Source organism: Streptomyces sp. NPDC054975, from assembly GCF_053609105.1.
In genome coordinates this window covers 57,672-112,104 of record NZ_JBSGWV010000020.1, presented here as the reverse complement: position 1 = coordinate 112,104, position 54,433 = coordinate 57,672, and the positions used below count along the sequence as shown (strand labels likewise).

Genomic DNA, 54,433 nt, shown 5'->3' with positions numbered 1-54,433 from the left:
CCAGTGGAGCCGCTGAGCGAACCAGGCGCCGTGCACGCGCCGTCGAGCCTCAGCTCTTCCGTGCCGTGCCCAGCACGCAGTACGAGCTGGGGAGCCGGGGCCCGCCCTCCGGGACGACGAAACGGCGGTACGTGACCTCCTCGAAGCCCGCCGCCTCGATCGCCGCCAGCGGATCACGGCCCGTGTGGCAGCCGCCGAACAGCCGCGGCCACACCGTGCGGTCCAGGACCCGCTGGGTCCGGGCCATCCCCGGCGACGGGGCGACTCCGTGCTCGAAGAACCGCAGTTCGCCGCCCGGCCGCAGCACCCGCCGTACCTCCGCGAGCGCGCGCGGCACGTCCCGTACCGTGCACAGCACCAGCGAGGCGACCGCAGCGTCGAAGGCCTCGCTCTTCACCGGCAGCGCCTCCGCCGCGCCCGGCACGACGTCCACCGGCACGTCGGCGCGCAGGGCGGCCTCGGCGGCCAACTGGCGCAGATGGCGCTCCGGTTCGATGGCCACGACCTCGGAGACCGCCCCGGGGTAGTGGGCGAAGTTCAGCCCGTTCCCGGCGCCGATCTCGATGACCCGGCCGGAAAGACCGGTCAGCAGCTCCGTACGCAGGGCGCCGATGCCGCCCTTGGTGTCGGCGGAGACGCTGAACCGGGCGTAGAACCGGGCGAAGAGGGGGTGGTGGACGGCGTCCCGGGGGACCGGGGCGGTACGTGATGACATCAGGGCCTCCTCCGACGCGCGGACGGGGTGATTCTGCCCCGTTCCGACCCGTTCAGCCCGACACGAAGCAGAACTCGTTGCCCTCGGGGTCGTGCATCACCTGGAAGTCCCCCTCCGCGTCGGTGACGAGCCCGCCGGACCGGGTGGCCCCGAGGACGATCGCCTCGTCGGCCGCCGCGCTCACGTCGGGCGCGTGCAGATCCAGATGGAGGCGGTTCTTCACGGCCTTGCCCTCGGGCACCTGCTGGAAGGCGATCCGGACGAAACCGGGCGGCTCGACGTACGACCAGTCGGGGCCGCGGTCGACCGGGGTGCCGCCGAGGAGTTCGGCCCAGAACCGCACCAGACGGGCCGGGTCACCGCAGTCGAAGACGATCTCCGCAACCTGTGCGCGCATGACACCAGCCTACGGAGATCAGAGCGTCGCGGCGTCCCAGACGCCGCCGAGCGCCGGAGCCAGCCACTGATGCGCCCGCGCCCGGAACGCGGCCGGGTCGAGGCCGCCCGCACCCTCCGGTACGGCCCCGAGGAGCGGCGCCCCGGCCGCCTCCGGCAGGTCGGCCAGGTTGCAGCGCGAGGCCAGGTCCGGTGCGGCCGGCCAACTGCCGACGACGACACCGAGCTGCTCGATGCCGCGCGCCGCGAGGGCCTCGGCGGTCAGAGCGGTCGCGTTGAGCGTGCCGAGACCGGCGGGCGTCACCACCAGGACCGGCGCCCCGAGGAGCCGGGCCGCGTCGGCGAGCGTGCCGCCCTCGTGGTCGAAGCGGACCAGCAGCCCGCCCGCGCCCTCCACGAGGACCAGGTCGTGCTCGGTGGCCAGCTTCTCGGCCGCCTCGGCGACCTCGCGGGGGCCGACCGGGGTCATCCCGGCCCGCCGGGCGGCCGTGGCGGGCGCCAACGGCTCGGGGAATCGGCCCAGTTCGGCCGAGGCGGCGGCGCCGGAGAGCCGTACGACCTCGTCCGCGTCCCCGCGCTCGCCCGCCGCGAGCCCGGTCTGCGCGGGCTTGAGCACGGCGACGGACCGCCCCTGGCCGGTGGCCACGGCGGCCAGGGCGGCGGTGACGATCGTCTTCCCGATCTCCGTACCCGTACCGCTGACGACGATGACGCTCATGGTGTGTGCGAGTCCTCTCTGACGTGGCCCCTGGACGGTTGCCCCGCCGGTCACTCCGGGCGGGCGTGACGGGCTCAGCCCGCCGCCGCTGCCGCCCGGACCGCCGCGCCGATCCGGGCGACGTCCTCGTCGCCCGTCACGAACGGCGGCATCGTGTAGATCAGGTCGCGGAACGGCCGCAGCCAGACGCCCGCGCGGACCGCCGCCTCCGTGGCCGCGGCCATGTCGATCTCGTGGTCGAGCTGGACGACCCCGATCGCCCCGAGGACCCGTACGTCACGGACCCCCGGCACCGCCGTCGCCCCCGCGAGACCCTCGCGCAGACCCGCCTCGATCCGCTTGACCTCCACCTGCCAGTCCTGCGACAGCAGCAGGTCGATCGAGGCGCACGCCACGGCGCAGGCCAGCGGATTGCCCATGAACGTCGGCCCGTGGGCGAGCACCGGGACCTCGCCCTGCGAGATGCCGTCCGCCACCCGCGGGGTGCACAAGGTGGCCGCCATCGACAGGTATCCGCCGGTCAGCGCCTTGCCCACGCACATCACATCGGGGGAGACCCCCGCGTGGTCCGCCGCGAACAGCGCGCCCGTACGGCCGAAGCCGGTCGCGATCTCGTCGAACACGAGCAGGACGTCGTGCGCGTCGCACGCCTCCCGCAGCACCCGCAGATACGCGGGCGAGTGGAAGCGCATGCCGCCCGCGCCCTGCACCACCGGCTCCACGATCACCGCGGCCAGCTCCTCCGCGTGCCGGCCGATCATGTCCCGCAGATGCTCCGCGTACGACTCCTCGTACCCGGCGGGCGGCGGCTCGGCGAAGAAGTGCTTCGGCAGCGCCCCCGACCACAGGTCGTGCATGCCGCCCTTCGGGTCGCACACCGCCATCGGCTGCCAGGTGTCCCCGTGATAGCCGCCGCGCCAGGTCAGCAGCCGCCGCTTCTCCGGCCGGCCCACCGAGCGCCAGTGCTGCAGACACATCTTGATGGCGACCTCGACGGCGACCGACCCCGAGTCGCTGAGGAAGACGTGCTGGAGCGGCTCGGGCGTGATCTCCACGAGCCGGGCGGCGAGCCGGACGGCCGGCTCGTGGGTGAGCCCACCGAACATGACGTGGCTCATCCGGTCCAGCTGACCGCGTGCCGCCTCGTTGAGCACCGGGTGGTTGTAGCCGTGGATCGCGGACCACCACGACGACATGCCGTCGATCAGTTCGCTCTGCCCGTGCGCCGGTTCGGCGAGCCGGAGCCGTACCCCGGACGCGGACGCGACGACCAAGGGCTCGGCGCGGCCCGGCATGGGGCCGTAAGGATGCCAGACGTGGGCCCGGTCCAGGGCGAGCAGCTCGTCGTTACGCATTCGGCGCGAGGTCCGTTCCCGCGCCGCGACGGCGCACGGCCACGAGGTCGGTCCGCGGGTTCGACACCTCGGCCGGGGTGTCCACGGGCTCCGCCGCGTGACCGCCGCACGGCCCGCAGCCGCCGCCCGCCTCCGCGTGCGAGCCGCAGCCCGCGCCGGCCTCCGCGTGCGAGCCGCAGCTCGCCGACGCCGCCGAGCCGCCGCCGCCGGTCGCGCCCGCCGCCGCGAGGGCGTCCGCGCGGTGCGCGGGGAGCGTGGTCGTGCCCGCGCCCTCCACCTCGAAGCCGGCGTCCGCGATCATGTCCAGGTCCGTCTTGCCGGCCTGGCCCTCGCTCGTCAGGTAGTCACCGAGGAAGATCGAGTTCGCGATGTGCAGCGCGAGCGGCTGCATCGTGCGCAGGTGCACCTCGCGCCCGCCCGCGATCCGGACCTCGACGTCCGGGCAGACGAACCGGACCATCGCCAGGATCCGCAGGCAGCGCTGCGGGGTGAGGTTCCACTCCTTCGCCAGCGGAGTGCCCTCGAACGGGATGAGGAAGTTCACCGGCACCGAGTCCGAGTCCAGCTCCCGCAGTGCGTAGACGACGTCGACCAGGTCCTCGTCGCTCTCGCCCATGCCCGCGATCAGCCCCGAGCAGGCCGACAGACCGGCGGCGTGCGCCTTCTGCACGGTGTCCACCCGGTCCGCGTAGGTGTGGGTGGTGGTGATCTCCCCGTACGTCCCCTCGGACGTGTTCAGGTTGTGGTTGTAGGCGTCGGCGCCCGCCTCGCGCAGCCGCTCCGCCTGGCCGTCCGAGAGCAGCCCCAGGCAGGCGCAGACCTCGATGCCCTCGTTCTGCTCCTTGATGGCCTCGATCGTCCTGCCGACCCGCTCGACGTCCCGGTCCGTCGGCCCCCGGCCGCTCGCCACCAGGCAGACCCGCTTCGCGCCGCCCGCGACACCGGCGGCGGCGGCCTGCGAGGCCTCGTCCGGCTTCAGCCAGCTGTACTTGAGGATCCCGGTCGTCGCGCCGAGCCGCTGCGAACAGTACGAGCAGTCCTCGGGGCACAGCCCCGACTTCAGATTGACGAGATAGTTCAGCTTCACGCGCCGCCCGAACCACTGACGGCGCACCTTGCCCGCCGCGGCCACCACATCGAGCAGTTCGTCGTCGGAGGTCGCCAGCACGGCGAGCGCTTCTTCACGGCTCGGCAGCTCGCGCCGCAGCCCCTTGTCCACCAGCGTGTTCAGCAGGTCCATAAGGGCTGATCCTTGCCTACGGCACACCCCGTGGCCAAGGAGGATCTGAACAAACGCGCCCTTTTGACGTGTGTGGATGACCACACCCTGTCCCCGGGCGTGGACGGTTAGGGTCTGTGCGCTGCCTACAAAAGGATCTGCCCCATGTACCGGGACGAGGACACCCGCCGGACCCCGTTCGACTGGACCGACGCCGAGGCGCGCCGCCGCGCGGAGGCGGGGCTCGTCCGGACCCTGAGGCCCCGGCCCGCCGAGTCGGAGCTGCTCGACCTGGCGAGCAACGACTACCTCGGCCTGACCCGCCGCCCCGAGGTCACGGAGGCCGCGGCCGAGGCGGCCCGCCGCTGGGGCGCGGGATCCACCGGCTCGCGACTGGTCACCGGTACCACCCGGCTGCACGCCCGGCTCGAACGCGAACTCGCCGAGTTCTGCGGTTTCGAGGCGGCCCTCGTCTTCTCCTCCGGCTACACCGCCAACCTCGCCGCTCTCACGGCGCTGAGCGGCCGCGACGCGCTGATCGTCTCCGACGCCGGCAACCACGCCTCGATCGTGGACGGCTGCCGGCTCTCGCGCGCCGAGACGGCCGTGGTCCCGCACGCCGACCCCGAGGCGGTTCGCAAGACCCTCCAGACCCACCCGGACCGCCGGGCGCTCGTGGTCTCCGACTCCGTCTTCTCGGTGGACGGCGACCGGGCCCCGCTGCCCGCACTGGCCGAGGCGTGCCGGGCGCACGGCGCCGGGCTTGTCGTGGACGACGCCCACGGCCTGGGCGTGCTCGGCGACGGAGGCCGGGGCGCCCTGCACGCCGCCGGACTCGCGGGCGACCCGGACGTGGTGGCCACCCTCACCCTCTCCAAGTCGCTGGGCAGCCAGGGTGGAGCCGTCCTCGGTCCGGCCCGGGTCGTCGAGCACCTGGTCAACGCGGCCCGTACGTTCATCTTCGACACCGGGCTCGCCCCGGCCGCCGTCGGCGCCGCCCTGGCGAGCCTGCGGTTGATCCAGGGCGACCCCGGCCTCGCCGAGCGCGCCAGGGCCGTCGCCACGACGCTGCACCGGAGGCTGGACGAGGCCGGGCTGACCGCCGTACGTCCCGACGCCGCCGTCGTCTCCGTCCGCGCGCCGTCGCCGGAGGCGGCGCTGCGGTGGGCCGCCGACTGCCGGGAGCAGGGGATCGCCGTCGGCTGTTTCCGGCCGCCGTCCGTCCCCGACGGCATCTCGCGGCTGCGGCTCACGGCCCGCGCGGACCTGACGGACGCGCAGATCGAACAGGCCGTCACCACCATCGTGCGGACGGCGCCGCCCGCCGAGCACTGAGCGCGTCCCAAATACGGTCTCTCGTAGCAGAGTTCACCGCTTCGAGCGACAAATATGCACATATCTTGGTGGATCGCCGCCCAGGGCGGCACGATCGGTGGCAGTCTGACGCGAAGTGCAATCCGGGCCGGGCCCGGTGGGAAAGGGACAGCGTTGCCATGGCAGACCACCAGGAAGCAACCGTCACTCTGCCGAGCGATCCCGCCTCGGTGTCCGCCGCCCGAAGATATGTCGCCGACGTCCTCGGCGGGTGGGGGCTCGCAGGCGGCAGCGACACCGCCGACACGGTCCGGCTGATCGTCTCGGAGCTGGCCACCAACGCCGTCCAGCACACCTTCGGACAGTCGCCCACCTTCACCGTCGACATCCGCCTGGAGCGCGAGGAGCAGCTCCACATCGGCGTGACCGACAGCCATCCCCGCTGGCCGAAGCGGCTCCCGGCGGCCGTGCAGCAGGACAACGGACGCGGGATGGTCATCATCCGGATCCTGACGGCCGAGGCCGGCGGCCGGCTCTCGGTCACCCCGACCGACGAGGGCGGCAAGACGGTCTGGATCAACCTGCCGTGGACCGCCCCCGCCGCCGCGGAGGGGTACGGCGGCGCCACCGTACCCCCGCTCGCGTCGGACCGGACGGGGCGTCAGCGCACCCGGCCGTAATACACCTTGGACGACCAGATCTTGTCGAGCTTCACCCAGGAGCCCTTCTTGGGCGAGTGCCAGATCTTGCCGCCACCGGCGTAGATCCCCACGTGGTACACCCTTCCACCCGAGTGGAAGAAGACCAGGTCCCCCTTCTGCCTGCTGGACGCGGAGATGTGCCGGGTCTTGTTGTACTGCTGCTGCGCGGTACGAGGCAGCGACTTGCCCGCCTTCTTGTACGAGTAGAGCGTGAGCCCCGAGCAGTCGAACCGGGTCGGTCCGGACGCTCCGTACTTGTAGGGCGATCCCTTCTTCGAAGCCGCGATGTTCAGCGCCTTGCCGGCGTACGACGTCGCGGCCTGGGCCTCCGGTGCGGCACCTGGTGCCAGCATCGTGCCGCCGAGGGCGGCGAGGGTGAGAGCCGAGACGGCTCCGGCCCGGGACAGCACGGACGGGACATGAATCTGCGCAGTCATGCGCAACCCTTCGTCAGCCGCCTGTGAAGGATGACCTGTCGGGTTCGGACTGGCGAAGTTGCCCGGCCGCGGTCGCGGCTTCACCCCGAGGAACGGCCACACTGGCCGGCCGTCCCGTACTGCTCGGGTCCTCCACTCCTGCCGATCCACTCCTGTCGACCAGACATCCGGGACAGCGGCAGGACTCGGCGTCCGCCCGGACCGCCCCGCCGCGGTGGCGGGGGCTTGTCGTCGTGAGGGATCTTGACCCAGACCCAGGGTGAAATCCGAGCCGAAACGGCGTTATGTGAGGCTCCTCACGACTGATCCATTCGGGTGGACAGGCATGTTTCGTGATCGTCGCAGGTTTGGCCGACGAGTCCCGGACCAGGGGTGGAACGCCTGATTCCGCCAGATGTGTACACCTGTTGCGCAACTCACCCCGCGCATATGTCGATTCGTCGACTACGCCGAACGGGGGAGCGATTCTGCGCCTGTGCTGGTCCGAGTGGACCTCGACACGACACGACGGAATGTCAACTTGTCGGTGTCCCCGGGACAGTGACGCGATCGGATCTACGCTCGCCGTCCAACACCCGCAGCGCGCGGGCCAATGTCTCCGCGTGCACCTCGCTCTCCCCGCGCGCATGCATCGCCGTCAGTGCGTCGCGCAGCGCGTTCGCCCGCCCCACCAGGGCCTGAGCCGCGCGCAGCGCCCCATACGTATGCGATGCCCTGGATGGATTGATGCGACCCAGCAGGTCGACCACTTCGAGATAGGCGTCGATGAACTCGCCCTCGGCGCGCGTCAGGGCGGGCAGGGGCGGCAGCTCGGGAACCATCGGACGCTCACCTTCCCCCGGCGCCGCCCGACGCCCCACGGTTCTGAATCACGTGGTCCACCAGGCCGTACGCGGTGGCGGCCGGCGCGTCGAGGACGGTGATCCGGTCGATGTCGGCGTCGATCCGCTCGCGGGGCTGCCCGGTGTGCGTGACCAGCATCCCGGCCAGCATCGCGCGCAGCCGAATCAATTCCCGTGCCTGGATGTCGAGATCGCTCGGCTGCCCCTGCAACGGCTCGTCCGTCGCGGGCTGCTGGAGCACGACCCGGGCGCCGGGCAGCGCGAGCCGCTTGCCGGGCGCGCCGGCCGCGAGCAGCACGGCGGCGGTCGAGACGGCCTGCCCGAGGCACGTGGTCTCCACGTCGCAGGTGACGACCTGCATCGTGTCGTAGATCGCGGACATGGCGCTGATCGAGCCGCCGGGGGAGTTGATGTAGAGCGCGATGTCCCGGTCCGGATCGGCGTACTCCAGGTGCAGGAGCTGCGCGATGACGTCGTTGGCCGAGGTCTCGTCGATGGGGGTGCCGAGGAAGACGATCCGTTCCTCGAGCAGCTTGGAGTACGGGTCGAGGGTCCGGCTCCCGAAGCTGGTGCGCTCCGTGAACTCCGGCAGGACGTAGCGAGCGTGCATGACGGCGCCTCCTTGTAAAAAATGTACAGGACGTACAGGCCGTAAGATGAGGAGCATGGCCTACGAGATTCCGGTGACGCAAGCACGTGCAGAGCTCGCCGACCTGATCAACCGCGTGGTGTACGGCAACGAGCGGGTCGTCGTGACCCGGCACGGAAAGCCGCTCGTGGCGTTGGTGTCGGCCGCTGACCTGGCGAAACTCGAAGCGGATCACGAGGCCGCCGAGGAGCTGACGAGCAGCGCGGTCTCCGAGGTCCACCCGTTCCCGTCCGCTCCCGGTGAACAGGGCCGCTTCGGCATCGCGGCCCGCCACCGCGCCCCCGGCACCCCCGGGGCGTGAGAGAGCCGCGTGGCCCGCGGTCTCCCGACCACCGCGCCGTATACGACACGTCACCGCCGACCGGGTGGAGGTCGAGGTACTGCGGGGCGGTTTGCGCGGGCCGATGTCATGCGGTCGCAAAGTGAGAGTTAACGCGTAGGAAAAACTTCCGCTCTAACGTGCAATGTCTGGCCGGGCGGCCCATCACCGCAGCTCAACAGAGTGTTGACGGTCGGTAGGGTCCGCTGCTGTCCGGGCGTGTGCCCGGTGGACGAGTGTGAGGTGGAAGCGTGCAACTGTCGCCGCACGAGCAGGAACGCCTGCTCATCCATGTGGCCGCCGACGTGGCCCAGAAGCGCAGGGCGCGCGGTGTGAAGCTCAACCACCCCGAGGCCGTCGCCCTGATCACCACCCACATCCTGGAGGGCGCCCGCGACGGCCGCACCGTCGCGGAGCTCATGGCCTCCGGCCGCAAGGTCCTCACCCGCGACGAGGTCATGGCGGGGATCCCGGAGATGATCCACGACGTCCAGGTCGAGGCCACCTTCCCGGACGGCACCAAGCTCGTCACCGTCCATGACCCGATCGTGTGACGGGGGAGCGCCGCCGATGATTCCCGGAGAGATCCTTCTGGGTGAAGATCCTGTCGTCCTCAACGAGGGCCGGCCCGTCACCCGCCTCACCGTCCTCAACGCCGCCGACCGGCCCGTCCAGGTCGGCTCCCACTACCACTTCGCCGAGGCCAACCCCGGTCTCACCTTCGACCGCGCCGCCGCGCGCGGTCACCGCCTCCACATCGCGGCCGGTACGGCCGTGCGCTTCGAGCCCGGCATCCCGGTCGAGGTCGAACTCGTCCCCCTGGCGGGCCGCCGGATCGTCCCCGGCCTGCGCGGCGAGACGGCGGGCCCCCTCGACGCGACCGGAGGCGACCGTGCCTGAGCTGCATCGCGCCGTCTACGCCGACCTGTTCGGCCCCACCACCGGCGACCGCGTCCGGCTCGCCGACACCGACCTCGTCGTCGAGATCGAGGAGGACCGCTCCGGCGGCCCCGGCCGCGCGGGCGACGAAGCCGTCTTCGGCGGCGGCAAGGTCATCCGCGAGTCGATGGGCCAGGCCCGCACGACCCGGGCCGAAGGCGCGCCCGACACCGTGATCACCGGCGCCGTGATCATCGACCACTGGGGCGTGATCAAGGCCGACATCGGCATCCGTGACGGCCGGATCACCGGCATCGGCAAGGCCGGCAACCCCGACACCATGGACGGTGTCCACCCGGATCTGGTCATCGGACCGGAGACCGAGGTGATCGTGGGCAACGGCCGGATCGTCACCGCGGGCGGCATCGACACCCACATCCACTTCATCGCGCCGACCATCATCGACGAGGCCCTCGCCTCCGGCATCACCACCCTCGTCGGCGGCGGCACCGGCCCCGCCGAGGGCACCAAGGCGACCACCGTCACCCCCGGCCCCTGGCACCTCGCCGGGATGTTCGCGGCGCTCGAGAACTCCCCGGTCAACATCGGCCTGCTCGGCAAGGGCAACACGATGTCCCGCGACGCCATGTACTCCCAACTGCGAGGCGGCGCACTCGGGTTCAAGATCCACGAGGACTGGGGCGCGACCCCTGCCGTCATCGACGCGTGCCTGACCGTCTGCGACGAGACCGGCGCCCAACTCGCCATCCACACCGACACCTTGAACGAGGCGGGCTTCGTCGGCGACACCCTCGCCGCCATCGCGGGACGTACCATCCACGCGTACCACACCGAGGGCGCGGGCGGCGGGCACGCGCCGGACATCATCACCGTGGTGTCCGAGCCGTACGTCCTGCCCAGCTCCACCAACCCGACCCGGCCGCACACCATCAACACCATCGAGGAACACCTCGACATGCTGATGGTCTGCCACCACCTCAACCCGGCGGTCCCGGAGGACCTCGCCTTCGCCGAGTCCCGGATCCGGCCCTCCACCATCGCCGCCGAGGACGTCCTGCACGACCTCGGCGCCATCTCGATCATCTCCTCCGACTCCCAGGCCATGGGCCGCATCGGCGAAGTGATCATGCGCACCTGGCAGACCGCGCACGTGATGAAGAAGCGCCGAGGAGCGCTGCCAGGGGACGGCCGCGCCGACAACCACCGGGCGCGTCGCTATGTCGCCAAGTACACGATCAACCCGGCGGTGGCCCAGGGTCTCGACCACGAGATCGGTTCGGTCGAGACGGGCAAGCTCGCCGACCTGGTCCTGTGGGAGCCCGCGTTCTTCGGGGTGAAGCCGCTGGTCGTGCTGAAGGGCGGCCAGATCGCCTACGCGCAGATGGGCGACGCCAACGCCTCCATCCCCACACCGCAGCCGATCCTGCCGCGCCCGATGTTCGGGGCGCTCGGCAAGGCGCCGGCGACCAACTCCCTCAACTTCGTCACCCAGACGGCGATCGAGGACGACCTGCCCGAACGGCTGGGTCTCGACCGCCGGTTCGTCGCCATCAAGAACACCCGGCGGGTCACCAAGGCGGACATGCGGGAGAACGACGCCCTGCCCCGGGTCGAGGTCGACGCCGACACCTTCACGGTCACGATCGACGGCGACCCCGTCGACCCGGCCCCCGCCGAGGAACTACCCCTCGCCCAGCGTTACTTCCTCTTCTGACATGGGTGTGTACGCAGCAGCCCTGCTCGTTCTCGCCGACGGGCGCTTCCCCGCCGGCGGGCACGCCCACTCCGGAGGGGCCGAGGCCGCCGTCAAGGCCGGCCGGATCACGGACGCGGCGAGCCTCGCCGCGTTCTGCCGGGGCCGCCTGCACACCACCGGGCTCACCTCGGCGGGCCTCGCGGCGGCGGCCGCCCACGGCCACGACCCGTACGCACTCGACGCGGCCGCCGACGCCCGCACCCCCTCGCCCGCCCTGCGCGCGGCGGCGCGCAAACTCGGCCGGCAGATGATGCGCGCAGCGCGCGCGACCTGGCCCTGCCCCGAACTCGACGCGCTCGCCGCCGCGTTCCCGCGCGGGACGCACCAGCCGGTCGTCCTCGGCGTCACCGCCCGGGCGGCGGGGCTCGGCCCCGAGGACGCGGCGCACTGCGTCGCGTACGAGACGGTGAGCGGCCCGGCGACGGCGGCGGTACGGCTCCTCAGCCTGGACCCCTTCCAGGCGACGGCGGTCCTCGCCCGCCTGGCGCCGGAGATGGACGCGGTCGCCGAACGGGCGGCGGGCGCTGCGCGGCTGGGCCTCGACGCCCTCCCCGCCGCATCGGCCCCGTTGCTCGACATCACCGCCGAGCACCACGCGACCTGGCCGGTCCGGCTGTTCGCGTCGTGAACCACGGGCCCTTGTGCGGGCCGCACCCATATCCACAACCGTTGGACGACAAGGAGCCCCCCCATGCACCTCGACCACTCCCACGACCACGCCGGCGCCGTCTCCGCCGACGCGCACCGTCCCGACGGAACCCGACGCGCCCTGCGGATCGGCCTCGGGGGGCCCGTCGGGTCCGGCAAGACCGCGACCGTCGCCGCGCTCTGCCGGGAGCTGCGTGACCAGCTCTCGATCGCCGTCGTCACCAACGACATCTACACCCGGGAGGACGCCGAGTTCCTGCTCCGCAACGCCGTCCTGCCGCCCGAGCGCATCCAGGCCGTGGAGACCGGTGCCTGCCCGCACACCGCGATCCGCGACGACATCTCCGCCAACCTCGAGGCCGTGGAGGAGCTGGAGGACACGGTCGGCCCGCTCGACCTCATCCTCGTCGAGTCCGGCGGCGACAACCTGACCGCCACCTTCTCCAAGGGGCTGGTCGACGCCCAGATCTTCGTCATCGACGTGGCCGGCGGCGACGACATCCCGCGCAAGGGCGGCCCGGGCGTGACCACCGCCGATCTGCTCGTCGTCAACAAGACCGACCTCGCCCCGTACGTCGGCTCCGACCTGGAGCGGATGGCCCGCGACGCCAAGGAGCAGCGCGGCGACCTGCCCGTCGCCTTCACCTCGCTCACCGGCGAGCAGGGCGTGGCCCCCGTCGCCGACTGGGTCCGCGAGCGGCTCGCCGCCTGGTCCGCATGAGCCTGGCCCCCGCAACCGGGATCGTCGCCACCGCCCGGATCGTCGCCGCCGCCGACGGCGGGCTGCCGGTCCTCCTCAGCGACGGCCCCCTCGCCCTGCGCCGGACCCGCGCCGCCACCGGCCCGTACACGAGGGTCACCGTCGTCGGCGCGATGAGCGCGCCGCTCGGCGGCGACCAGCTCGCGATCGAGTCGGAGGTACGGGACGGGGCGCGGCTCCTGGTCGACTCGGCCGCCGCCACCGTCGCCCTGCCGGGCCGCGGCGCCGAACCCGCCACGTACGACGTGCGGTTGACGGTCGGCGACGACGCGGTGCTGCGCTGGCTGCCCGAACAGCTCGTCTGCGCCCACGGGTCCGCCCTCCGTATGCGCACCACCGTCGAACTCGCGCCCACCGCACGGCTCGTGCTCCGGGAGGAGCAGATCCTCGGCCGCCACGGCGAGGAGACCGGCACGCTCCTCTCCCGCCTGACCGTCCACCGCGCCGGTCGCCCCCTGCTCGACCAGGAGGTGGGGTACGGGCCCGGCGCCCTCGGCGGCTGGGACGGCGGAGCGGTCCTCGGCGGCCATCGCGCCACCGGCCAACTGCTCGTCGTGGACCCCGCGTTCGAGGAGAAGCCGGTGGAGGCACGGGTCCTCGCCGAGAACGCCGTCCTCGCCCCGCTCGCCGGGCCCGCCGCCCTGGTCACCGCCGTCGCCCCCGACGCGCTCCAGCTGCGCCGTGTCCTGGACGAGGCGCTCGGCCTCCTCGCGCCCGCGTGAGTTCACCGCTCAGCGGTACATCCGTATCCGGTTATTGGTTCGGCAAAGAAACGTCAGTGCGACTTACCGCGTGTGCCCCACGGACGAAAGGATCCCCCGGACAGACCGACACCTACAGGGGGAGGCATCACGTGAGACGCACGGCAGCGCTCGGCTCGGCGGGCACTCTGATAGCCGGCACGCTCATCGCGGGCGCGCTGGCCGCCCCGGCCGCCAACGCCGACCAGCGCCACCGGCCCGACGCGGAGGCGCGTGGCACGGCGGTCGCCGCCCAGCGCGCCGCCGACCAGGGCATCGACTGGCAGGACTGCCCGGCCGACTGGGGGCTCGAGAAGCCCATCCAGTGCGGCTGGGTCACCGTCCCGGTCGACTACGCCCGGCCGAACGGCAAGCAGATCAAGATCGCCGTCGACCGCATCGGCTCCACCGGCACCCCCGCCGAGCGTCAGGGCGCCCTGCTCTACAACCCCGGTGGCCCCGGCGGTTCCGGCCTGCGCTTCCCGCGCCGGGTCACCACGAAGAGCACGATCTGGGCGGGCGCCGCCAAGGCGTACGACTTCGTCGGCTTCGACCCGCGCGGCGTCGGCCACTCGGCCCCCATCTCCTGCGTCGACCCGGCCGAGTTCGTCAAGGGCCCCAAGCTCGACCCCGTCCCCGACAGCGAGGCCGACAAGCGCGCGCAGCGCAAGCTCGCCGCCGAGTACGCCGAGGGGTGCGCAGAGAAGAACGGCGACATCCTGCCGTACATCAACACCCGCAACACCGCCCGCGACCTCGACGTCATCCGGGCCGCGCTCGGCGAGAAGAAGCTCAACTTCGTCGGCGTCTCCTACGGCACCTACCTCGGCGCCGTCTACGGCACCCTCTTCCCGACGCACGTGGGCCGCATGGTGCTCGACAGCGTCGTCAACCCGTCGAAGCAGAAGATCTGGTACGAGGCCAACCTCGACCAGGACATCGCCTTCGAGGGCCGGCTCAAGGACTGGATGACCTGGGTCGCCCAGCACGACGCGACCTACCACCTCGGCGACACCTACGCCGAGGTCCGCGGCCAGTGGAACACGCTGCGCGCCGCCGCGAAGAAGAACCCCCTCGGCGGCAAGGTCGGCCCGGCCGAGCTCGTCGGCTTCTTCCAGAACGCGCCCTACTACGACTCCATGTGGGCCCCGGTCGCCAAGGCCTGGAGCGCGTACGCCGCCGGTGACCCGCAGCCGCTGATCGACTCGGCCGCCTCCGACCCCACCGACACGGCCGGCAACGCCGCCTCGGAGAACGGCAACGCCGTCTACACCGCGGTCGAGTGCGCGGACGCCCCGTGGCCGACCAGCTGGCGCAAGTGGGACCGGGACAACAGCCGGCTCCACGAGCGGTACCCGTTCATGACCTGGTCCAACGCCTGGATGAATCTGCCCTGCGCCACCTGGTCGACCCCGCGCCAGCAGCCGACCGAGGTCCGCACCGGCAAGGGCCTGCCGCCCGTGCTCATCACCCAGGCCGAGCGCGACGCCGCCACGCCGTACGCCGGAGCCGTCGAACTGCACAAGCGCTTCAAGGGCTCGCGCCTGATCACCGAGCGGGACGCCGGCTCGCACGGCATCACCAACCTCGCCAACCCGTGCCTGAACACCCGGGTGGAGGCCTACCTCCTCACCGGCGCGCTCGACAGCAGTGACGTGACGTGCGCACCGCACGCCACACCCAAGCCGTGACCACGGCATGACGGGGGAGGGGCAGGCCGACCGTGACGGACGGCCCGCCTCCACCGTGTGTCAACGCCCGGCGAGCCAGGCGTCCTCGGCCGCGTAGTCGAAGAAGTCCACCCCGTACTTCACCAGGCCGGGGAACGCCTCCCGCCACTCCTCCTCGGCCACCCGCCGCGCCAGATAGGCGACCGTCTCCGGCAGGGACTCGGCGTACGACACCACCGGCCGGTACCCGAGCTCACGCTCCGCCGCGCCCATGTCGAAGACGACCGGGTGGGGCGCGGTCCAGGGGGAGAGCCCCACCGTGCCCTCCGGCGGCCCCTCCATGAGCACCGTCTCGCTCTCCACGCCCATCACTGCGTCGATCGCCGCACCGATCTCCGCGACCGTCGGCGCCTGAGGATCACCGCCGTTGAGCACCCTGCTCCCCGGCTTCGCTGCCGCCAGCCGGACCAGCTCCCCGAGGTTGTCCACGTGCACCGGGTGGAACCGCGACCTGCCCTCGTACGAGAGGATCCGCACCGGTCGGCCGTCCAGCGCCCGCTTGACGAACCACAGCTCGCGGGGGCCCGGGCAGTACGGCCCGTGGATCGCGCCCGCCCGGAGCACCGTTGTCGGCAGCGCCGCGCCCGCCGCGAGCAACTCCCGTTCCAGCGCCACCTTCCGCGTGCCGTACGAACCCTCGCCGGGCGCGACCGTCCGCCACGACTCCGGGATCGGCACCGGGTACTGAGGGAAGCCGTCCGGCTCGTCCTGCGTGTCGAAGTTGCGGCCCCGGTCGTCCTCGTAGACCGCCCCGCTGGAGATCACCACCGCCGACCCGATCCGGTCGGCAAGCGCCGTCAACTGCCGTGCGTGGCCCGCGTGATAGCCGACGATGTCGACCAGCACGTCACAGCCGTCGCCGACCGTGGCGGCGAGCGCGCCCTCCTCCTCACGGTCGACCGCGACCGACCGGACCTCCGCCGGCCACTCCTCGCTCCGGCCGCCGCGCCGCGAGGCCGCCGTCACCTCCCAGCCGTCCGCGACGAGCGCCCGCACGGCCGCCCGCCCCACCTGTCCTGTTGCTCCCAGCACGCATGCCTGTCCTCGTCCCATGGGCGCGACGATACGGCGGCCGTGATCACCGGCCCAGGTTCTTACGCCGTGCGCGGATCCGCCGTCAGCGTCCCCGGCGCGGGAACTTTCCCGGCCCTCCGGTGTTCCGCGCCTTCGCCTCCTGCTCGGCGGCCTTCACCTTGGCCGCGTAGTCGTCGACGTACTCCTGCCCGGAGAGCGCGAGGATCTCGTACATGATCTCGTCCGTCACCGCGCGGACCGCCGCCTTCTCGCCCTCCAGGCCGGCGAAGCGGGAGAAGTCGAGCGGCGGGCCGAACCGGACGGTGACCCGCTTGATCCGGGGCACGACCTTGCCAGGGGGCTGGATCTCGAAGGTCCCCACCATCGCGCACGGGATCACCGGCACCCCGGCCGTGACGGCCATGACCGCCACCCCGACCTTGCCCTTGTAGAGCCGGCCGTCGTGCGAGCGGGTTCCCTCGGGATAGATGCCGAGCAGCTCGCCCTTGGCGAGGACCCCCAGCCCCTCGCGGATCGCCGCCTGGCCGGCCTCCTTGCCGGAGCGGTCGACCGGGATCTGCCCGGCGCTGCGGAAGAACGCGGCGGTCAGCCGGCCCTTGATGCCCGGCCCTGTGAAGTACTCCTGCTTGGCGAGGAAGGTGATCCGCCGCTTGAGGACGACCGGCATCAGGAAGTGGTCGGAGAACGACAGATGGTTGCCGGCGATGATCGCCGCGCCCTCCGCCGGGATGTGTTCCAGCCCCTCGATGCGCGGCCGGAACACCAGCCGCAGCCACGGCCCCAGCAGGACGTACTTCAGGACGTAATAGAACATCCGACGGCCCCCGTCTCGGTAGAGCGACGCTTATTTGTAACCACTCAGGCGAGCCTGGTCCACACTGGAGACGGAGAGTAGGTCCTGATGGCTGCCGAACGCCGACGCACACCGCGGCACAGACGGCCCGGCGCAGCCGTCACCGTGCTGCTGTGCGCGGTGATGACCGCCGGGTTGTACGGCTGCGCCGACTCCGATGCCCCGGAACCGACGCCGACGCCCACTCCGACGCCGACCCCGACGCCCACGCCGACCACCTCGGCCCCCACAGGCCGCTCGCCCTTCACGGGACTGCCGGCCCGCCCCGCCCCGGTCCTCGCCGTCAAGATCGACAACGTGCCGCCGGCCCGCCCGCACACCGGCCTCGGCGCGGCCGAGCTCGTCTACGTCGAGCAGGTCGAGGGCGGCCAGACCCGGCTGCTCGCCGTCTACTCCGCCGATCTACCGCAACGGATCGGACCGGTGCGCAGCGCCCGAGAGTCCGACATCGAGCTGCTCCGCCAGTTCGGCCGTCCGGCCCTCGCCTACTCCGGCTCCCAGAGCGCCCTGAAACCGCTCCTCAAGGCCGCCCCACTGCTCCCCCTGCCACCCGAGGACGCCCCCCGCGCCTACCTCCGCGACCGGGGCAGGGCCGCTCCCCACAACCTCTACGTTCTGCCCGCCCGCGCCCTGGCGGCCGCACCGGACGCGGAGAACGCCAAGGACATCGGCTTCCGCTTCGGCCCGGCCCCCGGGGGCGGCCAGGCGGTCAACGAACGGACCGTCCGCTTCCCGGCCTCCCGCTACACCTTCACCTGGTCTCCGGCGGACAAGGGCTGGCGGGTCGCGATGGACGGCCGGCCCGCCCGTACCACCGACGACGGCCAGGTCACGGCCTCGACGGTCGTGGTGCAGCACGTGACCATACGGTCCTCCCGCTTCCACGACGTGCTCGGCAGCGTCTCCCCGTACACCGAGACCGTCGGCAGCGGCACAGCCGTCGTGCTGCGCGACGGCCGCGCCCACGAAGCCCGCTGGAAGCGCCCCACCGCCACCAGCGGCACGGCCTTCACCACCCCGGCCGGCGAGCCCCTGAACTTCGCCCCCGGCCGCACCTGGGTCGTCCTCGCCCCGCGCGGATAGCCGGACCCTCGGCGGGTACGCGCGGGGCACGACGAGGGAGGAGGCGCGCCATGGGCGCCGACATCTGGGGCTACTCCGAGACCTCGGGCCACGTGCCCGGAACCCGGCTCATCGGATTCTCGGTCGAGGCCACCGACGGGGCCATCGGGAAGGTCGACCAGCACACCGAGGAGGTCGGCCGGTCCTACCTCGTCGTGGACACCGGGCCGTGGATCTTCGGCCGACGCGTCCTGCTGCCCGCCGGCCTGGTCGCGCAGGTCGACGCCGAGAACGAGACGGTACGTCTCTCCTGCGCACGGGGAGACGTCAAGGACGCGCCGGAGTTCGAGAGCGGCCGGCACGAGGACGACACGAACGTCATCAAGCTGATCGAGCAGTACTACAGCAACCGGCACATGTGACCGCCGGCCCCGCGCTCAGGGTTGAGGGCCTCCCCGGCGAGGCGCACCGACCGGCGCGGAGCTGTCGGCGGCCGCCATGCCGATGGTGACCACACCGAGCACCACCCAGCCGAACCAGAGCCAGCCGCTGCTGCCGAGCGCCACCGTGTACGCCGTCGTCAGCACCAGGGCCGCGACGGTGATCACGCTCATCGCCTTCGTGGGACCGGACATCTGTCCGCCCTCCTCCTGACGGGGCCGTCACGCTCATCGTGACCCCTGAAGCGGGCGAATGCTACTCCCGTGCGAGGACGACTAGCGGCCGCGTGCCTGGAGCGAGGCCAGATAGGCGTTGTACGCCTCCAGCTCCTTGTCCCCGTCACGGTCGGCGGCCCGGTCCTTGCGGACGGCCTGCCGCTGCTCGGAGTGGTACCACTGGTAGACCAGCGCGATCAGCACGAGCACCGACGGGATCTCACTGAACGCCCAGGCGATGCCGCCCGCCGCGTTCTGGTCGGCAAGCGCGTCGATCCCGAGCGAGGCCGGCGGGTTCGCGTACGCCTTGACCATCGGCTCGCTCGCCATCATCAGCGCGATGCCGAAGAAGGCGTGGAACGGCATGCCCGCGAAGAGCTCCAGCATCCGCATCACATAGCCCGGGCGGTGCGGCCCCGGGTCGACGCCCATGATCGGCCAGAAGAAGACCAGACCGACGGCGAGGAAGTGCACCATCATCGCGATGTGTCCGATCTTCGACCCCATCAGGGTGTCGAAGATCGGCGTGAAGTAGAAGCCGTACAGGCTCGCGATGAAGAGCGGGATCGTGAACGCGGGGTGCGTGACGATCCGCATGTAGCGGCTGTGCAGCAGCATCAGGAGCAGTTCACGCGGCCCCTTGTCGCCCCGGGGCGCGACGGGCAGCGCCCGCAGCGCCAGCGTCACCGGCGCGCCCAGCAGGAGCAGGATCGGCGAGAGCATCGAGATGACCATGTGCTGCACCATGTGCACGCTGAACATGACCATGCCGTAGGCGTTCAGCTTGGTGCACATCATCAGCGCGATGCTCAGGACACCCAGCGTGAAGAAGACGATCCGGCTCAGCGGCCAGGCGTCCCCGCGCCGGCGCAGCCGCGCCACGCCCCAGCCGTACACCGCGAGGCCCACCAGGCAGCCGACGAGGAAGAACGGGTCCGCCGAGAACTCAAGGCCACGCCCCAGCGTGAACGGCGGCAGATCCATCGTCATGCCGTGCCCGCTGTGATCCATCTGTGTACTCCTGGAGCCCGTTTCGCGCTTGTTGTCCGCACCAGACTAGAACCGCCCCCGTTCGCGGATGCGACCGGGGGCGGTTCGTGCTGTCGGTACGGCAGGGTGTACGGGCTGTCAGAGGACGGTCTCGGCCTCTGCGTAGCGCTCGGCGGGGACCGTCTTCAGGGTCTCCACGGCCTGGGCCAGCGGAACCATCTCGATCTCCGTGCCGCGCAGCGCGGTCAGCATGCCGAACTCGCCCCGGTGCGCCGCCTCCACCGCGTGCCAGCCGAAGCGGGTGGCGAGGACCCGGTCGTACGCGGTCGGCGTGCCGCCGCGCTGGACGTGACCGAGTATCACCGGCCGCGCCTCCTTGCCGAGCCGCCGCTCCAGCTCGACCGAGAGCTGGTTGGCGACGCCGGTGAAGCGCTCGTGCCCGTACTGGTCCTTGGCGCCGACCTCGAAGTTCATCGAGCCCTCGCGCGGCTTGGCGCCCTCGGCGACGACCACGATCGCGAAGCGCTTGCCGGCCTCGAAGCGCGCGCCGACCACGGCGGTCAGCTCGTCGATGTCGAAGGGGCGCTCGGGCACGACGATGGCGTGCGCGCCGGCGGCCATGCCGGAGTGCAGCGCGATCCAGCCCGTGTGCCGGCCCATGACCTCGACGATGAGGACGCGCTGGTGGGACTCGGCGGTGGTCTTCAGCCGGTCCAGGGCCTCGGTCGCCACGCCGACGGCGGTGTCGAAGCCGAAGGTGACGTCGGTCGAGGCGATGTCGTTGTCGATGGTCTTCGGCACGCCGACGATCGGCAGCCCGGCCTGCGAGAGCAGGTTGGCGGCCTTCAGCGTGCCCTCGCCGCCGATCGGGATGATCGCGTCGAGGCCCAGGTCGGAGACGTGACCGCGGGCGCGCTCGACGCCGTCGACCAGGTGGGCGGGCTGGACCCGGGAGGAGCCGAGGATGGTGCCGCCACGGGCGAGGATGCCGGCGACCGCGTCAAGGTCGAGCTTGCGGTAGTCGCATTCCAGGAGGCCCTTCCAGCCGTCGTGGAAGCCGATGACCTCGTCCCCGTGGTCGACGACGGCGCGGTGCACGACGGAACGGATGACGGCGTTCAGACCGGGGCAGTCGCCTCCGGAGGTGAGCACACCAATGCGCATAGCCCAAATACCTTTGCAACGTGGGCCGACTCCCGGACCACGTCGTCCGGTTGGATCCCCGCCACCCTATCGGTGCCGGATGGCGGGGCCGAACCGGTTGTCCACGGATTGGACACCGTATTGACTTACGCATCCCCTGCGCGCAGGGGCGCTCAGACGTGCACCCGTCAGGCGGGCTGGGTCGCCGCCGCGATGCGCTCGGCGCGCAGCGCCTCGTACCACCGGTCGTCGGTCGGCGGCAGCGCGTTGACGTCCAGGGCCAGCTTCAGGAGCAGGTCCGCGATCTGCGGGTTGCGGGCCATGACCGGGCCGTGCATGTACGTACCGAAGACGGTGTCGTTGTACGCGCCCTCGGTGCCGTCGCCCGTGCCGTTGCCCTTGCCCAGGACGGTGCGGGCGAACGGGCGGGCGGTCGGGCCGAGATGGGTGATGCCCTGGTGGTTCTCGAACCCGGTGAGCTGGGGGAGACCGAGGCGCGGGTCGATGTCCGCGAGGACGTCGCCGACGCACCGCTGGCCCTCGCCCCGGGTGGAGATCACGTCGATCAGACCGAGGCCGGGCTCGCGCTCGCCGAGGTCGTTGATGAACTCGTGGCCGAGGATCTGGTAGCCGGCGCAGACCGAGAAGATGATCGCGCCGTTGGACGCGGCACGCTCCAGGCCGCCGTCGCGGCGCAGCCGCTCGGCCGCGAGCCGCTGCGGCCGGTCCTCGCCGCCGCCGATCAGGTAGATGTCGCCGGAGGTCGGCACCGGCTGGTCGCTGCGGACGTCGACGCGCTGGACGTCCAGACCGCGCTGGCGGGCGCGGCGCTCGACGACGAGGGCGTTGCCCTGGTCGCCGTACGTGCTGAGCAGGTCCGGGTAGACCCAGACCAGGCGCAGGCTGCTCTCACTCATGCTGCAAGTCCTCTACGGGTCAGTTGCCGACGCGGCGGCGGACGTCCTGGAAGGCGGTGTAGTTGGCGATCAGCTCGATCTGGCCGGGCGGGGCCAGCTGGACCGCCTCGTCGAGCGACTCGCAGACGCGGAAGTCCACGCCCGCGACCTCCAGGCGGACCGCCAGGTCCAGCTTGCGGTCGCCGAGGACCATGATCGGGTGGCCGGCGAGCCGCCCGTAGTCCACGTCCCACAGCCAGGAGGTGTCCGTGCCGTCGGCGCCGCGCGCGTTGACGGAGAGGATCACCGGGGTCGGCGGCTGGTCGATGAGGGAAAACGTTTCGAGCCAGCCCGCCGGGTTCTTCGCGAGCAGCAGCCGCAGCTCCCTGCCCTGGAAGGTGACGACGTCGTAGCGGCCGGCCACGGCCTGCACCTGGTACATGCGCTCCAGGGCGACCTGCGGCGGGACGCCGAAGACGGCGGCGACGGCGGCCGAGGTGGCGGCGTTGGCCTTGTTGGCGCGGCCGGGCAGCTGGAGGTGGATCGGCCAGGCCGAACCGTGCGGGTCGAGGACGTGGTCGCCGTTGAGCGCCCAACTCGGCGCCGGGCGGCGGAATCCGCACTCGCCGCAGAACCAGTCGTCGCCCGGGCGCTGCATCACACCGCCGCAGGAGGGGCACGACCAGGCGTCGTCCTTCCACTCCTGGCCGGCGGCGACCCACACCACGTTGGGGGAGGAGGAGGCGGCCCACACGATCAGCGGGTCGTCGGCGTTGGCGATGACCACGGCCTTCGTACCGCTCAGGCCCTCGCGCCACTTCTCGGCGAGCATCCGGGTCTCGGCGGCGCGGTCCAGCTGGTCGCGGGAGAGGTTGAGCAGCGCGATCGCCTTGGGCGTGGTGTCCCGGGCGACGCCGGCGAGGTACTTCTCGTCGACCTCGATGACGCCGTACTTGGCGTCCGAGCCGCCGGCCAGGGCCGAGGTGATGCCTGCGGGCATGTTGGCGCCCAGCGCGTTGGAGACGACGGGGCCGCTGGCCCGCAGGGCCTCGGCGATCAGCCGGGTCGTGGTCGTCTTGCCGTTGGTCGCCGACACCAGGACGACGTCCAGATGCTGCGCGAGCCGACCCAGCAGGTCCGGGTCGAGCTTCAGCGCCACCTTGCCGCCGATCACCGATCCGCTGCCGCGTCCCGCCGCGCGCGACACCGCGGCCGCGGCCTTGCCCGCCGTCACGGCCAGCTTGGCGCGTGGCGACAGCGGCTCTGGATTCCCGGGGTGTCCTGACATCTTCCTTGTTCCTCCTTGCGTCGGTCCGGGCTCAGCCTATCGAGATCCGGACAGCGACCCGAACTGCGGCACCCCCGGGTCCCACGCCGAAACGACGAGGTCACGGCGGACCGTACCCTTACGCCCATGCGAAACCGGCCGATCCCCGGCAGTTCCGGCCACGTCCGAGCGATGACCCTGCTCGGCGAACCGGTCCTGCACACCCCCTGTGAACCCGTCGACGACTTCGGCCCCGAGCTGGCCCGGCTGGTCGAGGACATGTTCGCGACGATGTACGCCGCGAACGGCGTCGGCCTCGCGGCCAACCAGGTGGGCGTGGGGCTACGGGTCTTCGTGTACGACTGCCCGGACGACGACGAGGTCCGTCATCTCGGGCACCTGGTGAACCCGCGCCTGGTGGAGGCGGACGGGGACGTGATCCGGGGGCCGGAGGGCTGCCTGTCCCTGCCGGGGCTCGAGGCGCCGACGCCCCGCTTCGACCGCGCGGTCGTCGAGGGCGTGCTCCTGGACGGCACCCCGGCGCGCGTCGAGGGCACGGGCTTCTTCGCCCGCTGCCTCCAGCACGAGACGGACCACCTGGAGGGCGGGGTGTACGCGGACCGCGTGACGGGGTGGCGCAAGGCCCGCCTGACGCGGGCGATCAGGAAGGAGCCGTGGGGGCGGGACCGGTAGCTCCCGTGCCCGGGGCCTGAGGTGAACGGCCCAGGACGCGCGCCGCGGTCGTGGGTGTGCCCACCCTCCCCCGGGCTCTCGGCTTCGCTCGAGCAGGGGGGACCCCCATCGCCCAGCGGAACGATTGCCCACACCCGCGACCTCAGAACCCCGGCGCCCCGTCGCGGTCGCCCGCCTCGGCGAGCCGCCCCCACAGCAGGTCGGCCAGGGCGGTGACCAACTCCGCGCGCGAGCAAGGGCGTTCACCCAGCCACCAGTCGCCCGCCGCGTGCATCATGCCCACGATCCCGTGCCCCCAGATCCGTGCCTGCGCCTCGCCGACCGGGCCGAGGTCGATGCGTTCCGCGATGACCTGGCCGAGTTCCTCGCCCATCCGCCGCAGCACCGGCGCCGAGTGGCGGCCCACGTCGAAGCCCTGCTCGGCCTGGTGCGTCTCCTCGGAGGGGTGCATCAGGAAGCGGTAGACCTGCGGCAGTGCCTCGATCGAGGCGAGGTAGGTGTCGAGCGTGGACTCGACCCGCCGGCGCCGGTCGGCCGGTGCGTCGAGCGCGGCCCGCAGCGCGGCGAGCAGCGCGTCGGTGTGCCGGGTCGCCAGCGCCCGGTAGAGGCCGCCCTTGTCGCCGAAGTGCCGGTAGAGGATCGGCTTGGTGATCCCCGCCTCCGCCGCGATCGCGTTCATCGAGGCCTGGGGGCCGTCCCGGAGGACCACCCGGTCCGCCGCCTCCAGCAGTTCACGGCGCCGCTGGTCGGCCGGCTTCTGCTGTTCGGTGGTCCGGTGTGTGGTCTCCATAGCGTGTCTCCCCGCCCGTGCGAATTCCCTGAGGCTGTCGCAACGTAACACCCGAGCGGCACCCGGTGCCGGGCCGCCTGGAGTGCTCTGGCGCAGGTTGACAGGGCCTACCCGCGAGTAACAGACTGCTGTTACCGCAAGTAATGCACTGCTGGGAGGGAACATGGCCGAGTTCACGCTCGAACTCAACGACGACCAGAAGCAGGTCCGTGACTGGCTGCACGGATTCGCCGAGGACGTGATGCGCCCCGCCGCCGCCGAGTGGGACGAGCGTGAGGAGACTCCCTGGCCGATCATCCAGGAAGCCGCCAAGATCGGCATCTACTCTCTCGATTTCTATGCCCAGCAGTTCTTCGACCCGACCGGCCTCGGCATCCCCATGGCGATGGAGGAGCTCTTCTGGGGCGACGCGGGCATCGCCCTCTCCATCGTCGGCACCGGCCTCGCCGCCGTCGGCGTCCTCGCCAACGGCACCGAGGAGCAGATCGGCACCTGGATCCCGCAGATGTACGGCGACGTCGACGACGTCAAGGTCGCCGCCTTCTGCTCCTCCGAGCCCGACGCCGGCTCGGACGTGGCCTCCATGCGCACACGGGCCGTCTACGACGAGGCCAAGGACGAATGGGTCCTCAACGGCACCAAGACCTGGGCGACCAACGGCGGCATCGCCAACGTCCACGTCGTCGTCGCGGCCGTGGACCCGGAGCTCGGCTCCAAGGGGCACGCCTCCTTCATCGTGCCGCCGCACACCCCCGGTCTCTCCCAGGGCCAGAAGTTCCAGAAGCACGGCATCCGCGCCTCGCACACCGCCGAGGTCGTCCTCGAAGACGTCCGCGTGCCCGGCCACTGCCTCCTCGGCGGCAAGGAGAAGCTGGACGAGCGCCTGGCCCGGGCCCGTGAGAAGGCGAAGGCCGGCGGGGGAGAGAGGGTCAAGAACGCGGCCATGGCGACCTTCGAGGCCTCCCGCCCCGCCGTCGGTGCCATGGCCGTCGGCACGGCCCGCGCCGCGTACGAGGTCGCCCTCGACTACGCCAAGACCCGCGAGCAGTTCGGCCGCCCGATCATCGACAACCAGGGCGTCGCCTTCCAGCTGGCCGACATGCGTACCCAGATCGACGCCGCCCGGCTCCTGGTCTGGCGTGCCTCCTGGATGGCGACCACCGGCAAGCCGTTCACGTCGGCCGAGGGCTCGATGTCCAAGCTGTACGCGAGCGAGGTCGCCAAGAAGGTCACCGGCCAGGCCATCCAGATCCTCGGCGGCAACGGCTACACCCGCGAGTACCCGGTGGAGCGCATGCACCGCGACGCGGCGATCTACACGATCTTCGAGGGCACGAGCGAGATCCAGCGCCTGGTGATCGCCCGTACCCTCTCGGGGATGCCGATCCGCTGACGTCCACGACGTGACCTCCCTGGCCCCGCGCGACGGTGCCAGGGAGGTCACGGTCACACCACGCAGAACTCGTTCCCCTCCGGGTCCTGGAGCACCACCGCGTAGTGGTCCATCCCGTTCGGCTCGTCCATCGTGTTCAGGATCGTCGCCCCCAGGGCCGTCAGGCGGGCCACTTCGCCGTCCACCCGCTCGCGCCGCACCGCCAGGGGGACGTCCCGGCCGCCGCCGACCTTCAGGTCCAGGTGCAGCCGGTTCTTGACCGTCTTCGGCTCGGGGACCCGCTGGAACCAGAACCTCGGACCGACCCCCTTCGGGTCCACGAGGGACTCGGGCAGGTCGTCGCCCTCCTCGGGCAGCTCCTCCTCGGGCACACCGATCGCCGCCCAGTACGTCCGCCAGCTCTCGTGCCCCCCGGGCGGCGGCTGCGGCACGTACCGCAATGCCTCCGCCCAGAAACGTACGAGCCGTTGCGGCTCCGCGCAGTCGATGGTGATCTGCAGAGACATCTCGATCGGTTCCATGGTGCGAGCGTCCCAGACGCCACCGACAATCGGCCCGACCGGCCGAAATCCGGCCGCCGGCGCGGTCATTGGCTACCGGCGGCGCACCGGCTGCGGGACAATCGCCGCCGGTGACGATCAAAGGGGCAACGCACACATGGCTACGACCAGCACCGCGATCCCGGGACCGGCGGGGCTTCCCCTGCTCGGCTCGATGCTCGACCTCAAGAACGACTCGCTCGGCACCTTCCTGAACGCCCGGCGCGTCCACGGAGACGTCGTCAGGATCACCGCCGGTCCGCCGGGAGTGCGCGCCACCCTCTACGGCATCTTCTCCGCAGAAGGGGCCCAGCAGGTCCTCGCCACCCAGTCCGCCAACTTCCGCAAGGACAACGCCTTCTACCAGGAAGTCCGCGAGTCCTTCGGCAACGGCCTGCTGACCAGCCAGGACGAGGACTACCTGCGCCAGCGCCGGCTCGTCCAGCCGCTCTTCACCCGCCGCCGCGTCGACAGCTACGCCGAGGCGATCGCCACCGAGACGGCGACCGTCGTCGAGAAGTGGCGCACCGCGCCCGACGCCACCGTCGACGTCCTCGACGAGATGCACCGGCTCGCGCTGCGCGCCGTCGCCCGCATCCTCTTCGGCACGGACGTCGACGCCGCCGTCGAGATCATCGAGCGCGAGCTCCCGGTCCTGGGCGACTACGTCCTGCGCCGCGGCCTCTCGCCCCTCAACATCCCCCGTGACTGGCCCACCCCCGGCAACCGCCGGGCCGCCGCCGCGCACGAGGAGCTGTACGCCGTCTGCGACCGGATCATCGCCGAGCGGCGCGGAGCGACAGGCGGCCCCGACGACGCGCAGGACCTGCTGACCCTCCTCGCCGAGGCCGAGAGCGCCGAGGACGGCAGCTTCGACGCGCAGGAACTCCGCGAGCACGTCCTCGTGTTCCTGCTCGCCGGCCACGAGACGACCGCGACGTCCCTCGGCTTCGCCCTCCACCTCCTGGCCCGCCACCCCGACCATCGGAAGCGGGCCCACGACGAGGTCGACCGCGTCCTCGCCGGCCGCACCCCCGGCGCCGCCGACCTCGACGCCCTGCCCTTCCTCACCCAGGTCCTCAAGGAGGCCATGCGGCTCTTCCCCGCCGGGCCGGTCATCGGACGCCGAGCGGTCGCCGCCACCGAGATCGACGGCCACACCATCCCGGCCGGCGCCGATGTGATCGTCGCCCCCTGGGTCACGCACCGGCACCCCGCGTACTGGGAGGACCCCGAGCGCTTCGACCCCGACCGCTTCACGCCCGAGGCGGAGGCGGCCCGCCCCCGCTACGCCTGGTTCCCGTTCGGAGGCGGGCCGCGCGCCTGCATCGGCCAGCACTTCTCGATGCTGGAGTCCGTCATCGCGCTGGCGATGATGCTCCAGGCCTACGACCTGGAGGCGGTCGACACCGAGGTACCGGTCGCCGCGGCGGTCACCCTCCGCGCGGCCGGACCGGCACGCTGCCGGCTCCGCCCCCGTAGGTAGGGGACGGGCCGGGGCGGGCCTCCCGGTCAGGTCACCCCGGTCGGCTGGTCACCGGGTCGCGACGACCACCGTCGCGTACCACTCCTCCGAGGTGACCACCCGGGGCGCCAGGCCGTGCCCGCCGACCGCCTCGACGGCGCGGGCGGCCTGCTGCTCGGACGTCTCCACCAGCAGGTGCCCGCCCGGCGCCAGCCAGTCGGCGGCCCGAGCCGCCACCCTGCGCAGCACGTCGAGCCCGTCCGAGCCGCCGTCCAGCGCGACCAGCGGCTCGTGCTCGCGCGCCTCCGGAGGCAGCAGCCCGATGTCCTCGGTCGGTACGTACGGCACGTTGGCGACCAGCACCTCGACCCGGCCGCGCAGCGCGTCCGGGAGCGGGGCGAAGAGGTCGCCCTCGAAGACCCGGCCGCCGCGCGGCTCGATGTTGCGCCGCGCGCAGCGCACGGCGGCGGGCTCGATGTCCGAGGCGTACACCTCGGCGCCCGCCACGGCCGAGAGCAGCACCGCCCCCGCCGCGCCGGACCCGCAGCACAGGTCGACGCAGAGGGCCCCGGGACCGGCCAGGCCCACGGCCTGCTCGACGAGGAACTCGGTACGCCGTCGGGGCACGAACACCCCCGCGTCGACGGCGATCCGCAGCCCGGCGAAGGCGGCCCAGCCCACGACGTGCTCGATGGGCAGGCCGCCGGCCCGCCGCTCGATCATCGCGTCGAGTTCGCCGACGTCGCGGGCGGTGGAGAAGAGCAGCTCCGCCTCGTCCTCGGCGAACACGCAGCCCGCGGCGCGCAGGCGGGAGACGGTGGTGGAACGCAGGGAGAAGGAGGGGTCGATCGACATGGATTCGCCTGCGCCCGCTCAGGCGGACAGCAGCGCCTCGATGGCGGCCACGACCTCCGGGGCCTCCGGCTCGGTGCGCGGACGGAAGCGGGTGACCTGCCCGTCGCGGCCGATCAGGAACTTCTCGAAGTTCCACTGCACGTCCCCGGACTCGCCCTCCGCGTCCGCGACCTTCGTCAGCTCCGTGTAGAGGGGGTGACGCGCCTCACCGTTCACATCCGTCTTCTCCAGGAGAGGAAACGTCACGCCGTACGAGGTGGAGCAGAAGGTCTGGATCTCCTCCGCGCTGCCCGGCTCCTGGCCGAGGAACTGGTTGCACGGCACACCGAGCACCGTGAAGCCGCGGTCCCCGTACTGCTTCTGCAGCCGCTCAAGGCCCGCGTACTGCGGCGTCAGGCCGCACTTGGAGGCCACGTTGACGACCAGGACGGCCTGGTCGCGGTAGTCGGCCAGCGAGATCGGGTCACCGGACAGGGTGCGCAGGGGAATGTCGTACAGGCTCATGGTCGGCTCCTCTTCGAGACTCGTATGGCGCTCACCCTACGACCCCTGGTCACAGCTTCCTGAACAGTCCCTCCTGCACCACCGACACCAGCATCCGTCCCTCGCGGTCGTAGATACGGCCGCGGGCCAGGCCCCGGCCGCCCGTCGCGATCGGGGACTCCTGGTCGTAGAGGAACCACTCGTCGGCGCGGAAGGGGCGGTGGAACCACATCGCGTGGTCCAGGGACGCCATGTCGAAGCCGCGCGGGCCCCAGAGCGGCTCGACCGGGATACGGACCGCGTCCAGGAGCGTCATGTCGGAGGCGTACGTCAGCGCGCACGTGTGCACCAGCGGGTCGTCGCCCAGCGGGCCCACCGCACGCATCCACACCGCGCTGCGCGGGTCCGCGCCGGTCACCTCGTCCTTCGACCACCGCAGCCGGTCCACGTAACGGATGTCGAACGGCTGCCGCCGCGCCATCCGCTCCAGGGCCTCCGGCAGCACGCCCAGATGGTCGCGGATCTCGTCGGCGAGCTTCGGCAGGGTCTCCGGGTCCGTCAGGTGCCGGGGCGGCAGCTGGTGCTCGAACCCGGCCTCCTCCGGCAGGTGGAAGGAGGCGGTCAGGTTGAAGATCGTCCGGCCCTGCTGGATCGCCGTGACCCGGCGGGTGGTGAAGGAACGCCCGTCCCGCACCCGCTCCACCTGGTAGACGATCGGCACGCCCGGCCGGCCCGGACGCAGGAAGTACGAGTGCAGGGAGTGCACCGGCCGGTCGGCCTCCGTGGTGCGCCCGGCCGCCACCAGGGCCTGGCCGGCGACCTGCCCGCCGAAGACCCGCTGCAGCGACTCCTGCGGGCTCTGGCCACGGAAGATGTTGTCCTCGATCTGCTCCAGATCGAGCAGGTCGACGAGTCTCTCGGCGGGGTTGGTCACCTCAACGCTCCTTCTACAGCTGTCCGACGGACGTCACGCGGACGATCGCGCGGCCCTCCTCGTCGGAGGCGGCGAGATCCACCTCCGCGCTGATGCCCCAGTCATGGTCGCCGTTCGGGTCGGCGAAGGTCTGCCGGACGCGCCACAGGCCGTGCGCCGCGTCCTCCTCGATGTTCAGCAGCTTCGGACCGCGCGCGTCCGGGCCCGTACCCAGGTCGTCGTACTCGTCCCAGTACGCGTCCATCGCCTCGCCCCACGCGTCCGCGTCCCAGCCCGACTCGGCGTCCAGCTCGCCCAGCGCGTCCACGTTGTCCAGGGCCGCCAGCTCCACCCGGCGGAACATCGCGTTGCGCACCAGGACCCGGAAGGCGCGCGCGTTCGCGGTGACCGGCTTGACCTGGTCGGCCTTCTCCTGGGCCTCCTCGGCCGTCTCGACCTCCGGGTTCGCCAGCTGCTCCCACTCGTCGAGCAGCGAGGAGTCGACCTGGCGCACCATCTCGCCGAGCCACTCGATCAGATCCTGGAGGTCCTCGGTCTTGAGGTCGTCCGGGATCGTGTGGTCCAGCGCCTTGTACGCGCTCGCCAGATAGCGCAGCACGATGCCCTCGGTCCGCGCCAGCTCGTACCAGGACGTGAACTCCGTGAAGGTCAGCGCCCGTTCGTACATGTCACGGATGACGGACTTCGGCGAGACCGGGTGGTCGCCGACCCACGGGTGGGACTTCCGGTACACGTTGTACGCGTGCCAGAGCAGCTCCTCCAGCGGCTTCGGGTACGAGATCTCCTGGAGCCGCTCCATCCGCTCCTCGTACTCGACGCCGTCCGCCTTCATCCGGCCGACCGCCTCGCCGCGCGCCTTGTTCTGCATCGCGGCGAGGATCTGACGCGGGTCGTCGAGCGTCGACTCGACGACGGAGACCATGTCCAGGGCGTACGAGGGGGATTCGGGGTCGAGCAGGTCGAACGCGGCGAGCGCGAACGTCGACAGCGGCTGGTTCAGCGCGAAGTCCTGCTGGAGGTCGACCGTGAGCCGGATCGTGCGGCCCTCGGCGTCCGGCTTGTCGAGCTGCTCCACCACGCCGCCGTCGAGCAGCGAGCGGTAGATCGCGATGGCCCGGCGGATGTGCCGCAGCTGCGCCTTGCGCGGCTCGTGGTTGTCCTCCAGGAGCTTGCGCATCGCGTCGAAGGCGTTGCCGGGGCGGGCGATCACCGAGAGCAGCATGATGTTGGTGACCTTGAAGCGGGAGGTCAGGGGCTCCGGTTCGGCGGCGATCAGCTTCTCGAAGGTGGTGTCGCTCCAGGCGACGAAGCCCTCCGGAGCCTTCTTGCGCACCACCTTGCGGCGCTTCTTCGGGTCGTCGCCCGCCTTGGCGAGCGCCTTCTCGTTCTCGATGACATGCTCGGGCGCCTGCGCCACCACCAAACCGGCCGTGTCGAAGCCCGCCCGGCCCGCCCGGCCGGCGATCTGGTGGAACTCCCGCGCGCGCAGCGTCCGCACCCGGTTGCCGTCGTACTTCGTCAGGGCCGTGAACAGCACCGTACGGATGGGCACGTTGACGCCCACGCCGAGCGTGTCCGTCCCGCAGATCACCTTCAGCAGGCCCGCCTGCGCCAGCTTCTCCACCAGACGCCGGTACTTCGGCAGCATGCCGGCGTGGTGCACGCCGATGCCGTGGCGGACGTAACGCGAGAGGTTCTGGCCGAACTTGGTGGTGAAGCGGAAGTTGCCGATCAGCTCGGCGATCTTGTCCTTCTCCTCCCGCGAGCACATGTTGATGCTCATCAGCGACTGCGCCCGCTCGACGGCCTGCGCCTGTGTGAAGTGCACGATGTACACCGGAGCCTGCTTGGTCTCCAGAAGCTCGGTCAGCGTGTCCGTGATGGGCGTCAGCCGGTACTCGTAGGAGAGCGGCACCGGCCGCGTCGCCGAGCGGACCACCGAGGTCGGGCGGCCCGTGCGCCGGGTCAGGTCCTTCTCGAACATCGACACGTCGCCGAGCGTCGCCGACATCAGCACGAACTGTGCCTGCGGAAGCTCCAGGATCGGGATCTGCCAGGCCCAGCCGCGGTCCTGCTCCGCGTAGAAGTGGAACTCGTCCATCACGACCTGGCCGATGTCGGCGTACTTGCCGTCGCGCAGCGCGATGGAGGCCAGCACCTCGGCCGTGCAGCAGATCACGGGCGCGTCCGCGTTCACGGACGCGTCGCCGGTCAGCATGCCCACGTTCTCGGTGCCGAAGAGCTTGCAGAGGTCGAAGAACTTCTCCGACACCAGCGCCTTGATCGGCGCGGTGTAGAAGGTCACCTGGTCGTTGGCCAGCGCCGTGAAGTGGGCCGCCGCCGCGACCAGCGACTTTCCCGAACCGGTGGGGGTGGACAAGATCACGTTCGCCCCGGAGACCACCTCGATCAGCGCCTCCTCCTGGGCCGGGTAGAGCGTGATGCCCCGGCCCTCCGCCCAGGAGGAGAAAGCCTCGAAGAGGGCGTCGGGGTCGGCGTTCGGCGGCAGCTGATCGATAAGGGTCACGCCCCCATCTTGCCTGGATTCCGCCCGGAGGAGGGAACCGGCCACCGGCCGCAAGATCACGGACGATACGCTGGCCCGTCGACCGGCCGTCAACTGAGCGCCGGCACCGAAGGAATGGGGCGGGAACAAGCATGATGGGACCGGCGCACTCGCTGTCCGGAGCGGCGGCCTGGCTGGGCGTCGGAGCGGCGGCGGCCGCCGCCGGCCACCCGATGCCGTGGCCGGTTGTTGTCGTCGGAGCGCTCATCTGCGCGGGCGCGGCGCTCGCCCCCGACCTCGACCACAAGTCCGCGACCATCTCGCGCGCCTTCGGACCCATCTCCAAGGGGCTGTGCGAGATCGTCGACAAGCTCTCGTACGCCGTCTACAAGTCGACGCGCTCCACCGCCGACCCCCGCCGCTCGGGCGGGCACCGCACGCTCACCCACACCTGGCTCTGGGCGGTCCTCATCGGCGTCGGCGCCTCGGTCCTGGCCATCACCGGCGGCCGCTGGGCCGTCCTCGGCATCCTCTTCGTCCACCTCGTGCTCGCCGTGGAAGGCCTGCTGTGGCGGGCCGCCCGGATGTCCAGCGACATCCTGGTCTGGCTGCTCGGCGCCACCAGCGCCTGGATCCTCGCGGGCGTCCTGGACCAGCCGGGCAACGGCGCCGACTGGCTGTTCACCGCCCCCGGGCAGGAGTACCTCTGGCTGGGCCTGCCGATCGTCCTGGGCGCCCTCGTGCACGACATCGGTGACGCCCTGACCGTCTCCGGCTGCCCGATCCTGTGGCCGATTCCCGTCGGGCGCAAGCGCTGGTACCCGGTCGGGCCGCCGAAGGTGATGCGGTTCCGCGCGGGCAGCTGGGTCGAGCTGAAGGTCCTCATGCCGGCGTTCATGCTGCTCGGCGGCGTCGGCGGGGCGTCGGCGCTCGGCTACATCTAGCGACGGTACGACGGTGGGCCCGCCCCCTCCCGGGGCGGGCCCACCGTCATGTCGGCCCGATCAAGCCGTCATGCTGTCGACGGATTCACTCCGTCATGCCAGGCGTGCCACGACCGGTCATGTCGACGGAGTCACGCCGTCATGCCGGCCGTGCCACGACCGGTCATGTCGACGGAGTCACTCCGTCATGCCGGCCGTGCCACGACCGGTCCGGTCAGCCGTGCCACGACCGCCACAGCGCCGCGTACGCGCCGTCCGCCGCGACCAGCTCGTCGTGGCTGCCCAGCTCGCTGATCCGGCCCTCCTCGACCACCGCGATCACGTCCGCGTCGTGCGCGGTGTGCAGCCGGTGGGCGATCGCGACGACCGTACGGCCGTCGAGGACCCGGGCCAGCGAGCGCTCCAGATGGCGGGCCGCGCGCGGGTCCAGGAGCGAGGTCGCCTCGTCCAGGACCAGCGTGTGCGGGTCGGCGAGGACCAGGCGGGCCAGGGCGATCTGCTGGGCCTGCGCCGGGGTGAGCGCGAGCCCGCCCGAGCCGACCTCGGTGTCCAGGCCCTCGTCGAGGGCCCGCGCCCAGCCGTCCGCGTCGACCGCGCCGAGCGCCGCCCACAGCTCGGCGTCCGCCGCGCCCGTCCGCGCGAGCAGCAGGTTGTCGCGGAGCGAGCCGACGAAGACGTGGTGCTCCTGGTTGACCAGGGCCACGTGCTCGCGGATCCGCTCGGCGGGCATCTTCGCCAGCTCGGCCGCGCCGAGCGTCACCGAGCCGGTGCGCGGGGCGTAGATGCCCGCGAGCAGCCGGCCGAGCGTCGACTTGCCCGCGCCCGACGGGCCGACCAGCGCGAGCCGGGTCCCCGGGGCGACGTCCATCGACACCCGGTGCAGCACGTCCACGCCCTCGCGGTAGCCGAAACGCACCTCGTCGGCCCGGACGTCACGGCCATCGGGGCGTACGGCCCCGTCGCCCGCGTCCGGCTCGATCTCGCGCACACCCACAAGCCGGGCGAGCGACACCTGGGCCACCTGAAGCTCGTCGTACCAGCGCAGGACGATCCCGACCGGCTCGACCAGCATCTGCGCGAGCAGCGCGCCCGTGGTCAGCTGACCGACGTCCATCCAGCCCTGGAGTACGAAGACCCCGCCGAGCAGCAGGACGCCCGCCAGGACGAGGGTGTGGGTGATGTTGACGACCGGGAAGAGCACCGCCCGCAGGAAGAGGGTGTACCGCTCCCAGGCCGTCCACTCGGCGATCCGCCGGTTCGACAGGGCGACACGGCGCGCGCCCAGGCGGTGCGCCTCGATCGTGCGGCCCGCGTCGACCGTCTCCGCGAGCACACCGGCGACCGCCGCGTACCCGGCGGCCTCCGAGCGGTACGCCGACGGCGCCCGCTTGAAGTACCAGCGGCAGCCGACGACGAGCAGGGGAGCGGCGATCGCGATCGCGAGGGCGAGCGGGGGCGCGGTGGCGACAAGACCGCCGATCAGCAGGCCTGCCCAGACCACGCCGATCGCCAGCTGGGGCACGGCCTCCCGCATGGCGTTGGCCAGCCGGTCGATGTCCGTGGTGATACGGGACAGCAGGTCACCGGTCCCGGCCCGCTCCAGGACGCCGGGCGGTAGCCCGACCGACCGTACGAGGAAGTCCTCGCGCAGGTCCGCGAGCATCTCCTCGCCGAGCATCGCGCCGCGCAGCCGCACGAGCCGCACGAAGAAGGTCTGGACGAGGAGAGCGGCCACGAACAGAGCGACCGTGCGGGTCAGATGCAGGTCGCGCGCCCCCTCGGAGAGCCGCTCGACGAGCGTGCCCAGGAGGTACGGGCCCACCATCGAGGCGATCACCGCGACCATGTTGACGCCGACGAGCAGGGCGAACGCCCTGCGGTGGCGGCGCAGCAGCTCACGTACGTAGCTCCGCACGGTCGCCGTCGTGCCCACGGGCAGGGTCGTCGCCGACGTCGGGGCCGCCGGGTCGTACTCCGGTGGCGCCAGGCCGATCATGCCGACTCTCCTTCCAGCTCGGCTTCGAGCTTCTTGACCAGCACCGGGGTTCCCAGGGCCTGTTCGTCGTCCGTCTCACGGGTGACGACGGCCCGGTAGCGCGGTTCGGTACGCAGCAGGTCGCGGTGGGTGCCGACGGCCACCACCTCGTCGTCGTGGACCAGGGCCACCCGGTCCGCCCGGTCGAGCAGCAGCGGCGAGGAGGCAAGCACCACCGTCGTACGTCCCTCGCGCAGCTCCCGCACCCCGGCGGCGACACGCGCCTCGGTGTGCGAGTCGACCGCGGAGGTCGGCTCGTCGAGCACCAGCACCTCCGGGTCCGTCACCAGGGAACGGGCCAGCGCCAGGCGCTGGCGCTGGCCACCGGAGAGGGACCGGCCGCGCTCGGTGATCCGTGTCCTCATCGGGTCGCCGTCGGTGTCCACGGACGCCTGCGCGAGCGCGTCGAGCACGTCCCCGCACTGCGCAGCCCGCAGCGCCTCCTCGGGCCGGACCGCGCCTGAGGAGGGCACGTCGAGCAGCTCGTGGAGCGTGCCGGAGAGCAGGACGGGGTCCTTGTCCTGGACCAGCACGACGGTCCGTGCGGTGTCCAGGTCCAGTTCGTCCAAGGGCACCCCGCCGAGCAGGACCGAGGTGTGTCCCTCGCCCGGCTCCGTGGGGTGGCCGCCGAGCCGGTCCGCGAGCCGGCCGGCCGCGTCCGGGTCGCCGCAGACGACGGCCGTGAAGCGGCCGGCGGGTGCGAGCAGCCCGGTGACCGGGTCGTACAGATCGCCCGTCGCCTCGCCGTGGCCGTCCGCCGTCGTCGTGGTCGTCCGCGCGAGCGCGAGCACCCGGGCCGCGCGCTTGGCGGAGGGCCGGGAGAAGGAGTACGCCATGGCGATCTCCTCGAAGTGGCGCAGCGGATGGAGCAGCAGCGCCACCGCGCCGTAGACGGTGACCAGTTCACCGACCGCGATCCGCCCGTCGAGCGCGAGTCGCGCCCCGTAGGCGAGCACGCCCACCAGGAGCAGCCCCGGAAGCAGCACCTGTACGGCCGCGATCAGGGCCCACATCCGCGCGCTGCGGACGGCCGCGTGCCGGACCTCCTGCGAGGCGGCGCGGTAGCGGCCGAGGAACAGCTCCTCGCCACCGATGCCGCGCAGCACCCGCAGCCCGGCCACGGTGTCCGAGGCCAGTTCGGTGGCCCGGCCCGCCTTCTCGCGCTGGATGTCGGCCCTGCGCGTGGCGCGGGGGAGGAGCGGCAGGACGGCCAGCATGAGCACCGGCACGCCCACCGCGACGACCACGCCGAGCGCGGGCTGGTGGACGACGAGGCCCACGCAGACCAGGACCACGGCCAGCGCGGCGGCGGCGAACCGGGACAGCGCCTCGACGAACCAGCCGATCTTCTCGACGTCGCCCGTGGAGACGGCGACGACCTCACCGGCGGCGACCCGACGGGTGAGGACCGAGCCGAGTTCGGCGGTCTTGCGCGAGAGGAGCTGCTGGACGCGGGCGGCGGCGGTGATCCAGTTCGTGACGGCGACGCGGTGCAGCATCATGTCGCCGACCGCGATGCCCCCGCCGAGCAGGGCGAGCAGCCCGCCCGCGAGCGCCAGGCGTCCGCCGTCGCGGTCCACGACGGCCTGCACGGCCACTCCGACGGCGAGCGAGAGGCCGACGATGGAGACCTGCAGGAGCAGGCCCCACAGAAGTGCCTTCACCTGCCCGCCGAGTTGGTTGCGGCCGAGCCAGAGGAGGAACCGGGTGCCCGAGCGGACATCGGGGACCCCTGGGTCGGCGTACGGTAGATCGCGAATCTGCATGGCGTCCCAGGGTCTTCCGCTGAGTCGGGGAATGGCTCAAACCGTGCAAGGTTCGCGCCCGACGACCGCCCGCGGCAATCGATTTTCCGCATCGGGGCACAGAACAGGCCAAGGTCCACCAGAACCACCCCGGCCTGCTCGTGACCGCTTTCCGCCGCCCGTGCCGTCATTTCCTGCGCACCTCTGTGCAGCCGCCGACCGAGCCCCTACTCTCCCTTTCTGAGAGCGCTCTCATTGCGCACTCGGAGCGTTCCCGGCACCACACGCACCCGATGTTCCCTCCCCACACCCAGGAACAGCAGAAGGGTTCACGACCGTGAGACGCACCAGTGGAAGCAGTAGCACCAGAAGAATCGGCTTACGTACCGTCCTCTCCGCCCTGCTCCTCGTCGCCACCTGGGGCGGCGCCGCCCTCGCCCCCTCGACCGCCGCCGCCGCGACCCCTGACCCCGAGGCGTCACCCGGGCTGATCGCCGCCATGCAGCGGGACCTGGGCCTGACGGAGCGGCAGGCGCGCACCCGCCTCGCCCAGGAGAAGGCGGCGTTCGCCCTCCAGCCCTCCGCCGAACGAGCGGCGGGCGCCGAGTTCGCCGGGACGTGGTTCGACGCGGACACCGGTCGGCTGACCGTCGCCGTGACGAGCCGCCAGAAGGCCGAGAGTGTACGGAAGGCCGGCGCCGACGCCCGGGTCGTCACCCACTCCGCCGCCCGGCTCGACGCGGTCAAGCAGCGCATCGACCGCCTCAAGGCACCTGCAGCCGTGGGCAGTTGGCACGTCGACGTGCGGGCCAACGAGGTGGTCGTCCAGGTCGCCGCCGACCGGATCGGCAGCGCCGACGTCACGGCCTTCCTGGAGCGCGCCCGCGCCGCCGGACCCGTACGGGTCGCGACCGTCCACGCGGCGCCGACCACCTTCGCCGCCGGGACCGTCGGCGGAGACCCGTACTACACCCACCAGTACCGCTGCTCCATCGGCTTCTCGGTGCACGGCGGCTTCGTCACGGCCGGGCACTGCGGCACGCCCGGCACCTTCGTGCGCGGCTGGGACCGCTCCGACATGGGCACGTTCCAGGGCTCCTCGTTCCCAGGGGACGACATGGCGTGGGTGCGCACCGGCCACGGCTGGTGGACCGTGCCCGTGGTGTACGGCTGGGGGCAGACCTCCGACCGGCTGGTGCGCGGCTCCTGGGAGGCCCCCGTCGGCTCGTCCGTCTGCCGCTCCGGCTCCACGACGAAATGGCACTGCGGAACGGTGCTCGGCAAGAACGAGACCGTCAACTACAGTCAGGGCGCCGTGTACCAGATGACCCGTACGAACGTCTGCGCCGAAGGGGGTGACTCGGGAGGCTCGTTCATCACCGGCGACCAGGCCCAGGGCGTGACCTCCGGCGGCTGGGGCAACTGCTCCTCCGGCGGCAACACCTGGTTCCAGCCGGTGAACGAGATCCTGGGCCGCTACGGCCTGACCTTGCACACGGCCTGACCCTGCGCACGGCCTGACCCGCGCCTCCCGGCCCGCCGCCTCCCCGCGGCGGAGGCCGCACCCGCGCTCGGCGCGGGTGCGGCTTGCGCGCGTGGCTCGCGCTACACGGGCTTGACCGAGTCCACGCCGGACCGGGCCTTCTTCCACTCGCCGCGCGTGAAGTCCGGGATCGCCTGCGGCGCTCCCTTGGCCTTGATCGAGTCGTGGCTGAGCGGCACCGGGGCCGTCCAGGTCGCCGCGTCGTAGACGTCGAAGTCGGGGACCAGGCCGAGCTGCATGCACTGCATCAGCCGGTAGAGCATGATGTAGTCCATCCCGCCGTGGCCGCCCGGCGGATTGGCGTGCTCCTTCCAGAGCCAGTGGTCGAACTCCTGCGCGTACGCCCCGAAGTCGCCCCACTGGTGACCCTTGTGGTCCGGCTCCAGATAGATCCGCGCCGGGTAGTCCTCGAACACGCCCCGCGTGCCACCCAGGCTGTTGATCCGGCTGTACGGGTGCGGGGTCGACACGTCGTGCTCCAGCCGGATCACGCGGCCCTTCTCCGTCTGGACCAGGCTGATCGTCCGGTCGCTCCCGACGTACGACTCCTTCCAGCTCGGGTCGCCCGGCGGCATGTTCGCCGCCCGGTACTGGCCGAGCCCGAGCGCCGGGGTGCCGAAGCTGCTGATGCTGACCACCCGGTCACCCCGGTTGACGTCCATGTAGTTGGCGACCGGACCGAAGCCGTGGTTCGGGTACAGATCGCCGCGCAGCCGCGTGTGCCAGAGCCGGCGCCACGGGCCCTCGTAGTACGAGGGAGAGAACAGCAGTTCGCGCAGATCGTGGTTGTACGCCCCCGCGCCGTGCAACAGGTCGCCGAACTTGCCCGCGTGCGCCATCCGCAGGACCCGCATCTCGTTGCGGCCGTAACAGCAGTTCTCCAGCTGCATGCAGTGGCGGCGGGTCTGCTCGGAGAGGTCGACCAGCTCCCACAGGTCCTTGAGCGTCATCGCGACCGGACACTCCACGCCGACGTGCTTGCCGTTCAGCATGGCCGTCTTCGCCATCTCGAAGTGGAGCTCCCAGGGCGTCACCACGTAGACGAAGTCCAGGTCGGTGCGCTTGCAGAGGTTCTCGTAGTCGTCCTCGCCCTTGTTGTACACGGTGGGGGCGGGCTGCCCGGCGGCGACGACCTTGGCGGCGGCCCGCTCCGTCTTGTCGCGGACCGGGTCGCAGACGGCGACCACCCGCACCCAGGGGAGGGCGAGGAAGACGTCGATCATGCTGTCGCCCCGGTTGCCGAGGCCGATGATCCCGACCCGGACCGTGGAGCGCCTGGCGAAGGGGACGTTCGCCATGGTGGCACCTCTGCGCCGGGGCGTCTCGGCGGTCTGCCCGGTGGTCGGCGCGGCAGCCTGCGCGACGGCCCCGGTCGCGGCCGCGGGCGAGGCGGCCTCGGCGTTTCCGGTGCCCAGGGCGCCGAGGCCGATGCCCGCTCCCGCGACCCCGGCCGTGGTCCGCAGGACGGAGCGACGGCTCGGCGGCTGCGGTGCGTTGTCGTTCATGGAACCTCCAGTAGCTGAGTGCACGGCTGGCTCATGAATCCCCGCTCAGGACCCTGGCCGTCGGGACTGGTGGTGCGCAAGGGCGCGGATTGGACTCTTGCGACGGGTGGTTGGACTCTTTCATTCCGCATCGCCGGACCGCGGGGACGACAAAGGTCCCTCACCCACATGGGGCAAGGGACCCACGTCGTGTTGGCCCGTCAGGGGCGCGTCGCGCGCTCCAGGGCGAGCAGCGCGGACTGATAGCTGCGGCCCGTCGCCCGGTCCATGCCGATCTCGCACATCCGGTTCGCCGACAGATGGACGTCGAACTGGCGTGCCGTCACCTCGGCGGCCTCGCGGGCGGTGGCCGAGGCCGTCAGCTCCGGATGCAGCATGCCCCGGTCACCCGCGAAGGCGCAGCAGCCCGCGTCGGCCGGTACGACCACCTCCTCGGCGCACGCCCGGGCCAGGGCCGTCAGCTGCTCCTCGTCCCCCAGATGCCGCATCGAGCACGTCGGATGCACCACCGCCGACCCCACCGTGCGCCGCACCTCAAGGCGGGGCAGCAGCTCCTCGGCCGCCCACACCAGCGAGTCGACGACCTTCAGCTCCGCGTGCAACCGACGGTTGTCCTCGCTGAGATACGGCACCACCTCGTGGGCGATCCCGAGCGTGCAGGACGACGCGTCGACGACCAGCGGGAGCCTGCCGCCCGCCGTCCAACCCCAGGCCGCCTCCACGATCCGGTTGGCCATCACCTCGTTGCCCCGCTCGTACCCCTTGGAGTGCCAGATCGTCGCGCAGCACGTACCCGCCACATCCTCCGGAATCCACACCGGCCGGCCCGCCCGGCCGGCGAGCGCCACCACCGCCTCCGGCAGCGACGGCCCCCGCAGCCCCTTGGGACCGCCGAAGATCCGGTTCACACAGGCCGGGTAGTACACGGCGACGGCCGCCGGGCGGTGCGTGCGGGGGAGCCGGCGGGCGGCCGCGCCCGGAATCTCCGGCAGCCACTCCGGTACGAGATCGGGCCGCACCGCCTTGCGCGCGAGGCCCGTCACCGCCCCCAGGATCCCGTCACCGATCCGGTCCGCCGCCGCGACCGCGAGCCGGGCCGAGGCCTCCACGGCCCGGAAGTTCGTGGCCGCGAGCGCCGCGATCCGCTCCTCGCGCTTCGAATGCCGCTGATGACGGAACTCCCTCATCAGCGCGCCCGTGTCGATCCCCACCGGGCAGGCCAGCTTGCAGGTCGAGTCGCCCGCGCAGGTGTCCACGGCGTCGTAGCCGTACGCCTCCAGCAGGTTCGCCTCCACCGTCGAACCGCCACCCTGGCGCATCACCTCGCGGCGCAGCACGATGCGCTGCCGTGGAGTGGTCGTCAGATCCTGGCTGGGGCACGTCGGTTCGCAGAAGCCGCACTCGATGCACGGGTCGGCGATCGCCTCGACCCTCGGGATCGTCTTCAGGCCACGGAGATGGGCCTGGGGATCGCGGTCGAGGACGATCCGCGGGGCGAGCACCCCCGCCGGATCGATGACCTCCTTGATCCGCCACATCAGCTCCGTCGCCTTCGGCCCCCACTCCAGCTCCAGGAAGGGAGCGATGTTGCGGCCGGTGGCGTGCTCGGCCTTGAGCGAGCCGTCGAACCGCTCCACCGTCAGCTTGCAGAACTCGTCCATGAACGCGGCGTACCGCTCCACGTCCGCCGGGTCGCCCGCGTCGAAGGCCAGCAGGAAGTGCAGGTTGCCGTGGGCGGCGTGACCGGCCACGGCCGCGTCGAAGCCGTGCCGGGCCTGGAGGTCGAGCAGTTCGGCACAGGCCTCGGCGAGCCGGGCCGGCGGTACGGCGAAGTCCTCCGTGATCAGCGTCGTACCGGAGGGGCGGGAACCGCCCACCGCCGTCACGAACGCCTTGCGCGCCTTCCAGTAGCCGGCGATCGTGCCGGGGTCGCGGGTGAAGGTGTTGTCCACCGAGGCGACGGGCGCGACGAGCTCCAGCTCCGCCAGGACCTCGGCCGCCGCCCGTTCGTACGCCTCCTGCGCCGCGGTGTCCGGGGCGCGGAACTCCACCAGCAGCGCCGCCGTCTCCTTGGGCAGCTCCGCCCAGTCGGCGGGGACCCCCGCCACGCTGACCGAGGCGCGCAGGGTGTTGCCGTCCATCAGCTCGACCGCGAGCGCCCCGGCCTCGTTGAAGCGCGGCACGGCGGCGGCCGCGGCGGTCAGCGAGGGGAAGAACAGCAACGCGGTGGAGACCTGGCGATCCAGGGGGAGCGTGTCGAAGACGACCTCGGAGATGAAGGCGAACGTGCCTTCCGAACCGACCATGAGCCCGCGCAGGATCTCCACGGGCGTCGCGCCGTCCAGGAAGGCGTCCAGACGGTAGCCGTTGGTGTTCTTGATGGAGTACTTGGCGCGGATACGGGCCACGAGCTCCGCGTCCGCCTCGATCTCCTCCTTGAGCTCCAGCAGGCCCGCGCAGAGGCGGGGCTCGGCGCGCGCGAGGTCTTCGTCGGCGGCCGGGTCGCCGGTGTCGACGACGGTGCCGCTCGGCAGGACGACGGTGAGGGAGGAGACCGTCCGGTACGAATTCCTCGTCGTCCCCGCCGTCATGCCCGAGGCGTTGTTGGCGACGACCCCGCCGATCGTGCAGGCGACGGCGCTCGCCGGGTCCGGGCCGAGGACCCGGCCGTGGCGGGCGAGGGCCGCGTTGGCCCGGACGACGGTGGTGCCGGGGCGGATCCGGGCGCGGGCGCCGTCGTCGAGGACCTCGACCCCGGCCCAGTGCCGGCGCACGTCGACGAGGATGTCCTCGCCCTGCGCCTGGCCGTTCAGACTGGTCCCGGCCGCCCGGAAGACCACCTCGCGGCCCTTGCCGTGGGCGTAGGAGAGCACGGCGGAGATGTCGTCGACGTCCTCCGCGACCACCACGACCTGGGGCACGAAGCGGTAGGGGCTGGCGTCGGAGGCGTACCGCACGAGGTCGGAGATCTTGGAGAGGACCTTCTCGGGGCCGAGGAGCGCCACCAGCTCCTCCCGCATGCGGCGCGGGGTGCCACGGGACTGGAGATCGGGGACCCGGTCGGGGGCGGGCCGACGCTCCGCAGCGGGGCGCAGGGAGTGCGGGTTCGGCTCCAGCAGTGGCATGTCACGGCTCCCCTCGGCGCTCCAGGCGCCCGCGCGGTCAGCAGCGGCGCTCCGGCACGTGGTCGACCAGAGCGGACAGCAGACCTTCGAGCACCTCGCGCTGATCGACGGTCAATGGAGCAAGGATGTCCTCTGCGGCCGCCCGACGCGCGCTGCGCAACGCGCGCAGCGTCTCCCGCCCGGTGTCCGTCAGCTCGATCCTGATCACCCGTCGGTTCGTCGGATCGGCGACCCGGCGCACCCGCCCGGCCGCCTCCAGGCCGTCCACGAGGCTGGTCACGGCCCGGGGGACGACCTCCAGGCGCTCGGCGAGATCGGCCATCCGGGGCGGCTGCTCGTAGTGCGCGACCATGCGCAGCAGCCGGGACTGCGCGGGCGTGATGCCGACCGGCTCGAGGAGTCGCTTCTGGCTGCGCTGCAGCCGGCGGGTGAGGCGGAGGAGCTGCTCGGCGAGAAGACCGTCGGCGTCGGGGCTGTTCATGGGGGAACAATATCAGGACCTTGTTCATTGTGAGTATAGGTAACAATGAGCTATGCTCTGATCGTCCTGACCTCTCACACCCTCGTAGGAGCCCATGCGTATCCATGCAGAGTCCGACTGGACACCTCCACCACGCGATTCCACGCAGCCGAAGGAGCCCGCCCAGGTGCGGCGCATCCTGCGGCTCTTCCGCCCGTACCGAGGCCGGCTCGCGCTCGTCGGCCTGCTCGTCGGCGCCTCGTCCCTGGTGTCGGTGGCCTCGCCGTTCCTCCTCAAGGAGATCCTCGACACCGCGATCCCCCAGGGCCGGACCGGGCTGCTCAGCCTGCTCGCCCTCGGCATGATCGCCACGGCCGTGATCACCAGCGTCTTCGGCGTGCTCCAGACCCTCGTCTCCACCACCGTCGGCCAGCGCGTGATGCACGACCTGCGCACCGCGGTCTACGGCCGGCTGCAGCGGATGCCGCTCGCCTTCTTCACCCGCACGCGCACCGGCGAGGTCCAGTCCCGCATCGCCAACGACATCGGCGGCATGCAGGCGACGGTCACCTCGACCGCCACCTCCCTCGTCTCGAACCTCACGGCCGTCGTCGCCACCGTCGTCGCGATGCTCGCGCTCGACTGGCGGCTCACCGTCGTCTCGCTGCTCCTGCTGCCCCTCTTCGTCTGGATCAGCCGGCGCGTCGGCCGCGAGCGCAAGAGGATCACCACCCAGCGCCAGAAGCAGATGGCCGCGATGGCCGCGACCGTCACCGAGTCGCTCTCCGTCAGCGGCATCCTGCTCGGCCGCACGATGGGCCGCTCCGACTCGCTGACCCGGTCCTTCGCAGAGGAGTCCGAGCGCCTCGTCGACCTCGAAGTGCGCTCCTCCATGGCCGGACGCTGGCGGATGTCCACCATCGGCATCGTCATGGCCGCCATGCCCGCGTTGATCTACTGGGCCGCGGGCCTCGCCCTCCAGGCCGGTGGCCCCGCCATATCGCTGGGCACCCTGGTCGCCTTCGTCTCGCTCCAGCAGGGCCTCTTCCGCCCGACGGTGAGCCTGCTCTCCACCGGCGTCCAGATGCAGACCTCCCTCGCCCTCTTCCAGCGGATCTTCGAGTACCTCGACCTGCCGGTCGACATCACCGAGCCCGCGGAGCCGGTTCGGCTCCGGAAGATCAGCGGCGAGGTGACGTTCGAGAACGTCGACTTCCGCTACGACCCCGAGGCCCCGGGTGGGCCCACGCTCGACACCATCGACCTGACCGTGCCGGCCGGTGGCAGCCTCGCCGTGGTCGGGCCCACCGGCTCCGGCAAGTCCACGCTCAGCTATCTCGTGCCCCGGCTCTACGACGTGACCGGCGGCCGGGTTCTGCTCGACGGCGTGGACGTCCGCGACCTCGACTTCGACACCCTCGCCCGGGCCGTGGGCGTGGTCTCGCAGGAGACGTACCTCTTCCACGCCTCCGTCGCCGACAACCTGCGCTTCGCCAAGCCCGACGCCACCGACGAGGAGATCCGCGCCGCCGCCCGCACCGCGCAGATCCACGACCACATCGCCGCCCTGCCCGACGGCTACGACACCCTCGTCGGCGAGCGCGGCTACCGCTTCTCGGGCGGCGAGAAGCAGCGCCTCGCGATCGCCCGCACCATCCTGCGCGACCCGCCCGTGCTCATCCTCGACGAGGCGACCAGCGCCCTGGACACCCGCACCGAACACGCCGTCCAGCAGGCCATCGACGCCCTCTCCGCCGGACGTACCACCATCACCATCGCCCACCGGCTCTCCACCGTCCGGGACGCGGACCAGATCGTGGTCCTCGACGCGGGCCGGATCGCCGAGCGCGGCAACCACGAGGAGCTCCTCGCCCGGGACGGGCGGTACGCCGCCCTCCTGCGCCGTGACGAACACACGAACGCGGGAGCGGTTGTTCCCCAGAACGTGTGATCGTCACCGGATTCGTTGCTCAACTCCCTTGTGGCAGCTGATGATTACGGTGCGCAAGCGACGGGCTGCAGACCGCGACCGCGCACAGTCCCACAGATGCACTTCGCACAAGGAGAAGCACCACCATGAACGTCATCACCAACCTGCTCGCCGGCGTCTTCCACTTCCTGGGATGGCTCGTCTGACCCACGCGCCCGGTACGCCACGCAGGAAGGCGGCGCCGTCGGTCCCCCGTCCCAGGGGGCCGGCGGCGCCGCCGCGTGTGCGGGGCTCCGCGGTTTCGCGTGCGGGCCGGGTTAGCGTGCGCCCATGACGTACCGGTCCTGGCAGCCCGAACACCGTCGCCGCCGCTCCCGGCTCACCCGGCGCGGCTGGATCACCCTGCTCCTCGGCGCCGCCCTCGCCGTCGCCGCTGCGATCACCGTCCCCCTGCTCCTGCTCGGCGAGGAGAAGCCCGCTCCCGAGAAGCCACGGTCCCTGGTCATCCCCGAGGGCTGGCGGGCGGGCCAGGTCTACGCGGCCGTCGACCGCTCCCTCGGCCTCGCCGCGGGCACCACCCGCAAGGCGGCGGTCGCCCCGGTGGCCCCGCTCGGTCTGCCGGCCGCCGCCCAGGGAAACCCCGAGGGATACCTCTTCCCGGCGACCTATCCGGTCGTGTCGGCGACGACCCCTGAGGGGCTGCTCCGCTACATGGTCCAGACGGCCGGCAAGCGCTTCGGCGCCGACCACATCACCGCGGGCGCCCAGCGCAACGGGGTGAGCGTGCACCAGACGGTGATCATCGCGAGCATCGTCCAGGCGGAGGCCGACACCACCGAGGACATGGGCAAGGTCGCCCGCGTCGTCTACAACCGCCTGGCCCGGGGCATGGCGCTCCAGATGGACTCGACCCTGAACTACGCCCTGGGGCGCTCCACCGTGGACACCACCCACGCCGACACCAAGATCGACCATCCCTTCAACACCTACGAACGCACCGGGCTGCCGCCCACCCCGATCGGAAACCCGGGGGAGCAGGCGATGACGGCCTCGATCCAACCGGCCAAGGGCGACTGGCTGTACTTCGTGACCGTGAAGCCGGGGGACACCCGGTTCACCGCCGACTACGCCGAACACCGGGCGAACGTCGAGGAGTTCAACGCGAACCGCCGCGCGGCGCGGGGAGAGGGCTGAGCGGCAGGAGGAGGTTGCACAGGGCGGGGTAAGGCTGGACGGCCGGTGCCGCAGACCGCGCTACGAGACGGCCGCCGGCTCCCGGTCCAGCAGGCGGCGGATCTCGGTGACGGCCGCGCGCCCGGCCCGGTTGGCGCCGATCGTCGAGGCCGAGGGGCCGTAGCCGACGAGATGGACGCGCTCGTCCCGTACCGCCCGCGTCCCCTCCACCTGGATGCCGCCGCCCGGCTCGCGCAGCCGGAGCGGGGCCAGGTGGTCGATCGCGGCGCGGAAGCCGGTCGCCCAGAGGATCACGTCGGCGTCCACGGTCCGGCCGTCGGCCCAGGCCACCCCGGTCGGCGTGATGCGGTCGAACATGGGGTTCCGGTCCAGGACACCGCGCTCGCGGGCGTCGCGGATCGCGTCGGTAAGCGGCAGGCCCGTGACGGAGACGACGCTCTGCGGCGGCAGCCCCTTCCGTACCCGCTCCTCGACCAGCGCGACCGCCGCCCGGCCCGCCATCTCGCCGAACGGTCCCTCGCGGTAGACGGGCTCGCGCCGCGTCACCCAGGTGGTCTCCGCCGCGACCTCGGCGATCTCCATCAGATGCTGGGTCCCGGAGGCGCCGCCGCCCACGACGATCACCCGCTGCCCGGCGAACTCCTCGGGCCCCGGATAGTTCGCCGTGTGCAGCTGGCGGCCCCGGAAGGTCTCCTGGCCCGGGTAGCGGGGCCAGAAGGGGCGGTCCCATGTGCCGGTCGCGTTGATCAGGGCACGGGTGGCGTACGCCCCCTCCGAGGTCTCCACCAGCAGTCGCCCGCCCTCGCCCTCGCGGACGGCACGCACCTCCACGGGGCGGTGGACGCGCAGGTCGAAGCGCTCCTCGTACGCCGTGAAGTATCCGCCGATCACCTCCGACGAGGGGCGGCGGTCGTCGGCGCCGGTCAGCTCCATGCCGGGCAGCGCGTGCATGCCGTGGACCTTGCCGTAGGTGAGCGAGGGCCACCGGAACTGCCAGGCGCCGCCGGGGCGAGGGGCATGGTCGAGCACGACGAAGTCCTGGTCCGGGGCGAGGCCGGTGCGGCGCAGGTGGTACGCGGCGGACAGCCCCGCCTGGCCAGCGCCGATGACGACCACGTCGACGTGGCGCGGGTCCATGCCGGTGTCCTGTCCGCTCCCGAAATCGTTCACGATTCCACCAACCGTGGCGGGCGCCCGGATCTTCCCGCCGCGCCCGCCACGGCGTTCCCGCCCCCTACCGCCCGCCGCCCGCCACGAGGAGGGGAGCGCCGCCGGGCGCGGAGGCCGGGCGCCCGTTCGCCGCCGGGACGGCGAGCAGCGGCGAGGCGGGGATCCTCGGCAGCAGCCCGCGCGCCGCCAGCTCGGGGGTCACGCCCTCCCCGAACCAGTACGCCTCCTCCAGGTGCGGGTAACCGGAGAGCACGAAGTGCTCCACCCCGAGGGCGTGGTACTCCTCGATCCGGTCGGCGACATCCGCGTGGCTGCCCACCAGCGCGGTGCCGGCCCCACCGCGTACGAGCCCCACGCCCGCCCACAGGTTCGGCGCGATCTCCAGCTTGTCCCGGTCCAGCGAGCCGCCGCCGTGCAGCGCCAGCATCCGCTGCTGCCCGACCGACTCGCTCCGGCCCAGCGTCTGCTGCGCCACCGCGATCGTCTCCGCGTCGAGGTCGGACAGCAGCCGGTCCGCCGCCGTCCAGGCCTCGCGGGCGGAGTCCCGCGAGATGGTGTGCAGCCGGATGCCGAACCGCACCTCGCGCCCGCGCTCCTCGGCGAGCCCCCGGATCCAGTCGATCTTCTCCTTGACCTGCCACGGCGGCTCGCCCCAGGTCAGATACACATCGGCGTGCTCCGCCGCGACCGGCCCGGCCGCCGCCGAAGAGCCACCGAAGAAGATCTCCGGCAGGGGGTCCGGTGGCAGGGCGGTCAGTGCGCCCGCCACCTGATAGTGCTCACCCTCGAAGTCGTACGGCTCCCCGGTCCACGCCCCGCGCACGACCTTCAGGAACTCGGCCGTGCGAGCGTAGCGCCGGTCGTGGTCCAGATGGTCCCCGAAACGGCGCTGCTCCACCGAGTCCCCGCCCGTGACGACGTTGAGGAGCAGCCGGCCCCGCGTGATCCGCTGGTACGTGGCCGCCATCTGCGCCGCGAGCACGGGCGAGATCACGCCCGGACGGAACGCCACCAGGAACTTGAGCCGCTCGGTGTGCTGGGCAAGCGCCGCCGTCGTCAGCCAGGCGTCCTCGCACCACGTTCCGGTCGGTGTCAGCACGGCCTCGAAGCCCAACCGCTCGGCCGCTTTGGCGATCTGCGCCAGATACTCGATGTCGGGGGCGCGTACACCGGTCACGGTCCCGGACCGGGTGATGCCGCCGTCGGTGTAGGCGTGCCGGTCGACGAGCGTACGGCCGTCGCCGCCGGTCGGCAGGAACCAGTGCAGATGGACGGTCATGAGGAGGAGCCCTTTCCGTAGACGCGCGCCGGGGTGGTGGACGGCGGCAGGTTCTTGTCGAAGCGGGTGTCGACGTAGTCGGCGAAGTCGAACCGCCGTGGGATCAGCTTCAGTTCCGCGAAGGCGTCGGCGATCCGCTGCTCGGAGGCGATGGCCTCCTTGTCGAGGGCGACCGCGATCCGGGTACCGCTGCTGCGCTTCACGGCGGCGAGCGCCACGTCGTAAGGCAGCCCGGTCTCCTTCGCCCAGACCTTGGCCCAGACGTCCGGATGGGCGTGCACCCAGTCCTGGGCGCGCCGCAGCCGCTCGATGTAGTCGCCGATCGCCGCGGCCTTCTCCTTGTCGGCGAGCGCGGCGGGCGAGGCGACCTGGAACCCGAGACCGTTGACCAGGCCCCTGCCGTCGGTCAGCACCCGGGCCGTGCCGTTGGCGAGGACCTGCGAGGTGTACGGGTCCCAGACGGCCCAGGCGTCGACCTTGCTGCTGGTGAACGCGGCGAGTGCGTCGGCGGGTTGGAGCAGGCTCACCTTGACGTCGTCGAGCGACAGCCCTGCCTTCTTGAGCGAGGCGATCAACTGGAAGTGGGCGGAGCTGCCCTGGGCGACGGCCACCGTCCCGCCCTTCAGGTCCTGGGGCGTGCGCAGCGGCGAGCCCTCCGGCACGAGGATCGCCTCCCCGGCCGGGTCGCCGTGGGTGGCGGCGACGACGGTGATCTTCGACCCGGCGCCGGCGGCGAAGACGGGCGGGGTGTTGCCGACGGCCCCGATGTCGACGGCCTGGGCGTTGACCGCCTCCAGGAGCGGCGGCCCTGAGGTGAAGGTCGACCAGGAGATCCGGTAGGGCAGATCGTCGAGTTCGCCGGCCGCGCGAAGGATGGCTTCCGAGCCGCCCTTCTGGTCGCCTACGCGCAGGACGAGGGAGCCATTGCCGTCGCTCCCCGAGTCGGCGGACGAGGGGGAGGAGCAGGCGGAGGCGAGCAACGCGAGGGGAAGGAGGAGGACGGCGGGCAGAAGTGAACGCTTCATCGGCGGAGTCCTTCGGGTAACGGGACGCGGGGGTCAGGCGGCGTGGTGGACGGCGGGGAGCTCCGTCTCGACGCCGAGCTCGGCGAGGAGACGGGAGCGCAGGACGGCGAACTCCGGATCACCGGCGAAGCGCGGGCGTTCGAGGTCGACGGGGGTGTCGTAGGCGATGACGCCGTCCCGCATCACCAGGGCCCGGTCGGCGAGCAGCAGCGCCTCGTCGACGTCGTGCGTCACCAGGAGCACGGCGCACCCACGCCGCTGCCACAACTCGGCCACCAGACGCTGGGCCTTGATGCGCGTGAGCGCGTCGAGCGCCCCGAAGGGCTCGTCGAGGAGCAGGAGGTCCGGTTCCCGTACGAGGGCGCGGGCGAGCGAGGCACGCTGGGCCTCGCCGCCGGACAGGGTCTTCGGCCAGGCACCCGAACGATGACCGAGCCCGACCTCCTCCAACGCCCGTTCGGCAAGGGCTCGTTCGGGCCTGCCGGGCAGCCCGAGCAGCACGTTGCGCCACACCCGTTTCCAGGGCATCAGGCGGGGAGCCTGGAAGGCGACGGCCCGCCGCCGGGGGACGAGGACGGTACCTGAGATGTCCCGGTCGAGCCCCGCGAGCACCCGCAGCAGCGTGGACTTGCCGCAGCCGCTGTGGCCGAGGAGCGCGGTGAACTCCCCGGCCCGCAGGGTCAGATCGAGCTGGTCGATGACGGGGCGGCCGTCGAAGGAGCGGGTCAGCCCCTCGATGGTCACTGCCCGGTGAAGGTCGGTCGCCATTGCAGCAGCAGCCTTTCGAGAGTACGGACGACGGCGTCGGCCAGCAGGCCGAGGAAGGCGTAGACGACGAGGCAGACGACGATGACGTCGGTACGGAAGAACTCCCGCGCCTGGTTCATCAGGAAGCCGATGCCGGCGTCGGCGTTGATCGACTCGCCGAAGACCAGCGCGAGCCAGGCGGTCGCGAGGGAGTACCGCAGCCCGGTCATGGCACCCGGCAGCGCCCCGGGCAGGACGACGTGGCGGATGAGCCCCCAGCGCTTCAGCCCCAACGACTCCCCGGCCTCGACGAGTTGGGCGTCGACCCCGCGGATCCCGGCGTAGACGTTGAGGTACAGATGGAAGGCGACACCGAGCGCGATCAGCGCCACCTTGGGCGCCTCGCCGATACCGAGCCAGATGATGAACAGCGGGATGAGCCCCACCCAGGGGACGGTCCGCAGCATCTGCACGGCCGCGTCGACGAGATCCTCACCGAGCCGGGAGAGCCCGGAGACCAGCGCGAGGGACACACCGATGGCTCCTCCCAACAACAGCCCGACGGCGACGCGTTGGAGTGACACACCCATGGCGTTCGGCAGCGTGCCGTCGGCGATCAGCTCTGCACCGGCGCGGGCGATGGTCCCGGGGGACGCGAGCACGTCGGCGGCGAGCACGCCGGTCGAACTGAGCACCTGCCAGGCGACGAGCAGGAGCAGGGGTCCGACGGTCCGACGCAGCCAGCGGGGTACGCGGGACAGCCGTCCGGATCCACTGCGGGCCTCAGGAATCACCTCCTCAAGTAGTGAAACAGGGGATATGTCCGGCAGTGCTTGGGGCGGGGCATGGCCGACCGTCATGAAGGAACTCCGCAGGAAGGCGAAAGAGAGGGAGGGGAGGGCTGGGCGCGCGTCAGCGTCCGTTCGTGGCGGCGCCGGGACGGCGCGGCGACGACGGGTGTCGGCGCGGAGAGCTCAGAAGGTGTGAGAGGGCGTCAGCAGCCGCGACGACAGGCGGCGGAGGCCACCCGCAGCAGGTCGATGTGACCGCGCGTGGTGAGCAGGGCTTGACGCAACATGGCGCGAACGTAGCGACTCGTTCGGGTGGCGGTCAACGGTGTCTCGGAGCGTGGACGAACCGTCCCGCGCCGTGAGCGGGCAGGATGGCCTCATGTCCACCTTCTCCTCCCGCGTCCTCACGCTCACCACCGGCACTTCGGAGACGGTCACCGACCTGACCAGTGCCTGCACGGACTTCCTCACCGAGATCGCCCCGGGCCGCGACGGCCTCCTCAACCTCTTCGTCCCGCACGCCACCGCGGGCCTGGCCATCCTCGAAACCGGCGCGGGCAGCGACACCGACCTCCTGGCGGCGCTGCACCACCTCCTCCCGGCCGACGACCGCTGGCAGCACCGACACGGCTCCCCGGGCCACGGCCGTGACCACGTCCTCCCGGCCATGGTCCCGCCCCACGCGACGGTGCCGGTCCTGGACGGCCGGCTGGAGCTGGGCACCTGGCAGTCGATCTGCCTCGTCGACACGAACAAGGACAACCCGGAGCGGCAGGTGCGGCTGAGCTTCCTGGGCTGATCAAGCCGATCGAGATCTTCCTGGGTGTGGCCGCGGATTCTCCTTACGCTCCGGCGAAACGGGATACATCGTCCACCGGGTGAATGCCGGGGCTACAACGCGAGGTGGTGGGGCGACAATTCCGGCACCTGCGACATGGGATTCCGGAACTGCAACCCCGGATGCCACCTCTTCGGCTGTGACTGGTGCGGCGACGTTTTCGGCACGACTTCCGGAAAAAGGATTCTCCATGTGGGTGCAGCGTGTCATCGGTTTCACCGGGTGGGAGCCGTCGGCGCACTCTGTCGACCGGGATGAGGTCGAGAGGGAGCTGCAGATTCCGCTGCCGGCCGACTACAAAGAGCTGTGCGAAGCTTTTGGCGGAGGCACGTTCTGTGATTCCGTGTCCTTTCTCGGGAACATGGAAGGACCCGTGTTCAATCTCGTCACGCGGTGGAAGGCGACATGTCCCCCTCGGAATTCCTGTACCGCGTTCTCGCGGACAAGGAGTTCAAGCCTTTCGGTGTCGCGGAGTACGGCCTTGACCCGACGTTCCGTCCGGGCCGCTCGGTCGCGGCAGTTGAGCAGAGACACGCAGGGAGGGGTGCTGGTGCAGTCGCAACGTGCGGGCCGCGGTTTCAGAGTCGCCGCCTGGGCGCTGGTCCCGGTGGGGTTGGTGCTGTTGCTGGGAGTTATGGGGAGTAGGGGCCACCGGTGACCTGGGCCGGGAACAGATCACCGTCGCAGGCGACGCGATGCGGCCCACCTATCGGCCGGGTGGGCGGCCGGCCGTGGGGCCGGTCGACGCAGGCGAAATACGTCGAGTCGACGTCGTCCTCGTCAGTGTTGCCGGGCCGCTACGGGGACGCACCCGCCCGCAGCGCGTGATCGGCCTGGGCGGAGACCGTGTGGAGTCCAGCGACGGTACGCGGGTCGCGGTGAACGGTAAGGGCCTGACCTTCTCGACCGTGCGTGCGAACCCGTACGTGGCCGTTACTCATTGCTCCGGATCGGTCGGTCCGCATGGCTTCTCAGCCGCCCCGCGGCCGGAATAGGCTTGCTCTGCGTGCCGGTCGCCTCGCGGTGTGTGACGGAGGGGGCTTCTGATGTCGGGTGACCGGTTTCGCCTTTCGTCATCGGATCCGTGACTCATGGAATTGGGTGACCCATGCCTCCTCGGCTCGTTGGCCATCAAGGATCTCTGGCGGGACAGCAGTTCCCGATCGGCGCCACACCACTGACCCTGGGCCGCAACGGCGACAACAACGTAGTGATCACGGTGGGGAACGTCTCACGCTTCCACGCCGAAGTGCGTCGCGAGCGCCACGGGTTCGTCCTGTACGACAGCGGCAGCAGCAATGGAACGCGTGTCAACGGGGCGCGTGTGACCTCGCATGAACTGC

The 54,433-nt window shown here is 71.7% G+C and carries 55 protein-coding genes and 1 riboswitch (2 of these 56 only partly in view); of the genes, 23 read left to right on the top strand and 32 right to left on the bottom strand.

Annotation, left to right across the window (positions count from 1 at the left end; translation table 11 throughout):
- Positions 1–16: the 3' portion of a fic family toxin-antitoxin system, toxin component gene (locus ACWF79_RS19725; RefSeq protein WP_361957369.1), read on the top strand. 356 nt of this gene lie to the left of the window's left edge; the window shows 16 of its 372 coding nt (coding positions 357–372); its start codon lies off the left edge, out of view; it ends in the stop codon at positions 14–16.
- 33 nt (positions 17–49) lie between these two features.
- Here the strand turns inward: ACWF79_RS19725 and ACWF79_RS19720 are convergent, their stop codons facing one another.
- The 5 genes from ACWF79_RS19720 to bioB form a co-directional block, all read right to left on the bottom strand.
- Positions 50–715 carry a class I SAM-dependent methyltransferase gene (locus ACWF79_RS19720; RefSeq protein WP_453729384.1) on the bottom strand — a complete coding sequence of 222 codons (666 nt, stop codon included), beginning with the start codon at positions 713–715 and terminating at the stop codon, positions 50–52.
- Between the two features lie 52 nt (positions 716–767).
- The gene (locus ACWF79_RS19715; protein ID WP_453729383.1) at positions 768–1,112 is read right to left on the bottom strand and encodes a VOC family protein; all 345 of its coding nucleotides are present in this window, start codon (positions 1,110–1,112) and stop codon (positions 768–770) included.
- 18 nt (positions 1,113–1,130) lie between these two features.
- Positions 1,131–1,829 carry a dethiobiotin synthase gene (bioD, locus tag ACWF79_RS19710; protein WP_453729382.1) on the bottom strand — a complete coding sequence of 233 codons (699 nt, stop codon included), beginning with the start codon at positions 1,827–1,829 and terminating at the stop codon, positions 1,131–1,133.
- Between the two features lie 74 nt (positions 1,830–1,903).
- Positions 1,904–3,184, bottom strand: coding sequence for an adenosylmethionine--8-amino-7-oxononanoate transaminase (locus tag ACWF79_RS19705; RefSeq protein WP_453729381.1), 1,281 nt, complete (start codon positions 3,182–3,184; stop codon positions 1,904–1,906).
- The gene (gene bioB, locus ACWF79_RS19700) at positions 3,177–4,424 is read right to left on the bottom strand and encodes a biotin synthase BioB (protein WP_453729380.1); all 1,248 of its coding nucleotides are present in this window, start codon (positions 4,422–4,424) and stop codon (positions 3,177–3,179) included. Before bioB ends, ACWF79_RS19705 begins: the two co-directional genes overlap by 8 nt.
- 144 nt (positions 4,425–4,568) lie before the next feature.
- On the opposite strand from bioB, the gene ACWF79_RS19695 reads away from it, so the two are divergent.
- Together ACWF79_RS19695 and ACWF79_RS19690 are read left to right on the top strand one after the other, a co-directional pair.
- The gene (locus ACWF79_RS19695) at positions 4,569–5,738 is read left to right on the top strand and encodes an 8-amino-7-oxononanoate synthase (protein WP_453729379.1); all 1,170 of its coding nucleotides are present in this window, start codon (positions 4,569–4,571) and stop codon (positions 5,736–5,738) included.
- A 158-nt stretch (positions 5,739–5,896) separates the two neighbouring features.
- Complete coding sequence (locus ACWF79_RS19690; protein WP_453729378.1) at positions 5,897–6,397, top strand: ATP-binding protein; 501 nt, start codon at positions 5,897–5,899, stop codon at positions 6,395–6,397.
- Here ACWF79_RS19690 and ACWF79_RS19685 read toward each other — a convergent pair.
- From ACWF79_RS19685 to ACWF79_RS19675, 3 genes are all read right to left on the bottom strand, one after another.
- Positions 6,379–6,855: a C40 family peptidase gene (locus ACWF79_RS19685; RefSeq protein ID WP_453729377.1), complete on the bottom strand. Its 477-nt coding sequence runs from the start codon at positions 6,853–6,855 to the stop codon at positions 6,379–6,381. The genes ACWF79_RS19690 and ACWF79_RS19685 overlap by 19 nt on opposite strands.
- 3 nt (positions 6,856–6,858) lie before the next feature.
- Positions 6,859–7,031, bottom strand: a riboswitch (cyclic di-AMP (ydaO/yuaA leader).
- A 339-nt stretch (positions 7,032–7,370) separates the two neighbouring features.
- Positions 7,371–7,676, bottom strand: a complete 306-nt coding sequence (locus tag ACWF79_RS19680; RefSeq protein ID WP_453729376.1) for a hypothetical protein — start codon at positions 7,674–7,676, stop codon at positions 7,371–7,373.
- Between the two features lie 7 nt (positions 7,677–7,683).
- Complete coding sequence (locus tag ACWF79_RS19675; protein ID WP_453729375.1) at positions 7,684–8,307, bottom strand: ATP-dependent Clp protease proteolytic subunit; 624 nt, start codon at positions 8,305–8,307, stop codon at positions 7,684–7,686.
- A gap of 55 nt (positions 8,308–8,362) precedes the next feature.
- Here ACWF79_RS19675 and ACWF79_RS19670 point away from each other — a divergent pair, with 55 nt between their 5' ends.
- The 8 genes from ACWF79_RS19670 to ACWF79_RS19635 all read left to right on the top strand — a co-directional run bounded on the left by ACWF79_RS19670 (position 8,363) and on the right by ACWF79_RS19635 (position 15,160).
- Complete coding sequence (locus tag ACWF79_RS19670) at positions 8,363–8,647, top strand: type II toxin-antitoxin system Phd/YefM family antitoxin (RefSeq protein WP_453729374.1); 285 nt, start codon at positions 8,363–8,365, stop codon at positions 8,645–8,647.
- A gap of 269 nt (positions 8,648–8,916) precedes the next feature.
- Entirely contained in the window at positions 8,917–9,219 is a 303-nt protein-coding gene (locus ACWF79_RS19665) for an urease subunit gamma (protein ID WP_453729373.1), read from the top strand.
- A 16-nt stretch (positions 9,220–9,235) separates the two neighbouring features.
- Entirely contained in the window at positions 9,236–9,565 is a 330-nt protein-coding gene (locus ACWF79_RS19660; protein ID WP_453729372.1) for an urease subunit beta, read from the top strand.
- Complete coding sequence (locus ACWF79_RS19655) at positions 9,558–11,279, top strand: urease subunit alpha (RefSeq protein ID WP_453729371.1); 1,722 nt, start codon at positions 9,558–9,560, stop codon at positions 11,277–11,279. Before ACWF79_RS19660 ends, ACWF79_RS19655 begins: the two co-directional genes overlap by 8 nt.
- A 7-nt stretch (positions 11,280–11,286) precedes the next feature.
- Positions 11,287–11,949: an urease accessory protein UreF gene (locus ACWF79_RS19650; RefSeq protein ID WP_453729395.1), complete on the top strand. Its 663-nt coding sequence runs from the start codon at positions 11,287–11,289 to the stop codon at positions 11,947–11,949.
- A 63-nt stretch (positions 11,950–12,012) separates the two neighbouring features.
- On the top strand, positions 12,013–12,690 hold the full coding sequence (ureG, locus tag ACWF79_RS19645) for an urease accessory protein UreG (RefSeq protein WP_453729370.1): 678 nt from the start codon (positions 12,013–12,015) through the stop codon (positions 12,688–12,690).
- Positions 12,687–13,451: an urease accessory protein UreD gene (locus ACWF79_RS19640; RefSeq protein WP_453729369.1), complete on the top strand. Its 765-nt coding sequence runs from the start codon at positions 12,687–12,689 to the stop codon at positions 13,449–13,451. The genes ureG and ACWF79_RS19640 overlap by 4 nt, the downstream gene beginning before the upstream one ends.
- Before the next feature lie 131 nt (positions 13,452–13,582).
- Positions 13,583–15,160, top strand: a complete 1,578-nt coding sequence (locus tag ACWF79_RS19635) for an alpha/beta hydrolase (protein ID WP_453729368.1) — start codon at positions 13,583–13,585, stop codon at positions 15,158–15,160.
- 60 nt (positions 15,161–15,220) lie between these two features.
- Here the strand turns inward: ACWF79_RS19635 and ACWF79_RS19630 are convergent, their stop codons facing one another.
- On the bottom strand, positions 15,221–16,252 hold the full coding sequence (locus tag ACWF79_RS19630) for an NAD-dependent epimerase/dehydratase family protein (RefSeq protein WP_453729367.1): 1,032 nt from the start codon (positions 16,250–16,252) through the stop codon (positions 15,221–15,223).
- A 64-nt stretch (positions 16,253–16,316) separates the two neighbouring features.
- The gene (locus ACWF79_RS19625) at positions 16,317–17,048 is read right to left on the bottom strand and encodes a lysophospholipid acyltransferase family protein (RefSeq protein WP_453729366.1); all 732 of its coding nucleotides are present in this window, start codon (positions 17,046–17,048) and stop codon (positions 16,317–16,319) included.
- Between the two features lie 87 nt (positions 17,049–17,135).
- Here ACWF79_RS19625 and ACWF79_RS19620 point away from each other — a divergent pair, with 87 nt between their 5' ends.
- Positions 17,136–18,170 (top strand): DUF3048 domain-containing protein, encoded by a 1,035-nt coding sequence (locus ACWF79_RS19620; protein ID WP_453729365.1) that lies wholly within the window; start codon positions 17,136–17,138, stop codon positions 18,168–18,170.
- 50 nt (positions 18,171–18,220) lie between these two features.
- Positions 18,221–18,571, top strand: coding sequence for a PRC-barrel domain containing protein (locus ACWF79_RS19615; RefSeq protein WP_453729364.1), 351 nt, complete (start codon positions 18,221–18,223; stop codon positions 18,569–18,571).
- A 15-nt stretch (positions 18,572–18,586) separates the two neighbouring features.
- Here ACWF79_RS19615 and ACWF79_RS19610 read toward each other — a convergent pair whose 3' ends face one another.
- From ACWF79_RS19610 to ACWF79_RS19590, 5 genes are all read right to left on the bottom strand, one after another.
- The gene (locus ACWF79_RS19610) at positions 18,587–18,784 is read right to left on the bottom strand and encodes a hypothetical protein (RefSeq protein ID WP_453729363.1); all 198 of its coding nucleotides are present in this window, start codon (positions 18,782–18,784) and stop codon (positions 18,587–18,589) included.
- 81 nt (positions 18,785–18,865) lie between these two features.
- Positions 18,866–19,816 (bottom strand): cytochrome c oxidase assembly protein, encoded by a 951-nt coding sequence (locus ACWF79_RS19605; RefSeq protein WP_453729362.1) that lies wholly within the window; start codon positions 19,814–19,816, stop codon positions 18,866–18,868.
- Positions 19,817–19,933: 117 nt separating this feature from the next.
- Complete coding sequence (locus tag ACWF79_RS19600) at positions 19,934–20,959, bottom strand: 6-phosphofructokinase (RefSeq protein ID WP_453729361.1); 1,026 nt, start codon at positions 20,957–20,959, stop codon at positions 19,934–19,936.
- 167 nt (positions 20,960–21,126) lie between these two features.
- The gene (locus tag ACWF79_RS19595; protein ID WP_453729360.1) at positions 21,127–21,855 is read right to left on the bottom strand and encodes a type 1 glutamine amidotransferase; all 729 of its coding nucleotides are present in this window, start codon (positions 21,853–21,855) and stop codon (positions 21,127–21,129) included.
- Positions 21,856–21,874: 19 nt separating this feature from the next.
- Entirely contained in the window at positions 21,875–23,122 is a 1,248-nt protein-coding gene (locus tag ACWF79_RS19590) for a MurT ligase domain-containing protein (RefSeq protein ID WP_453729359.1), read from the bottom strand.
- Between the two features lie 126 nt (positions 23,123–23,248).
- On the opposite strand from ACWF79_RS19590, the gene def reads away from it, so the two are divergent.
- Positions 23,249–23,794 (top strand): peptide deformylase, encoded by a 546-nt coding sequence (gene def, locus ACWF79_RS19585; protein ID WP_453729358.1) that lies wholly within the window; start codon positions 23,249–23,251, stop codon positions 23,792–23,794.
- Positions 23,795–23,936: 142 nt separating this feature from the next.
- Here def and ACWF79_RS19580 read toward each other — a convergent pair whose 3' ends face one another.
- Entirely contained in the window at positions 23,937–24,584 is a 648-nt protein-coding gene (locus ACWF79_RS19580; RefSeq protein ID WP_453729357.1) for a TetR family transcriptional regulator, read from the bottom strand.
- Positions 24,585–24,747: 163 nt separating this feature from the next.
- On the opposite strand from ACWF79_RS19580, the gene ACWF79_RS19575 reads away from it, so the two are divergent.
- On the top strand, positions 24,748–25,977 hold the full coding sequence (locus ACWF79_RS19575) for an acyl-CoA dehydrogenase family protein (protein ID WP_453729356.1): 1,230 nt from the start codon (positions 24,748–24,750) through the stop codon (positions 25,975–25,977).
- A 53-nt stretch (positions 25,978–26,030) separates the two neighbouring features.
- On the opposite strand, the gene ACWF79_RS19570 is transcribed toward ACWF79_RS19575, so the two are convergent.
- Positions 26,031–26,498, bottom strand: coding sequence for a VOC family protein (locus tag ACWF79_RS19570; protein ID WP_453729355.1), 468 nt, complete (start codon positions 26,496–26,498; stop codon positions 26,031–26,033).
- A gap of 136 nt (positions 26,499–26,634) precedes the next feature.
- On the opposite strand from ACWF79_RS19570, the gene ACWF79_RS19565 reads away from it, so the two are divergent.
- A complete protein-coding gene (locus ACWF79_RS19565) occupies positions 26,635–28,002 on the top strand; it encodes a cytochrome P450 (protein ID WP_453729354.1) in 1,368 nt (455 codons plus the stop codon).
- A 48-nt stretch (positions 28,003–28,050) separates the two neighbouring features.
- On the opposite strand, the gene ACWF79_RS19560 is transcribed toward ACWF79_RS19565, so the two are convergent.
- The 4 genes from ACWF79_RS19560 to ACWF79_RS19545 are packed head-to-tail and all read right to left on the bottom strand — an operon-like array spanning position 28,051 to position 32,840.
- Positions 28,051–28,836: a putative protein N(5)-glutamine methyltransferase gene (locus ACWF79_RS19560; protein WP_453729353.1), complete on the bottom strand. Its 786-nt coding sequence runs from the start codon at positions 28,834–28,836 to the stop codon at positions 28,051–28,053.
- Positions 28,837–28,854: 18 nt separating this feature from the next.
- Entirely contained in the window at positions 28,855–29,340 is a 486-nt protein-coding gene (locus tag ACWF79_RS19555) for a glutathione peroxidase (RefSeq protein WP_453729352.1), read from the bottom strand.
- 49 nt (positions 29,341–29,389) lie between these two features.
- The gene (locus ACWF79_RS19550; RefSeq protein ID WP_453729351.1) at positions 29,390–30,253 is read right to left on the bottom strand and encodes an acyl-CoA thioesterase; all 864 of its coding nucleotides are present in this window, start codon (positions 30,251–30,253) and stop codon (positions 29,390–29,392) included.
- A gap of 13 nt (positions 30,254–30,266) precedes the next feature.
- Positions 30,267–32,840, bottom strand: a complete 2,574-nt coding sequence (locus ACWF79_RS19545; RefSeq protein ID WP_453729350.1) for a DEAD/DEAH box helicase — start codon at positions 32,838–32,840, stop codon at positions 30,267–30,269.
- Between the two features lie 71 nt (positions 32,841–32,911).
- On the opposite strand from ACWF79_RS19545, the gene ACWF79_RS19540 reads away from it, so the two are divergent.
- Positions 32,912–33,703: a metal-dependent hydrolase gene (locus ACWF79_RS19540; protein ID WP_453729349.1), complete on the top strand. Its 792-nt coding sequence runs from the start codon at positions 32,912–32,914 to the stop codon at positions 33,701–33,703.
- Between the two features lie 214 nt (positions 33,704–33,917).
- Here ACWF79_RS19540 and ACWF79_RS19535 read toward each other — a convergent pair whose 3' ends face one another.
- Positions 33,918–35,699 (bottom strand): ABC transporter ATP-binding protein, encoded by a 1,782-nt coding sequence (locus ACWF79_RS19535; RefSeq protein WP_453729348.1) that lies wholly within the window; start codon positions 35,697–35,699, stop codon positions 33,918–33,920.
- A complete protein-coding gene (locus ACWF79_RS19530; RefSeq protein WP_453729347.1) occupies positions 35,696–37,504 on the bottom strand; it encodes an ABC transporter transmembrane domain-containing protein in 1,809 nt (602 codons plus the stop codon). Before ACWF79_RS19530 ends, ACWF79_RS19535 begins: the two co-directional genes overlap by 4 nt.
- A gap of 316 nt (positions 37,505–37,820) precedes the next feature.
- Here ACWF79_RS19530 and ACWF79_RS19525 point away from each other — a divergent pair, with 316 nt between their 5' ends.
- Positions 37,821–38,987 (top strand): S1 family peptidase, encoded by a 1,167-nt coding sequence (locus tag ACWF79_RS19525; RefSeq protein WP_453729346.1) that lies wholly within the window; start codon positions 37,821–37,823, stop codon positions 38,985–38,987.
- Positions 38,988–39,088: 101 nt separating this feature from the next.
- Here ACWF79_RS19525 and ACWF79_RS19520 read toward each other — a convergent pair whose 3' ends face one another.
- The 3 genes from ACWF79_RS19520 to ACWF79_RS19510 form a co-directional block, all read right to left on the bottom strand.
- Entirely contained in the window at positions 39,089–40,531 is a 1,443-nt protein-coding gene (locus ACWF79_RS19520) for a Gfo/Idh/MocA family protein (RefSeq protein ID WP_453729345.1), read from the bottom strand.
- Between the two features lie 200 nt (positions 40,532–40,731).
- Positions 40,732–43,656, bottom strand: coding sequence for an FAD-binding and (Fe-S)-binding domain-containing protein (locus ACWF79_RS19515; RefSeq protein WP_453729344.1), 2,925 nt, complete (start codon positions 43,654–43,656; stop codon positions 40,732–40,734).
- Positions 43,657–43,693: 37 nt separating this feature from the next.
- The gene (locus tag ACWF79_RS19510) at positions 43,694–44,137 is read right to left on the bottom strand and encodes a MarR family winged helix-turn-helix transcriptional regulator (RefSeq protein WP_453729343.1); all 444 of its coding nucleotides are present in this window, start codon (positions 44,135–44,137) and stop codon (positions 43,694–43,696) included.
- Between the two features lie 94 nt (positions 44,138–44,231).
- Here ACWF79_RS19510 and ACWF79_RS19505 point away from each other — a divergent pair, with 94 nt between their 5' ends.
- Both ACWF79_RS19505 and mltG read left to right on the top strand, forming a co-directional pair.
- Positions 44,232–46,067, top strand: a complete 1,836-nt coding sequence (locus ACWF79_RS19505; RefSeq protein ID WP_453729342.1) for an ABC transporter ATP-binding protein — start codon at positions 44,232–44,234, stop codon at positions 46,065–46,067.
- Between the two features lie 309 nt (positions 46,068–46,376).
- Positions 46,377–47,240 (top strand): endolytic transglycosylase MltG, encoded by an 864-nt coding sequence (mltG, locus tag ACWF79_RS19500; RefSeq protein WP_453729341.1) that lies wholly within the window; start codon positions 46,377–46,379, stop codon positions 47,238–47,240.
- Positions 47,241–47,300: 60 nt separating this feature from the next.
- On the opposite strand, the gene ACWF79_RS19495 is transcribed toward mltG, so the two are convergent.
- The 6 genes from ACWF79_RS19495 to ACWF79_RS19470 all read right to left on the bottom strand — a co-directional run bounded on the left by ACWF79_RS19495 (position 47,301) and on the right by ACWF79_RS19470 (position 52,539).
- A complete protein-coding gene (locus tag ACWF79_RS19495) occupies positions 47,301–48,377 on the bottom strand; it encodes an NAD(P)-binding domain-containing protein (RefSeq protein ID WP_453729394.1) in 1,077 nt (358 codons plus the stop codon).
- A gap of 97 nt (positions 48,378–48,474) precedes the next feature.
- Positions 48,475–49,689, bottom strand: coding sequence for an LLM class flavin-dependent oxidoreductase (locus ACWF79_RS19490; protein ID WP_453729340.1), 1,215 nt, complete (start codon positions 49,687–49,689; stop codon positions 48,475–48,477).
- The gene (locus ACWF79_RS19485; protein ID WP_453729339.1) at positions 49,686–50,714 is read right to left on the bottom strand and encodes an ABC transporter substrate-binding protein; all 1,029 of its coding nucleotides are present in this window, start codon (positions 50,712–50,714) and stop codon (positions 49,686–49,688) included. The genes ACWF79_RS19490 and ACWF79_RS19485 overlap by 4 nt, the downstream gene beginning before the upstream one ends.
- A gap of 33 nt (positions 50,715–50,747) precedes the next feature.
- Positions 50,748–51,482, bottom strand: a complete 735-nt coding sequence (locus tag ACWF79_RS19480; RefSeq protein ID WP_453729338.1) for an ABC transporter ATP-binding protein — start codon at positions 51,480–51,482, stop codon at positions 50,748–50,750.
- Complete coding sequence (locus ACWF79_RS19475) at positions 51,455–52,321, bottom strand: ABC transporter permease (protein WP_453729337.1); 867 nt, start codon at positions 52,319–52,321, stop codon at positions 51,455–51,457. Before ACWF79_RS19475 ends, ACWF79_RS19480 begins: the two co-directional genes overlap by 28 nt.
- Before the next feature lie 134 nt (positions 52,322–52,455).
- Entirely contained in the window at positions 52,456–52,539 is an 84-nt protein-coding gene (locus tag ACWF79_RS19470) for a putative leader peptide (protein ID WP_453729393.1), read from the bottom strand.
- Between the two features lie 92 nt (positions 52,540–52,631).
- Between ACWF79_RS19470 and ACWF79_RS19465 the strand changes: the two genes are divergently transcribed.
- The 3 genes from ACWF79_RS19465 to ACWF79_RS19455 form a co-directional block, all read left to right on the top strand.
- Entirely contained in the window at positions 52,632–53,051 is a 420-nt protein-coding gene (locus ACWF79_RS19465) for a secondary thiamine-phosphate synthase enzyme YjbQ (RefSeq protein WP_453729336.1), read from the top strand.
- A 734-nt stretch (positions 53,052–53,785) separates the two neighbouring features.
- A complete protein-coding gene (locus ACWF79_RS19460) occupies positions 53,786–54,085 on the top strand; it encodes a S26 family signal peptidase (protein WP_453729335.1) in 300 nt (99 codons plus the stop codon).
- Between the two features lie 113 nt (positions 54,086–54,198).
- Positions 54,199–54,433, top strand: the start of a protein-coding gene (locus ACWF79_RS19455; protein WP_453729334.1) for an FHA domain-containing protein. It continues 1,664 nt past the right edge of the window; the window shows 235 of its 1,899 coding nt (coding positions 1–235); the start codon lies at positions 54,199–54,201; its stop codon lies off the right edge, out of view.

What these genes read in the sequence shown, in the direction of transcription:
- ACWF79_RS19720 (WP_453729384.1), bottom strand. Translation starts at nt 715, where the DNA reads ATGTCATCACGTACCGCCCCGGTCCCCCGGGACGCCGTCCACCACCCC.
- ACWF79_RS19715 (WP_453729383.1), bottom strand. Translation starts at nt 1,112, where the DNA reads ATGCGCGCACAGGTTGCGGAGATCGTCTTCGACTGCGGTGACCCGGCC.
- bioD (WP_453729382.1), bottom strand. Translation starts at nt 1,829, where the DNA reads ATGAGCGTCATCGTCGTCAGCGGTACGGGTACGGAGATCGGGAAGACG.
- ACWF79_RS19705 (WP_453729381.1), bottom strand. Translation starts at nt 3,184, where the DNA reads ATGCGTAACGACGAGCTGCTCGCCCTGGACCGGGCCCACGTCTGGCAT.
- bioB (WP_453729380.1), bottom strand. Translation starts at nt 4,424, where the DNA reads ATGGACCTGCTGAACACGCTGGTGGACAAGGGGCTGCGGCGCGAGCTG.
- ACWF79_RS19695 (WP_453729379.1), top strand. Translation starts at nt 4,569, where the DNA reads ATGTACCGGGACGAGGACACCCGCCGGACCCCGTTCGACTGGACCGAC.
- ACWF79_RS19690 (WP_453729378.1), top strand. Translation starts at nt 5,897, where the DNA reads ATGGCAGACCACCAGGAAGCAACCGTCACTCTGCCGAGCGATCCCGCC.
- ACWF79_RS19685 (WP_453729377.1), bottom strand. Translation starts at nt 6,855, where the DNA reads ATGACTGCGCAGATTCATGTCCCGTCCGTGCTGTCCCGGGCCGGAGCC.
- ACWF79_RS19680 (WP_453729376.1), bottom strand. Translation starts at nt 7,676, where the DNA reads ATGGTTCCCGAGCTGCCGCCCCTGCCCGCCCTGACGCGCGCCGAGGGC.
- ACWF79_RS19675 (WP_453729375.1), bottom strand. Translation starts at nt 8,307, where the DNA reads ATGCACGCTCGCTACGTCCTGCCGGAGTTCACGGAGCGCACCAGCTTC.
- ACWF79_RS19670 (WP_453729374.1), top strand. Translation starts at nt 8,363, where the DNA reads ATGGCCTACGAGATTCCGGTGACGCAAGCACGTGCAGAGCTCGCCGAC.
- ACWF79_RS19660 (WP_453729372.1), top strand. Translation starts at nt 9,236, where the DNA reads ATGATTCCCGGAGAGATCCTTCTGGGTGAAGATCCTGTCGTCCTCAAC.
- ureG (WP_453729370.1), top strand. Translation starts at nt 12,013, where the DNA reads ATGCACCTCGACCACTCCCACGACCACGCCGGCGCCGTCTCCGCCGAC.
- ACWF79_RS19640 (WP_453729369.1), top strand. Translation starts at nt 12,687, where the DNA reads ATGAGCCTGGCCCCCGCAACCGGGATCGTCGCCACCGCCCGGATCGTC.
- ACWF79_RS19630 (WP_453729367.1), bottom strand. Translation starts at nt 16,252, where the DNA reads ATGGGACGAGGACAGGCATGCGTGCTGGGAGCAACAGGACAGGTGGGG.
- ACWF79_RS19625 (WP_453729366.1), bottom strand. Translation starts at nt 17,048, where the DNA reads ATGTTCTATTACGTCCTGAAGTACGTCCTGCTGGGGCCGTGGCTGCGG.
- ACWF79_RS19620 (WP_453729365.1), top strand. Translation starts at nt 17,136, where the DNA reads ATGGCTGCCGAACGCCGACGCACACCGCGGCACAGACGGCCCGGCGCA.
- ACWF79_RS19615 (WP_453729364.1), top strand. Translation starts at nt 18,221, where the DNA reads ATGGGCGCCGACATCTGGGGCTACTCCGAGACCTCGGGCCACGTGCCC.
- ACWF79_RS19610 (WP_453729363.1), bottom strand. Translation starts at nt 18,784, where the DNA reads ATGTCCGGTCCCACGAAGGCGATGAGCGTGATCACCGTCGCGGCCCTG.
- ACWF79_RS19605 (WP_453729362.1), bottom strand. Translation starts at nt 19,816, where the DNA reads ATGGATCACAGCGGGCACGGCATGACGATGGATCTGCCGCCGTTCACG.
- ACWF79_RS19600 (WP_453729361.1), bottom strand. Translation starts at nt 20,959, where the DNA reads ATGCGCATTGGTGTGCTCACCTCCGGAGGCGACTGCCCCGGTCTGAAC.
- ACWF79_RS19595 (WP_453729360.1), bottom strand. Translation starts at nt 21,855, where the DNA reads ATGAGTGAGAGCAGCCTGCGCCTGGTCTGGGTCTACCCGGACCTGCTC.
- ACWF79_RS19590 (WP_453729359.1), bottom strand. Translation starts at nt 23,122, where the DNA reads ATGTCAGGACACCCCGGGAATCCAGAGCCGCTGTCGCCACGCGCCAAG.
- def (WP_453729358.1), top strand. Translation starts at nt 23,249, where the DNA reads ATGCGAAACCGGCCGATCCCCGGCAGTTCCGGCCACGTCCGAGCGATG.
- ACWF79_RS19580 (WP_453729357.1), bottom strand. Translation starts at nt 24,584, where the DNA reads ATGGAGACCACACACCGGACCACCGAACAGCAGAAGCCGGCCGACCAG.
- ACWF79_RS19575 (WP_453729356.1), top strand. Translation starts at nt 24,748, where the DNA reads ATGGCCGAGTTCACGCTCGAACTCAACGACGACCAGAAGCAGGTCCGT.
- ACWF79_RS19570 (WP_453729355.1), bottom strand. Translation starts at nt 26,498, where the DNA reads ATGGAACCGATCGAGATGTCTCTGCAGATCACCATCGACTGCGCGGAG.
- ACWF79_RS19565 (WP_453729354.1), top strand. Translation starts at nt 26,635, where the DNA reads ATGGCTACGACCAGCACCGCGATCCCGGGACCGGCGGGGCTTCCCCTG.
- ACWF79_RS19560 (WP_453729353.1), bottom strand. Translation starts at nt 28,836, where the DNA reads ATGTCGATCGACCCCTCCTTCTCCCTGCGTTCCACCACCGTCTCCCGC.
- ACWF79_RS19555 (WP_453729352.1), bottom strand. Translation starts at nt 29,340, where the DNA reads ATGAGCCTGTACGACATTCCCCTGCGCACCCTGTCCGGTGACCCGATC.
- ACWF79_RS19540 (WP_453729349.1), top strand. Translation starts at nt 32,912, where the DNA reads ATGATGGGACCGGCGCACTCGCTGTCCGGAGCGGCGGCCTGGCTGGGC.
- ACWF79_RS19535 (WP_453729348.1), bottom strand. Translation starts at nt 35,699, where the DNA reads ATGATCGGCCTGGCGCCACCGGAGTACGACCCGGCGGCCCCGACGTCG.
- ACWF79_RS19530 (WP_453729347.1), bottom strand. Translation starts at nt 37,504, where the DNA reads ATGCAGATTCGCGATCTACCGTACGCCGACCCAGGGGTCCCCGATGTC.
- ACWF79_RS19520 (WP_453729345.1), bottom strand. Translation starts at nt 40,531, where the DNA reads ATGAACGACAACGCACCGCAGCCGCCGAGCCGTCGCTCCGTCCTGCGG.
- ACWF79_RS19515 (WP_453729344.1), bottom strand. Translation starts at nt 43,656, where the DNA reads ATGCCACTGCTGGAGCCGAACCCGCACTCCCTGCGCCCCGCTGCGGAG.
- ACWF79_RS19510 (WP_453729343.1), bottom strand. Translation starts at nt 44,137, where the DNA reads ATGAACAGCCCCGACGCCGACGGTCTTCTCGCCGAGCAGCTCCTCCGC.
- ACWF79_RS19505 (WP_453729342.1), top strand. Translation starts at nt 44,232, where the DNA reads ATGCGTATCCATGCAGAGTCCGACTGGACACCTCCACCACGCGATTCC.
- mltG (WP_453729341.1), top strand. Translation starts at nt 46,377, where the DNA reads ATGACGTACCGGTCCTGGCAGCCCGAACACCGTCGCCGCCGCTCCCGG.
- ACWF79_RS19495 (WP_453729394.1), bottom strand. Translation starts at nt 48,377, where the DNA reads ATGGACCCGCGCCACGTCGACGTGGTCGTCATCGGCGCTGGCCAGGCG.
- ACWF79_RS19490 (WP_453729340.1), bottom strand. Translation starts at nt 49,689, where the DNA reads ATGACCGTCCATCTGCACTGGTTCCTGCCGACCGGCGGCGACGGCCGT.
- ACWF79_RS19485 (WP_453729339.1), bottom strand. Translation starts at nt 50,714, where the DNA reads ATGAAGCGTTCACTTCTGCCCGCCGTCCTCCTCCTTCCCCTCGCGTTG.
- ACWF79_RS19480 (WP_453729338.1), bottom strand. Translation starts at nt 51,482, where the DNA reads ATGGCGACCGACCTTCACCGGGCAGTGACCATCGAGGGGCTGACCCGC.
- ACWF79_RS19475 (WP_453729337.1), bottom strand. Translation starts at nt 52,321, where the DNA reads ATGACGGTCGGCCATGCCCCGCCCCAAGCACTGCCGGACATATCCCCT.
- ACWF79_RS19470 (WP_453729393.1), bottom strand. Translation starts at nt 52,539, where the DNA reads ATGTTGCGTCAAGCCCTGCTCACCACGCGCGGTCACATCGACCTGCTG.
- ACWF79_RS19465 (WP_453729336.1), top strand. Translation starts at nt 52,632, where the DNA reads ATGTCCACCTTCTCCTCCCGCGTCCTCACGCTCACCACCGGCACTTCG.
- ACWF79_RS19460 (WP_453729335.1), top strand. Translation starts at nt 53,786, where the DNA reads ATGCGGCCCACCTATCGGCCGGGTGGGCGGCCGGCCGTGGGGCCGGTC.